The organism is Clostridium intestinale (genome assembly GCF_035905475.1).
Lineage (GTDB): Bacteria > Bacillota > Clostridia > Clostridiales > Clostridiaceae > Clostridium_T > Clostridium_T intestinale.
Map to the genome: position 1 here is coordinate 1,669,527 of NZ_CP121166.1, position 57,671 is coordinate 1,727,197.

At 30.7% G+C, this 57,671-nt stretch carries 56 protein-coding genes and 1 other annotated feature (2 of these 57 cut by a window edge); of the genes, 9 read left to right on the forward strand and 47 right to left on the reverse strand.

Annotated elements, in window-relative coordinates:
• From P8F83_RS08670 to P8F83_RS08770, 21 genes are all read right to left on the reverse strand, one after another.
• A protein-coding gene (locus tag P8F83_RS08670; RefSeq protein ID WP_073019535.1) for a PTS fructose transporter subunit IIC crosses the window boundary here: on the reverse strand, positions 1-705 show its 5' portion. Its footprint begins 372 nt before the window's first position; the window shows 705 of its 1,077 coding nt (coding positions 1-705); it begins with the start codon at positions 703-705; its stop codon lies beyond the left edge, outside the window.
• Positions 706-735: 30 nt separating this feature from the next.
• Positions 736-1,047: a PTS fructose transporter subunit IIB gene (locus P8F83_RS08675; protein ID WP_021801553.1), complete on the reverse strand. Its 312-nt coding sequence runs from the start codon at positions 1,045-1,047 to the stop codon at positions 736-738.
• A gap of 29 nt (positions 1,048-1,076) precedes the next feature.
• Positions 1,077-3,473, reverse strand: coding sequence for a BglG family transcription antiterminator (locus P8F83_RS08680; RefSeq protein WP_326514290.1), 2,397 nt, complete (start codon positions 3,471-3,473; stop codon positions 1,077-1,079).
• A gap of 273 nt (positions 3,474-3,746) precedes the next feature.
• A complete protein-coding gene (locus P8F83_RS08685) occupies positions 3,747-4,517 on the reverse strand; it encodes an aminoglycoside phosphotransferase family protein (protein ID WP_326514291.1) in 771 nt (256 codons plus the stop codon).
• Between the two features lie 75 nt (positions 4,518-4,592).
• Positions 4,593-5,195 carry a hypothetical protein gene (locus P8F83_RS08690; protein WP_326514292.1) on the reverse strand — a complete coding sequence of 201 codons (603 nt, stop codon included), beginning with the start codon at positions 5,193-5,195 and terminating at the stop codon, positions 4,593-4,595.
• 13 nt (positions 5,196-5,208) lie between these two features.
• On the reverse strand, positions 5,209-6,672 hold the full coding sequence (locus tag P8F83_RS08695; protein ID WP_326514293.1) for a glycoside hydrolase family 1 protein: 1,464 nt from the start codon (positions 6,670-6,672) through the stop codon (positions 5,209-5,211).
• A 219-nt stretch (positions 6,673-6,891) separates the two neighbouring features.
• Positions 6,892-7,914 carry an alpha-hydroxy-acid oxidizing protein gene (locus tag P8F83_RS08700; RefSeq protein WP_326514294.1) on the reverse strand — a complete coding sequence of 341 codons (1,023 nt, stop codon included), beginning with the start codon at positions 7,912-7,914 and terminating at the stop codon, positions 6,892-6,894.
• A 12-nt stretch (positions 7,915-7,926) separates the two neighbouring features.
• On the reverse strand, positions 7,927-8,802 hold the full coding sequence (locus P8F83_RS08705; protein WP_326514295.1) for a MurR/RpiR family transcriptional regulator: 876 nt from the start codon (positions 8,800-8,802) through the stop codon (positions 7,927-7,929).
• Between the two features lie 943 nt (positions 8,803-9,745).
• Entirely contained in the window at positions 9,746-10,072 is a 327-nt protein-coding gene (locus tag P8F83_RS08710; protein ID WP_326514296.1) for a hypothetical protein, read from the reverse strand.
• A gap of 59 nt (positions 10,073-10,131) precedes the next feature.
• Entirely contained in the window at positions 10,132-10,353 is a 222-nt protein-coding gene (locus P8F83_RS08715; RefSeq protein ID WP_326514297.1) for a hypothetical protein, read from the reverse strand.
• A gap of 144 nt (positions 10,354-10,497) precedes the next feature.
• Entirely contained in the window at positions 10,498-11,262 is a 765-nt protein-coding gene (locus P8F83_RS08720; RefSeq protein WP_326514298.1) for an ABC transporter permease, read from the reverse strand.
• Complete coding sequence (locus P8F83_RS08725) at positions 11,263-12,024, reverse strand: ABC transporter ATP-binding protein (RefSeq protein ID WP_326514299.1); 762 nt, start codon at positions 12,022-12,024, stop codon at positions 11,263-11,265.
• Between the two features lie 78 nt (positions 12,025-12,102).
• Complete coding sequence (locus P8F83_RS08730) at positions 12,103-12,297, reverse strand: cysteine-rich KTR domain-containing protein (RefSeq protein ID WP_390888080.1); 195 nt, start codon at positions 12,295-12,297, stop codon at positions 12,103-12,105.
• A 51-nt stretch (positions 12,298-12,348) separates the two neighbouring features.
• Positions 12,349-12,699, reverse strand: coding sequence for a DUF1048 domain-containing protein (locus tag P8F83_RS08735; RefSeq protein ID WP_315111639.1), 351 nt, complete (start codon positions 12,697-12,699; stop codon positions 12,349-12,351).
• Positions 12,700-12,708: 9 nt separating this feature from the next.
• Complete coding sequence (locus tag P8F83_RS08740; RefSeq protein WP_315111637.1) at positions 12,709-13,056, reverse strand: DUF1048 domain-containing protein; 348 nt, start codon at positions 13,054-13,056, stop codon at positions 12,709-12,711.
• Complete coding sequence (locus P8F83_RS08745; RefSeq protein WP_326514831.1) at positions 13,056-13,379, reverse strand: PadR family transcriptional regulator; 324 nt, start codon at positions 13,377-13,379, stop codon at positions 13,056-13,058. Before P8F83_RS08745 ends, P8F83_RS08740 begins: the two co-directional genes overlap by 1 nt.
• A gap of 164 nt (positions 13,380-13,543) precedes the next feature.
• Positions 13,544-13,726 (reverse strand): hypothetical protein, encoded by a 183-nt coding sequence (locus P8F83_RS08750; RefSeq protein WP_326514300.1) that lies wholly within the window; start codon positions 13,724-13,726, stop codon positions 13,544-13,546.
• An 81-nt stretch (positions 13,727-13,807) separates the two neighbouring features.
• Positions 13,808-14,500 (reverse strand): M23 family metallopeptidase, encoded by a 693-nt coding sequence (locus tag P8F83_RS08755; protein WP_326514301.1) that lies wholly within the window; start codon positions 14,498-14,500, stop codon positions 13,808-13,810.
• Positions 14,501-14,510: 10 nt separating this feature from the next.
• Positions 14,511-15,251: a DUF3784 domain-containing protein gene (locus P8F83_RS08760; protein ID WP_326514302.1), complete on the reverse strand. Its 741-nt coding sequence runs from the start codon at positions 15,249-15,251 to the stop codon at positions 14,511-14,513.
• 192 nt (positions 15,252-15,443) lie between these two features.
• Positions 15,444-17,393: an oxidoreductase gene (locus P8F83_RS08765; protein ID WP_326514303.1), complete on the reverse strand. Its 1,950-nt coding sequence runs from the start codon at positions 17,391-17,393 to the stop codon at positions 15,444-15,446.
• 108 nt (positions 17,394-17,501) lie between these two features.
• Entirely contained in the window at positions 17,502-18,743 is a 1,242-nt protein-coding gene (locus tag P8F83_RS08770; RefSeq protein WP_326514304.1) for an L-lactate MFS transporter, read from the reverse strand.
• Between the two features lie 221 nt (positions 18,744-18,964).
• On the opposite strand from P8F83_RS08770, the gene P8F83_RS08775 reads away from it, so the two are divergent.
• Positions 18,965-19,504 carry a PadR family transcriptional regulator gene (locus P8F83_RS08775; protein ID WP_315111621.1) on the forward strand — a complete coding sequence of 180 codons (540 nt, stop codon included), beginning with the start codon at positions 18,965-18,967 and terminating at the stop codon, positions 19,502-19,504.
• Positions 19,505-19,597: 93 nt separating this feature from the next.
• On the opposite strand, the gene P8F83_RS08780 is transcribed toward P8F83_RS08775, so the two are convergent.
• The 3 genes from P8F83_RS08780 to P8F83_RS08790 form a co-directional block, all read right to left on the reverse strand.
• Positions 19,598-20,497, reverse strand: a complete 900-nt coding sequence (locus P8F83_RS08780; RefSeq protein ID WP_326514305.1) for a GGDEF domain-containing protein — start codon at positions 20,495-20,497, stop codon at positions 19,598-19,600.
• Between the two features lie 20 nt (positions 20,498-20,517).
• Positions 20,518-22,620, reverse strand: coding sequence for a bifunctional diguanylate cyclase/phosphodiesterase (locus P8F83_RS08785; RefSeq protein WP_326514306.1), 2,103 nt, complete (start codon positions 22,618-22,620; stop codon positions 20,518-20,520).
• Between the two features lie 292 nt (positions 22,621-22,912).
• Complete coding sequence (locus tag P8F83_RS08790) at positions 22,913-25,132, reverse strand: sensor domain-containing diguanylate cyclase (RefSeq protein ID WP_326514307.1); 2,220 nt, start codon at positions 25,130-25,132, stop codon at positions 22,913-22,915.
• 305 nt (positions 25,133-25,437) lie between these two features.
• Between P8F83_RS08790 and P8F83_RS08795 the strand changes: the two genes are divergently transcribed.
• Positions 25,438-26,004: a TetR-like C-terminal domain-containing protein gene (locus tag P8F83_RS08795; protein ID WP_073019578.1), complete on the forward strand. Its 567-nt coding sequence runs from the start codon at positions 25,438-25,440 to the stop codon at positions 26,002-26,004.
• Positions 26,005-26,124: 120 nt separating this feature from the next.
• Entirely contained in the window at positions 26,125-27,894 is a 1,770-nt protein-coding gene (locus P8F83_RS08800; RefSeq protein WP_326514308.1) for an oleate hydratase, read from the forward strand.
• A gap of 63 nt (positions 27,895-27,957) precedes the next feature.
• Here the strand turns inward: P8F83_RS08800 and P8F83_RS08805 are convergent, their stop codons facing one another.
• From P8F83_RS08805 to P8F83_RS08815, 3 genes are all read right to left on the reverse strand, one after another.
• Entirely contained in the window at positions 27,958-29,376 is a 1,419-nt protein-coding gene (locus P8F83_RS08805; RefSeq protein WP_326514309.1) for an MFS transporter, read from the reverse strand.
• Between the two features lie 69 nt (positions 29,377-29,445).
• Positions 29,446-30,474 carry an epoxyqueuosine reductase gene (locus tag P8F83_RS08810; RefSeq protein WP_326514310.1) on the reverse strand — a complete coding sequence of 343 codons (1,029 nt, stop codon included), beginning with the start codon at positions 30,472-30,474 and terminating at the stop codon, positions 29,446-29,448.
• A 103-nt stretch (positions 30,475-30,577) separates the two neighbouring features.
• Entirely contained in the window at positions 30,578-30,976 is a 399-nt protein-coding gene (locus P8F83_RS08815) for a MarR family winged helix-turn-helix transcriptional regulator (protein ID WP_326514311.1), read from the reverse strand.
• 379 nt (positions 30,977-31,355) lie between these two features.
• Here P8F83_RS08815 and P8F83_RS08820 point away from each other — a divergent pair, with 379 nt between their 5' ends.
• The 3 genes from P8F83_RS08820 to P8F83_RS08830 are packed head-to-tail and all read left to right on the forward strand — an operon-like array spanning position 31,356 to position 33,195.
• Complete coding sequence (locus tag P8F83_RS08820; protein ID WP_326514312.1) at positions 31,356-32,174, forward strand: DUF5685 family protein; 819 nt, start codon at positions 31,356-31,358, stop codon at positions 32,172-32,174.
• Positions 32,171-32,767, forward strand: a complete 597-nt coding sequence (locus P8F83_RS08825) for a DnaJ domain-containing protein (protein ID WP_326514313.1) — start codon at positions 32,171-32,173, stop codon at positions 32,765-32,767. Before P8F83_RS08820 ends, P8F83_RS08825 begins: the two co-directional genes overlap by 4 nt.
• A gap of 17 nt (positions 32,768-32,784) precedes the next feature.
• A complete protein-coding gene (locus tag P8F83_RS08830; RefSeq protein WP_326514314.1) occupies positions 32,785-33,195 on the forward strand; it encodes a hypothetical protein in 411 nt (136 codons plus the stop codon).
• A 280-nt stretch (positions 33,196-33,475) separates the two neighbouring features.
• On the opposite strand, the gene P8F83_RS08835 is transcribed toward P8F83_RS08830, so the two are convergent.
• The 5 genes from P8F83_RS08835 to P8F83_RS08855 form a co-directional block, all read right to left on the reverse strand.
• A complete protein-coding gene (locus tag P8F83_RS08835; protein WP_326514315.1) occupies positions 33,476-34,675 on the reverse strand; it encodes an FprA family A-type flavoprotein in 1,200 nt (399 codons plus the stop codon).
• Between the two features lie 253 nt (positions 34,676-34,928).
• Positions 34,929-35,594 carry a potassium channel family protein gene (locus P8F83_RS08840; protein WP_326514316.1) on the reverse strand — a complete coding sequence of 222 codons (666 nt, stop codon included), beginning with the start codon at positions 35,592-35,594 and terminating at the stop codon, positions 34,929-34,931.
• Entirely contained in the window at positions 35,591-36,262 is a 672-nt protein-coding gene (locus P8F83_RS08845; protein ID WP_326514317.1) for a potassium channel family protein, read from the reverse strand. Before P8F83_RS08845 ends, P8F83_RS08840 begins: the two co-directional genes overlap by 4 nt.
• Positions 36,259-39,099: a cation-translocating P-type ATPase gene (locus P8F83_RS08850; protein ID WP_326514318.1), complete on the reverse strand. Its 2,841-nt coding sequence runs from the start codon at positions 39,097-39,099 to the stop codon at positions 36,259-36,261. Before P8F83_RS08850 ends, P8F83_RS08845 begins: the two co-directional genes overlap by 4 nt.
• 276 nt (positions 39,100-39,375) lie before the next feature.
• Positions 39,376-40,755 (reverse strand): TrpB-like pyridoxal phosphate-dependent enzyme, encoded by a 1,380-nt coding sequence (locus tag P8F83_RS08855; protein WP_326514319.1) that lies wholly within the window; start codon positions 40,753-40,755, stop codon positions 39,376-39,378.
• A gap of 109 nt (positions 40,756-40,864) precedes the next feature.
• Positions 40,865-41,111 (reverse strand) — a binding site (T-box leader).
• Positions 41,112-41,217: 106 nt separating this feature from the next.
• On the opposite strand from P8F83_RS08855, the gene P8F83_RS08860 reads away from it, so the two are divergent.
• On the forward strand, positions 41,218-41,391 hold the full coding sequence (locus P8F83_RS08860) for a hypothetical protein (protein ID WP_175550897.1): 174 nt from the start codon (positions 41,218-41,220) through the stop codon (positions 41,389-41,391).
• Positions 41,392-41,442: 51 nt separating this feature from the next.
• On the opposite strand, the gene P8F83_RS08865 is transcribed toward P8F83_RS08860, so the two are convergent.
• The 11 genes from P8F83_RS08865 to P8F83_RS08915 form a co-directional block, all read right to left on the reverse strand.
• A complete protein-coding gene (locus P8F83_RS08865; RefSeq protein ID WP_286904655.1) occupies positions 41,443-42,381 on the reverse strand; it encodes a serine O-acetyltransferase in 939 nt (312 codons plus the stop codon).
• Positions 42,382-42,469: 88 nt separating this feature from the next.
• Positions 42,470-43,360 (reverse strand): diguanylate cyclase, encoded by an 891-nt coding sequence (locus P8F83_RS08870; protein WP_286904656.1) that lies wholly within the window; start codon positions 43,358-43,360, stop codon positions 42,470-42,472.
• A 173-nt stretch (positions 43,361-43,533) separates the two neighbouring features.
• The gene (locus tag P8F83_RS08875; RefSeq protein ID WP_326514320.1) at positions 43,534-44,151 is read right to left on the reverse strand and encodes an MBL fold metallo-hydrolase; all 618 of its coding nucleotides are present in this window, start codon (positions 44,149-44,151) and stop codon (positions 43,534-43,536) included.
• A gap of 24 nt (positions 44,152-44,175) precedes the next feature.
• Positions 44,176-44,559, reverse strand: a complete 384-nt coding sequence (gene gloA / locus P8F83_RS08880) for a lactoylglutathione lyase (protein ID WP_021801513.1) — start codon at positions 44,557-44,559, stop codon at positions 44,176-44,178.
• Between the two features lie 23 nt (positions 44,560-44,582).
• Positions 44,583-44,858, reverse strand: coding sequence for a CD3324 family protein (locus P8F83_RS08885; RefSeq protein WP_326514321.1), 276 nt, complete (start codon positions 44,856-44,858; stop codon positions 44,583-44,585).
• 307 nt (positions 44,859-45,165) lie between these two features.
• Positions 45,166-46,239 carry a sulfate/molybdate ABC transporter ATP-binding protein gene (locus tag P8F83_RS08890; protein WP_326514322.1) on the reverse strand — a complete coding sequence of 358 codons (1,074 nt, stop codon included), beginning with the start codon at positions 46,237-46,239 and terminating at the stop codon, positions 45,166-45,168.
• Positions 46,229-47,134, reverse strand: coding sequence for a sulfate ABC transporter permease subunit CysW (cysW, locus tag P8F83_RS08895; protein WP_326514323.1), 906 nt, complete (start codon positions 47,132-47,134; stop codon positions 46,229-46,231). Before cysW ends, P8F83_RS08890 begins: the two co-directional genes overlap by 11 nt.
• 9 nt (positions 47,135-47,143) lie before the next feature.
• Positions 47,144-47,995, reverse strand: coding sequence for a sulfate ABC transporter permease subunit CysT (cysT, locus tag P8F83_RS08900; protein WP_326514324.1), 852 nt, complete (start codon positions 47,993-47,995; stop codon positions 47,144-47,146).
• A 69-nt stretch (positions 47,996-48,064) separates the two neighbouring features.
• Positions 48,065-49,111: a sulfate ABC transporter substrate-binding protein gene (locus P8F83_RS08905; RefSeq protein ID WP_420022608.1), complete on the reverse strand. Its 1,047-nt coding sequence runs from the start codon at positions 49,109-49,111 to the stop codon at positions 48,065-48,067.
• A gap of 374 nt (positions 49,112-49,485) precedes the next feature.
• On the reverse strand, positions 49,486-49,887 hold the full coding sequence (locus tag P8F83_RS08910) for an RrF2 family transcriptional regulator (protein WP_073019621.1): 402 nt from the start codon (positions 49,885-49,887) through the stop codon (positions 49,486-49,488).
• Positions 49,888-49,977: 90 nt separating this feature from the next.
• Positions 49,978-50,358 (reverse strand): DUF6979 family protein, encoded by a 381-nt coding sequence (locus tag P8F83_RS08915; protein ID WP_073019622.1) that lies wholly within the window; start codon positions 50,356-50,358, stop codon positions 49,978-49,980.
• A 161-nt stretch (positions 50,359-50,519) separates the two neighbouring features.
• Between P8F83_RS08915 and P8F83_RS08920 the strand changes: the two genes are divergently transcribed.
• Positions 50,520-52,289, forward strand: a complete 1,770-nt coding sequence (locus P8F83_RS08920; protein WP_326514325.1) for a tetratricopeptide repeat protein — start codon at positions 50,520-50,522, stop codon at positions 52,287-52,289.
• Between the two features lie 70 nt (positions 52,290-52,359).
• Here P8F83_RS08920 and P8F83_RS08925 read toward each other — a convergent pair whose 3' ends face one another.
• The 4 genes from P8F83_RS08925 to P8F83_RS08940 all read right to left on the reverse strand — a co-directional run bounded on the left by P8F83_RS08925 (position 52,360) and on the right by P8F83_RS08940 (position 57,344).
• Positions 52,360-53,682, reverse strand: a complete 1,323-nt coding sequence (locus P8F83_RS08925) for a family 4 glycosyl hydrolase (RefSeq protein ID WP_326514326.1) — start codon at positions 53,680-53,682, stop codon at positions 52,360-52,362.
• Positions 53,683-53,704: 22 nt separating this feature from the next.
• Positions 53,705-55,261 (reverse strand): PTS transporter subunit EIIC, encoded by a 1,557-nt coding sequence (locus tag P8F83_RS08930; RefSeq protein ID WP_326514327.1) that lies wholly within the window; start codon positions 55,259-55,261, stop codon positions 53,705-53,707.
• Between the two features lie 196 nt (positions 55,262-55,457).
• The gene (locus P8F83_RS08935) at positions 55,458-56,198 is read right to left on the reverse strand and encodes a MurR/RpiR family transcriptional regulator (protein ID WP_326514328.1); all 741 of its coding nucleotides are present in this window, start codon (positions 56,196-56,198) and stop codon (positions 55,458-55,460) included.
• Between the two features lie 9 nt (positions 56,199-56,207).
• Positions 56,208-57,344 carry an NAD(P)-dependent malic enzyme gene (locus P8F83_RS08940; RefSeq protein ID WP_326514329.1) on the reverse strand — a complete coding sequence of 379 codons (1,137 nt, stop codon included), beginning with the start codon at positions 57,342-57,344 and terminating at the stop codon, positions 56,208-56,210.
• Positions 57,345-57,536: 192 nt separating this feature from the next.
• Here P8F83_RS08940 and P8F83_RS08945 point away from each other — a divergent pair, with 192 nt between their 5' ends.
• On the forward strand, positions 57,537-57,671 hold the 5' end (the start) of the coding sequence (locus P8F83_RS08945; protein WP_326514330.1) for a serine hydrolase. Its footprint extends 837 nt past the window's final position; 135 of the gene's 972 nt are visible here — the first part of the coding sequence; the start codon lies at positions 57,537-57,539; its stop codon lies beyond the right edge, outside the window.

Consider the following 57,671-nt stretch of genomic DNA (forward strand, 5'->3'; position numbering starts at 1 on the left):
TATAAGCCAAGATAAGGTAACTCCAAAAGGTGGAATCATGGATGCACATATTTTAATAGCTTCTGGACCATAAACCCCTTGAAGTAAAAGTCCATCTGCAAAAAGTGATGCCACTTTATTAACAGGTCCTCCAAAATCAAAGGCCGCCATAGCTCCCATAATTGCCCCAAACACAGCTTTTGATCCTCCCTGCATATTATTAAGCATGTTTGTTAATGAAGCTGATGCTGCAGCTATTGGTCTTCCTATAACAAAAAACATAATTAATCCTATAACAATAGAAGATAATAGCGGAATAATCATCATAGGTAATAACCCTTGAGCCCATCTAGGAACAATTAACTTTTCCTTTAAAAAGTTTACAAAATAACCAGCAAGATATCCTCCAAGCATACCTCCAAGGAAACCAGCTCCCATTGCATTTGCTATCATACCCATTAAAAGTCCTGGAGCAATACCTGGTCTATCTGCTATAGAATATGCAATAGCTGCACCCATTACTGCTGGCAACAAACCCATACCAAAAACACCTAAAGATACCGCTGCCTGCCATACATTATAAGAACTCTTATAATCAGTAATTAATGAAGGATTTCCTCCAGCCAAGTTTCCAATAGCTATTAATAAACCAGATGCAACAACTAGTGGTAGCATGTATGATATACCTGTCATAGCATGTTTTTTCAATTGTAATTTCTTTAACATAAATTGTTCTCCCCTTTTTAAAATTATTAATTAGAGACCTAAATCTTTTTCAATTTTATTAAGAAGCGCTTTTGGAGATTTAATTACGATTTCTGTTGAAACATCAATAACTTTTTTGCCCTTAAACCTTTCCCTCCCTCCTACTTTAATATCTGCTGCAATTATTACTATATCTGCCTCTCTTATGTCTTTAGGTGTAAGTTCATCCTCTGTTCCAATTGTTCCTTGAGTTTCAATATGAACTTCATGACCTAAAGCCTTAGCCGCACGTATGAGTTTTTCTTTTGCTATATAAGTGTGAGCTATTCCTGATGTGCAAGCTGCAATTCCAACTATTTTCATATACATTTCCCCTTTCTAATATTTAAACTTTAAATTACTTCCTCTTGTTTAGTGAATATTTCATATACCTCTTCTGGGGTATTAGCCTTAAGTAGTGCTTCACAAGCTTCATCATCACCGAGTTTTGTAGCAACTTTTGAGAGAAGCCTTACATGAGTGCTTGTCTTGTCTTCTTCCGTTACAGCAAAAAGAATAATAAAATTAACAGGGTTATCATCTAAAGTCTCCCAAACTAAGTCATTTTTTGTTTTCCCAAAAGCTATTGAAGTCCTACTTACAAACTGTGATTTTCCATGAGGTATAGCAATACCATTACCTATGCCTGTTGAACCTAAAGTTTCTCTGTAATATACATCATCCAAGAAAGCTTTTTTATCAGAAATTACATCTGTTTCATATAATAGATCAGTTAGTTCTTTTAATGCCTCGTCCTTAGTAGCTGCTTTCATATCTAGTTTTATTGTTTCTTTACGTATTACTTTAGATAAATCTACTTCCATTTTCATCTCACCTTTACCATTTAATTTGAAAAACTTGACTGCATCTTTTTTCTTTATGCACTTTCTTAAATAACTCCCATAATCATCATTAATATTGAAATTAACAGCTTCTTTTATTATTTCAGTCATAACCTTTACACTGTCCATAAGTATATAAAAAACTAACTGTTTTTTATCTTTTTCAATATCATTTATACAAAGAGCTAATTTATCTTCCTTTTCACAAAAACTTATATAAATTTTTAGATTATCACTTATATCTATCTCATTAAATTTAACAGCTCTCTTTAAACTTCTTTTGATGGAACTTGTAACCTCCTTCTCTGTTTTATTAAAATATATAAATTCCTCACACAGATAGTTGCCTATATAAGGAGTTTTTCTAGATATTTCTCCCTTAACTTCTTTAATGCTACTAAGGAAATCAGATATATTTTTTATATCTTTTTCACTTAAGAATGCTGATACAAGTAAACAAGGTTTATCTTTTAAATCTAGAGGTACTGTTGTTATAATAAGATCTATATTCTGTATATTTTGGCTCTTAATCCTCTCAGAAGATATACTTTCAACAATCTCAAAGTCTGGGAAATACCTTTTAAGCTTTGTACTTAATAGCTTTGATGTACCATATCCACTATGGCAAACAATCAACACCTTTTTCTTTATATGATAATTCTCAAGTCCCAGCTGATAATACAAAGCTAAATAGCCAATTTCATCTATAGGAATTTCCTTCTGCTTTAATTTAAAGGAAGCCATCATTGAAGAAGCTTTGCAAATATTTAAAAGTAGAGGATACTGCATCTTAATATCTTTAATAAGTGGATTAGAAATTTGGATGTCATATTCGATTCTGTTTAACATTGCCCTTATATGAAGAAGAAGCTTCTCCATTATTTTTGGATCCTGTCTTATATTCACATTAAGTATTTTCTCTAAACTGTCTGTAACAATATCTCTAAAACTTATAGTCATAGAGCTAAACTTGTCTAAATCCTTATAATCCTCACTTATTTCCTCCTTTATTAATCCAAAGGAGACAAAATACTTATATAGGTAATAAACCTCAGCTTCATCAAGATTCATATTAAAATCCTTATTTATTTTGCTTATACATAAAGTAGCCTCTTCATATTCTTTTTTATACTTAAGATTTTGAACCTTATCCTTTGAGAATTTAGACTTACCCTTCGCTCCTCTTTCCATAGAAATTAACATATGAGTAAGTAAGTTGATATAATAAGGATCATCGATTATACAGCTATACTTTTTCTCCAAATCCAGTAGCAGTCTATTAACATATATTATTTTTTCATTCTCAAATAACTCTGAAAGCCCATTTAATGTAACCCCATCTAGACGAGTAACTAACTCCTCAATAGTTCTATCATTTCTTCCAACCTTAGAATACTCGAACAAAAAAGATGCAATAGCCCTACGTATATTCATTTCATCACCAATAACTTGGGTACCCTCAACAGTTTTTTCAAGAGCTAAATCAAATGAAAATAACCACTCTTCTATATATTTAAAGTCATTTATTATACTGGTTTTACTTACATAATACTTATCTGAAAGTTTTTGAATTGAAGTCTTATTATGAGAATCCATAAGCATAGTCTTAATGATATCTATTCTTCTATCATTAACAGATATTTTAGGGTCCTTATCTTCTTGAATATGGAGATTATTTTGAATAATTAACTTAGCATTCCAAACATCTTCTATCATCACACCTAAACTATGCTTTCTATTTAGCCTTATATTGAATTTATTTAGGTAATCTTCTATTACCATTAGGTCTTTTTTTAATGTCTTATCAGAAACAGATAACATCTCCGAATACCACTTAATTGTTCTATAATTTTTTTCATTAAGTAATAAATTAATAAACTCAATCTGTCTTGCATTTAGATTATTCATATTGTCCTCCTTTCATTTTTTCTTCTGCTTGTTCCCTATGTGTATACGATAACACGTCACCTCCCTTTGTAAAATTACAAATAACTTCCACTAAAAATGGAATTATTGTATCAACCATGAGTACAACATAGCCTACACGCCGTTTATATTGCTATAGATAGATTATACTTTGATTTGATGATTTAAAAAAAGAAAAAAAGTGTGATTAAAAGTTTAACTTTTAATCACACTTTTTATTTATCTCTACCTAAAGAAGATATATTCTTAATAAAATTATTCTATCCAAACATTCATATTCTGTTTTAAAAACTTAATTTCTTCAACATAAAACTCTTGATGACCTTCATTTTTCATTTTAATGAATTCCATATTTCCTTTTCGGCATTCGCTATTAAATAATTCTATTAACGATTCCAACCTTAAAATCACATTTTCTAAAATATCTTTAACTTCATAATCTCCATATGAATCTGCAAACTTTTTAATTAAAACTTTTCGTTCCTCACTATCGCACTCTCTCGTATAATCTCTATAGTCATTTTTATAAGGAACATATACTTTTTTACTTAATGGCACAAATCTATAAACAGCATACGCTATGTCCCATATTCTTGGAGCAGGGCATGCTGTATCAAAATCTATAATTCCTACTGGAGCATTATTCAAAAATGTAATATTATATGGTGCAATATCATTATGGCAGATTACTTCTTTAGCTAAACTTCCTTTGTACTCTAAAAACCATTCATCTTCTTCACCATAATGAAAGTCTAATGTCGCATCATGGTATTCCTTGAGCATATTTGCTATTAATTTAATGTTTCTTATCTTGTATTCAAGAGCATCTATATCTGGATAATTCTCAACAGTATTACCTTTCATAAATGTTAAAATCTCTTGATTTTTTTCATAGTCTATTCCTAAAAAGCGTGGTACAAAGTTAATCTTTTTATTTTCTAAATGCTTTAATAATTTATGAATGGTTTTACTATAGGGCTTTAAATCTCTATAAATATTATTTCCATCATAAAATACCTCTGACATGTTTCCATTTTCAAACTTTAAAATTTAAATCTCCCTCCCTAAATTCTTTTAATAAAATATAAATTGCAATTCTTTTTAATTATTTGAAAATAATAATTCTAGTATATGCAGCCCTTTTTTACCTGACATACTCACCCCATCATTACAATATTTACAATATGAAACTACGACATCAGTTATTGTATTTTTATAACGATATTTAAAATATTCTTCTTGTTCTTCTTTAGTCATTGGTTGTTCTCTATGATAACCTATTATTTCATGGGATGCACAATGTTCTGCATTATCATAGTTTTTTTCTAATTCTAATATTTCAATATTCATTTTTTTCATTAAAGAACGTACTGCATCATGGACATTTTTTCTGCCTTTTCCCAAATGACAATCTTGTATTGTCATTTTTTGTCCATGATAATCTGGAAAAACAAAATCTTTATCTTGATCAATGATTTCCCAAAGAAATTCTATGTTTTTGTAATTTGCATTAGCTTCAATGACCCTGGCACAATTCAAACAAAGAATTATAGATGTATCCTCTTGTGTAAGTTTAGGATTATTAACTTTACAACATCCTATTGGATCAATATCAAATTTATTTTTAATATATTCAGCAAGTTTTTGACTAGGTTCTTTATAAGCTGCTCTTGCTTTACAGCTAGGAAAAAATACATTTGCCATAATTTACATCCTCCTAAATAATTTCTCCATTAGATTCAATACATTTTTTATACCAATAAAACGAGTCTTTTTTGCTTCTTGAAAAATCACCTGTTCCATCATCATGTCTATCTACATAAATAAATCCATAACGTTTATAAAGTTGCCCTGTTCCTGCAGAAACAATATCAATTGGTCCCCAAGATGTATATCCAATTAAATTAACACCATCATTACAAGCTTCTTTCATAGCTTGAATATGTGTTCTAAAATAATCAATACGATAATCATCATGAATTGATCCATCTTCTTCTACTTTATCAACTGCTCCAAACCCATTTTCTACAACCATTATAGGAAGATTTGGATAGCGACTAGAAAGTTTATTCAATGTAAACCTAAGTCCATCTGGATCAATTTGCCATCCCCATTCACTTGCTTCTAAATATGGATTCTTGGCACCTCCAACAAGATTACCACCAATCCTTTCAACCTTTGGATCTACACTAACACAATTTGAAATATAGTATGAAAAAGTATACATATCAATGGTTCCTTCTTTTAAAATCTTTTTATCTTCTTCAGCAATAAATGAGTAATCAATATTATTTTTTCTAAAATATGCAAGTGCATATTCTGGATATTCTCCTCTTACTTGAACATCTGAACAAAAATCATTGAACATTGTATCTTTTTCTTGACAAGCTAAGATATCTTTTGGATTACAAGTATGAGGGTACCAAGTTAGATGACTACTCATATTTCCTATCATGAAATTAGGATTAATTTCATGCCCTTTAATAACTGCTAATGCACTAGCAACAAACTCATTATGTAATGCTGTGTAGCGATGCTCTGGGTTATCTTTTAATTCTTCAAAAGTGCAAGGTTTGGTTCTCTGTAGATCTTCTTTAGTCATATAACCTAAACCATATAATGTAGCAAGTGGTTCACCCATTGTTCCTGTATTAATTTCATTAAATGTTAACCAGTATTTTACTTTGTTTTTATATCTTTCAAAACATGTTGTTGCATACTTAACATAAAAATCAATTGTTTCTCTTGAGTAGAAACCTTGATATTTCTTGACTAAATTCCATGGCATTTCATAATGGCATAAAGTCACAATTGGCTCAATATTATATTTTAAACATTCATCAAAAACTTTATCATAAAATTCCAATCCTTTTTCATTCGCTTTATTATCATCCCCACTTGGAAAAATCCTTCCCCAGTTAATAGATAGACGTAATGTTTTAAATCCCATTTCAGCAAATAATTTTATATCTTCTTTATAGCGATGATAAAAATCAACTGCTTGATGACTTGGATAAAATCTATCTTCTAAAATATTAGGACATATAGTTCTTGGTGTATTAACATCCCCACCTAACACTAAATCTGGAACTGATAGCCCTTTTCCATCTTCATCATATGCACCTTCACATTGATTAGAGGCAAGTGCACCACCCCACAAAAAATTCTTTGAGAATCCCATTTTTCTACCTCCTATATTTTCTTTATAATTAATTTTTATCATATTATTAGCAAAATGATAATATATTTATGTTTTTTAGTATCACCGTTTCATATTTTGTGCTTATTTTCGAAACATTATAGGAGCATTGTTCTATTTTTCTGCTTTCTTCACTATTTTTGTTTCATCTTTTTTAGTTTTTATTAGAACAAAAAAAGAAGAACATTAATGTTCTTCTTTTCACCAAGGTATTGAAATCATCTCACGAGTAATTTCATCTAGACTATGGGCACCGCACATTGTCATTGTTTCTTCTAGTTCTTGTCCAATTTTATTAATATATGTTTGAATGCCTTCATCTTCTCCACCATATAAAGCTGTAACAAATGGTCTAGCTATTATAACACCATCTGCACCCATAGCAAGTGCCTTAAAGACATCTCCCCCACTACGAATACCACCATCAACAAATATTTTTATATCATTCCCTACAGTATCAACAATGTCTTTTAATACCTCAGCTGTTGATAAACACTGATCTAAAACTCTTCCCCCATGATTAGAAACAACAATGGCACTTGCACCAGCTTGTTTAGCTTTTAATGCTCCTTGAGCAGTCATGATTCCCTTAACAATAAATGGTTTATCACAGGCTTCAATTATTTGTTTTAATTCCTCTACAGATTTACTTCCTGCAGGAGGTGTCATGTTTTTCAAAAATGGTAACCCTGCTGCATCAATATCCATAGCTACAGCTATAGCATTTGATTCTTTGGCATATTTAAGTTTTTCTAAAATAGTTTCATAGTTCCAAGGTTTAATGGTTGGGATACCTATACCATTTTCTTTCTTAATTGCTTCAGTTGCAGCTTTTATAACTTCTGGATTTATACCATCACCAGTAAATGCTAATATACCATGTTTTGCACAAGAAGAAACAAGAATATTATTATATGTCACATCATTATATTTATCACCATAATGAAGGTTTACTGCTCCTACTGGTCCAGCAAAAAATGGAAATTTAAATTTTTGCTTAAATAATTGAACACTAGTATCAACTGATTTATTTTCTACTAAGGTATCCATATTAATCCTTATTTCTTTCCATTTATCATAGTTTCTTATTGCAACATCTCCAATTCCTTTAGCACCAGGTCCTGGAATTTTATTTTTACAAACCTTTCCATTGCATTCCTGACAAGCTTTACAATAATCTCCTATACAAGTTTTAGCTTTTTCTAATATTTCACTGTATAACATTGTAGTTCTCCTTTACTCCTTAATAATTTCATTGGACGAAAAATGTGTACTTTCTACTTTTTTAGAATGTTTAATTTTATAATCTAAATTCCTTTTATAATTTAATCTAAAATAGCAAGAATAGAGAATATCTAGTATTAAGCTAACTGAATATTCTGCCGTATAATTCGCAATTTTTGAAAAAAGCTTCTCACGCGTTGACATATAGAGTACACACCTTGCCTGTAAACTCAAAGTATTTTCCCCTATACTTGTTATAGCAATTATAGGAACATTTTTTTCATTAAGTAGAGAAGCAACATTAATCAAGTTAAAATTTTCTCCTGAATAAGAGATAATAATCGCACAATCATTTTGATCTAACATATCCGCTTGGTATTTCTCTTCCCCTACAAAATTTTGAACAATAACATGTTTTTTAATACGTGACATTTTCATTTGAAATACTGTAGCAAGAGGTACATACGCACCAAAGCCAAAAACGTAAATATGTTTTGAATTATGTAATATCTTTATAGCCTGTTGCAGTGAATCATGATGAATAAGTGATAATGTATCGTTTGCTGATTCAATCATAACTTCTTTAATTGCACCTGTAACACTCATTATATTATTATTTTGACTAAATGGAATATTGGCATCTATATTTTGAAAATTGGAATTTAAATAAGCTTGTTCCTCAAGATATCGCTTTTTCAAATCATTATATCCATCAAAACCCAGTTTATGTGCTAGCCTAATAACAGCAGATGATGATGTAAATGTAGCTTTTGCTATGGCACGAGTTGTTAATTTTTCTAACTCTTCTTTATTCTCAATAATATATTGAGCAATATCTTTTTCAATTCTTGTTAGACTTGCATTTTCCATCCTATTTATTAATAACATATAAAACTCTCCTTTAAAACAATTATAGAACATTTTGTATCAATGTTCCATTTCTTTGTAGTTATTTAAAGGCATTTTTAAAGCAATGATCTATCTTTTTTACATCAAAATCTATTTTATTTTTATCTTCATTAAATTTTTGATTACTTTTTTCTATATATCTCTACTTAAACGTCCCATAATTTCCTCTCAGAAATAAATTTAAATACTGCACCAATTCCCTCTAAGCAGCATTAACACTGTATATAGTTATCTATATATCTATATGCGGTTTAATTTTTAAATAATATTATCTTATCTACTTTAAATCACTCTTGCCCCTTCATAAGCTAAAATGCTTTGATTAAGGCTGCACTTCTATACAGTTGAGGCTTCTTTTCATTCCTTTTATTCAACTAAATGATTTGATGAAGTTCTTCGAACTTCTACAGATCTATTGTGCATGTCTACCGAATAGCGGTGCACAGCTTTCCTTTTCCACTTCCCTACGACTTTCCTCCTCTATTTCCCCACGGCTTTTCTACTTTATGGCTTTTCTACTTTATGGCTTTTCTACTTTATGGCTTTTCTACTTTATGGCTTTTCTACTTTATGGCTTTTCTACTTTATGGCTTTTCTACTTTATGGCTTTTCTACTTTATGGCTTTTCTACTTTATGGCTTTTCTACTTTATGGCTTTTCTCTATAAAAATACGGCGTCTCAAGTATGAGCCGCCAGTATTTTTATAGTGTTTGGAGATTGTTCCTAGCATTTCTACTAATAGAGTTCGATATTTCTCGATGGCAATTTAAGCAAGACAATCTTGAACCAAGTGAGGATACTATTCAATATAATCGTACTGCTGGAATTATAGCCCTAATTATAATTACAGTAATGTTTGCTTTTATGATTTTTAGATAGTTTCAATAATTTTAATTATCTTCATACTTCAATGGATAAACCTTAAACCAAAATTTCTGCAATACCAAAAATACCACTCAATACTATTATTGTTAAAGCTATAATTACACGAGAAATAAAGTTTATGTTTTCATAAGAAATATTCCACTTATTTCTTTTATCTGTTGTAAATAAGAACCAAACATATATCAAAAATGGAGCTACACTTAATAATAAATAATTTAATTTATTGCCTTCATTTGAAATAGTAAATTCCTGTTGATATTTAATTGAACAACTGATAACTAGCCAACCAACTACTCCAAGTATGATGTTATAAACAATAAATTCTGCTATTTCTAAAACTCTTTGTTTCAAATTCTTTTTCATTATATTCTCCTGTACAAAAAACAATATTAGAATAGATATTTTTCATACCTTGTACTACTTTAGAATAAATAAACATTTAATAGCACTAATATTAGTGCTAAAATACCTAGTTGAAGCCACTTCTTATCTGCAATCACTCTAATTGCTAAAGAAAACATAACCCAATATAAAACTAATTTAGATGTGAATTTAGAATCATAATCCTTAAAATAAATAAGAGTACTGACTGCACACAAAAAATATATGGCAGAAAACATTTTTGATTTTACTATTTTTCTCATTTTCTCTATAATAATCACCTGATTTACTATATTCCTAAAAGGTTTATTAAACTATTTTTACCATATGTCAATTATACTCCTTTTTTACCTTTTTATCACATTATAATTAAATAGAACAAAATATCTCTAATGAAACTAAAGCTTCTACAGGACAGAGTAACGCCTCATTGCAAAGATATAACCAACAACTATTATTGCTACACAGCAAGCAAGGGCAATCCAGATATCATTTCCTACTGGTTGGTTTGCTAATAAATCACGAATAGCTTCTACTATAGGTGTTACAGGTTGATTTTCTGCAAATGCACGCACTACTTTCGGCATAGTCTCTGTTGGTACAAAGGCAGAACTTATAAATGGTAAAAATATAATTGGGTAAGAGAATGCTCCTGCGCCATCTGGGGTTTTGGCAGCAAGTCCTGCAATTACAGCTATCCAAGTTAAGACAAGTGTAAAGATCCCAAGTATTCCAAATACAGCTAACCATTCTAATATTCCTGCTGAAGAACGGAACCCCATTAATAATGCAACAAGTATAATTACTACTACAGAGATTCCATTAGAAACTAATGAGGTTAATACATGTCCCCATAGTACTGTAGAACGAGAGATAGGCATAGAGTGAAAGCGTTCAAAAATGCCACGTTGTTTATCCATAAATAAGCGATAGGCTACATATGCAATTCCGCTTCCAATAGTCATTAACATTATACCTGGCAATAGATAATTAACATAACTCTCTATTCCTGTTTCTATTGCACCTCCGAATACATAAACGAATAATAACATCATAGCAAGTGGTGTAATGCAAACTGTAATAATTGTGTCCATACTTCTAAAAATATGACGCATTGAGCGCCCAAACATAACACCCATATCTTTTAAAAAGTACTTATTTGTAGATTCCATTTAATTCTCCTCCTTTTTACCAATGATTGTTAGGAATAATTCTTCCAATGTAGGCTGTTTTTCAACATATTCAACTTTTGCAGGTGGGAATAATTTCTTCAATCCTTCTAGTGTGTCTAGAGCTATTATTTTTCCCTCATGAAGAATAGCTATTTTGTCTGCAAGTTGTTCTGCTTCCTCTAAATATTGAGTGGTTAAGAATACTGTGGTTCCTCCAGCTGATAGCTCTTTTACAATCTTCCAAACTTCTAAACGTGCTTCTGGATCAAGACCTGTGGTTGGTTCATCTAGGAAAATAATCTTTGGATTTCCAACTAAACTCATTGATATATCAATTCTTCTTTTCATCCCTCCAGAGTAAGTACCCACTCTTCTGTCTGCTGCCTCTTTCATACCAAATCGATTAATTAACTCCTCTGCTACTTGATTTGGATTTTTAAGATGTCTAAGCTTTGCTATCATTTGAAGATTTTCACGTCCAGTTAAAATTTCATCAATAGCAGCAAACTGACCAGTAAGACTGATAGATGCTCTAATCTCTCCTGGATTTTTTTCAATATCAAAACCATTTATCACAATACTTCCTTCATCAGCTTTAAGTAAAGTAGCCATGACTCTAATCATTGTTGTTTTTCCAGCTCCATTGGAACCTAACAATGCAAATATACCTCCCGTTTCTACTTCAAAATCTACTCCTTTAAGCACTTCTACATCTTTGTAAGATTTCTTTAACCCTTTAATTTGTATGATATTTTTCTTCATTTTCTTTTCCTCCTATATTTTAGTTGATGTAATAAAAAAAGAACCAATAACTGTGATTTTCACTCACGGTTATCGGCTCTACGTCTTAGCGTCTGGCTCTTTGATAACTGATATATTCAGTAGTTTTGCATTTATTATCCTTTCCTGTTTACACTTTGGACAAAATAGGGGGAAGTTTTCAAGTATCGTATCAACACTTATCTTGACCCTTGTTTTACTGCTACATACCGGACATAATATCCATTCATATTTATCCACTATATCCTCTCCCATCACTTTATGCTTTTAATCACTATCTTTTTAATAGCTGCAATATATCTCTTTTTACTTTGTTTTCTCAGTAGCACTTTTTATAGCTTTGTTAACTTGTTGGTTAGTAGATTCTTGATATATATCAGCATAAGTTTTTGAATCTTTAATTAGATCGTCACAGAAAGCCGCTACATCACTTCCAGTCACTTCTAATACACCTTTTCCTAAAGCTGCCCCCTCTTCAAAAAGATCTACAATTCCAGAGAGTAAACTTATCCCATCAGTTAGTTCAACAGGACCTACCTTAAATAGATATTTTTCAATTTCCTTATAAACAATACCATAATCTTTTGGTAGTACTTTGACACGAGCTACATGTGCACGCCATTCTTTTTTACCTTCTATAATATCTTTTATTCTCATTTTGCCCTCCTATTTACCTAACTTTTTGGCTATATTATTATTGAGTTGCTTGCGCCATTTATTACGAAAGGACTTTGCCCCTTCTTCTCCAACTAGGGCTGAACAGAACCCTTTAATGTCCTCACCCAAAACTTCTTCTACACTCTGACCCTCTGCCGCAGCTTCTTCAAGCATACCAAGTACACCATCAAGAATTGGCATTAGGTTTCTTCCTGTGAAATCTGAGTACTCCCAAAGATTTTCATTAATTTTTTCCCAAACCTCTTGATAATCATTTGGCAGCTTTTTTACTCTTGCTTCAAAAGCTTTCATTTCTTTAGTCATATCATTTCCTGTGATTTTATCCCAAAAATTCATTACCTTCTCTCCTTTAACTCATTAATTCTTGATGATACGAACTCCCATTTTTCCCAGAACTTCTTTAATTCCTCGCGTCCTGCATCATTTAGGGTGAAAAACTTTCTAGGTGGTCCCATATCTGATGTTTTTTTTGTGATTTCCACCAATTTATTTTTCTCAAGTCGAACTAATATTGTATAGACTGTTCCGTCTACAACATCTGAAAACCCAAGAGCATTTAGTCTCTTAGTAATCTCATACCCATATGTCTCTTCATGACTGATTATTTCAAGAACACAGCCTTCCAATACACCTTTTAACATTTCCGTAATGTTATCCAGATAAATCACCTCTTCACTATATAGTATCACTTGTATTCAGTATTACTTATTACTACTATATAGTATCACTGAGTAGTAGTGATGTCAACACAGTATAATTATTTTCACTAAAGAGATTTAAAATAATTATATGAAAATTTAAATGGAACCCCAAAGGAGTTCCATTAATTTGTAGTATTCTCAAAGAAATGTTTTAATAAGTCAATGTATCTATCTGTATTAATTAAACTAATTTCCCCATGACCACTTTTCTCAATAACATTTAAAGAACTACCTTTTATGGTATCATGGAGTAGTTTTGAAATGATAACTGGATTATTTTTATTTCCAAACTCTTTTAATATCATATCCACCCTCCATATATTAAAATTTAAATGAGTAATACTAATTAAAGTATCAATATAGACTAATTATAACATTGGTGATATTTAAAAGTTAAACCTTATCCTATCTTTATCTGTTGGAATACAATTAGATACATTTCTCCACTCACCATTTTGGAATACTTCATATTTTTCAAATACAAAAGGCAATCCCTTTGCAGTAGATATATCACTACTATCCATAAGTTGAAAGTGGAGATGGGGGCCAAATGAATTACCTGAATGACCAACTCTACCAATAACTTCACCTTTTTTGACTCTCTCGCCAGCTGAAACCCTAATTGATCCAGTCCGAAGATGTACTAGTGCAGCATATACTTGGTTACTAACTTTCATAATGATGTAGTTGCCAGCAACTGATTGTATATCATTTTTTCTAGGATCGAAATAATGAGCGTTTTTATAAGCTCTTAGTATATCCAAAAACAAATTGGTTCGCCCTCTTTCTTTATAACCATCCTCTACTTTAATAACTACTCCGTCACAAGGAGCATATACTTCTTGACCCCAACAATAATATTCATTTAATGGAACACCTAATAGAAGGTATTTCAACAAGCTTACTCTATAAGCAGGCAGCCCTTTTCTTTCCCAATCTACTTGTACAAAGTCACAAGCATATCTTGCTCCTAATCTATCTGTTCCATGGCTTGGAATTTTTGCCCCAGGAGTATTAGGCGAGAGCCATTCTCCCCTTAAAGGAAATTCTACTACTATAGGTTCTTGCCCATCAATCATCTATCTCCTCCTATTTATTAATTTCACTTTTCTCAATAATATCCTCATAAAGCTTCTCAGTATCACTTTTATTTTCAGCATTTATTACTAAGGTACCTGAATCTGTTTCCATTACTATATAAGTTTTACATTTAGTGTAGGAATAAAGAATATAATCCCCAAACTGATAATTCCTAAAATGTCCTTCATTTAGTTTAATGCTACCCATCCCGTTTGTTCTTCGTCCTATATCAATATTATCCATTATCTTTATAGATTTAATTTCTTTATAATCAACAGACTTATCTGGCCAATCTGAGGCTTCAATCTGGATATTTTCCTCATTTAAATGGAACTTTATATCTCCAGTGGTTAAAAGAAATCCTATAGAGGCAAATAAGATAACAAGAAAAATCAATGTATATTTTATTGTCCTCCCTGTATTTATATCTTTAACTTCCTCAATAGGTCTTGGAATTTTTTCTTTACAAATGGTGTTAGAGAGTATCATTATAACTACAGTTACTGCAATAATTGCAATCGGCATAAGCCAATATAAAATCTTCGGAGTGTTTTCTTTAAAAATTGCAAGAATAGCTAATATAATAGTAATAACCCCCATTCCAGATCCCATAACATAACCTAATTTCTTTTCATTATATTTTGCTCTCTCTTCTTTACTGGCTGTATTATAACCAGCTATTAAAAATCCTCCTTTACCAGAAAAAAGAACTATTGTAAGAAGAGAAAATAAAGCTACCAAAATCCACATTTTATTCATCTCCCATATTATTTTAATATAATAGTAATCTTTAACCATATTATACCACTATTGTATTTAGTATTTAAATGAATAGAAAAAGAAACTGATATTATCTATAAAAAATAATATCAGTCCCTGTAATTCTACAAAAATTAGTTAAACTAAATTAATTCAATTCCATTTCCTGGGAAATAGTTATATTTATATATCAAGTGCAGCGTGATATCCTTGATATACTGCTGTTGTTATAGTTGATGCACGTACACAATCACCAATTTCTATAACATTAGGCGCAGCATCAATTAACTCTTCGGCTACTGCTCTTCTAGCTCTTTGTCCTAATGCACAGATTACAGATGTTCCTGGTACAAGTATTTCATTACCATCTTTATCTTCACATAGAACACCTTGTTCAGTGACTTTTAGTCCTTTATATTCTGTATGAACATGGATATTGCATTTTTCTATTTCACTTAATAATATTGGACGATGTCTTATATTTGCATCTGGTGCAAGTTCAGCTCTCATTTCTACTAGGTGTACAGTTTTTCCTTCTTGAGCAAGGTGTATTGCAGCTTCAGAACCAGCTAATCCACCGCCTAAAACCACAACATCATTTGTAACCTTATCTTTCTCTAGGTAATAGTCGTTAACTACTACTACATTATCTCCTTTTAAACCTGGTATTGGTGGTACCAATGGTTCTGATCCAACTGCTACTATTATTGCATCTACATTTTCTTTCTCTGCATATTCCTTAGTTACTTCTGTATTTAAACGAATCTCAACCCCAGCATCTTTTGCTAATTTACCAAGGGTAACTCCTAGTTCATACATTTCATATTTAAATGGAAGTGCTTGTTCTCCTTTAAGAATTCCCCCCAATTCATCTGATTTCTCACAAAGAATTACTTCATGTCCACGTTTTGCAGCTGTAATTGCAGCTTCAAGTCCTCCTGGACCACCTCCGGCTACTAAAACCTTACGTTTAACAGGTGCTGGAATTATTTCTGTTCCACCTAATTCACGTCCTATTAAAGGATTTACTGTACAACGTCTTGTAGATGTCATAGCACGTTCAGCCATACATGTAAAGCATCTTAAGCATTTAACAATATCTTTATCTTGATTTCTAACGATTTTCTTTGGAAGTTCGTGGTCAGCTAAAAGTGCACGAGCCATTTCAACAACGTCAGCTTTACCACTTGCTATTATTTCTTCCATTGTCTCTGGATCATTTAATCCACCAATAGTAGCTACTGGCACACTTACATGCTTTTTAATTTCTTCTGCAAGATAAACATTAGAACCATGCTTCAAGAACATAGAAGGATGTGTTACTCCAAATCCTCTTTGGTAAGTTCCTGCTGATACATGCAATAAATCTATTTCTGATTCTATAAGCTTAGCTATTTCAACCCCTTCTTTAAGGTCATAGCCACCTTCAAATAATTCTGAACCACTCATTCTAAATTCTATAGGGAATCCTGGTCCAACAGCTTTTCTAACACTAGAAATAACTTCTCTCGCAAAACGCACTCTATTTTCTAATGATCCACCGTATTTATCTGTTCTTTTATTGAAATATGGAGATAAAAATTGATTTATAAGCCATCCATGTCCTCCATGAATCATTACCATTTCAAATCCTGCTCTTTTTGCTAGGGCAGCTGTATTTCCATAAGCCGCAACTATATCATCAATAAGCTCTTGAGTAAGTTCTTTTACTGGTCTGCCATCTGGGCGAACTCCTTCACTTGGTCCCCATTGAGCTAATCCTTCTTTTTTGTTTTTGTCAGTTAAATAAGTTCCTGCATATTGACCTGAATGTGATAACTCTACACTTGCTATTGCTCCATGACGGCGTATAGCATCTGCAGTATAAGTAAAGCTTGAAAGTGAGCCTACAGTTTCAAGATCTAAATGGTACATATGAGAAGCTTCTGTTTTAGGATGTACAACAACCTCACTTACAGTAACTGAAGCTGCGCCACCTTTAGCTCTTAGTTCATAAAAAGCTGTAGATGCAGGCCCAATAGTGCAATCTGCTGTTATATCTGTTCCTCCCATTGGTGCTGAAAACATTCTGTTTCTAAATGTAACATTTCCAATTTTAATTGGTTTACTTAAATTAGGGTATTTTCTTTCCATTTCTTTTTCTCCTTGTTCATTCATTTATATTTTTATTTCATTTATTATTGATATATAATTAATTAACAACTTCAAATTTTGTTAAAATATTATTCATTTTTGTGACTTTTAAGCTTGTACTATTCTTTTATGAACCGTACGATAAACAAAAGTTAATACTAATCCTACTATACAAAATACGGCGCCTATTAAAAATGCTCTTTGATAACTATGATCTGTTGCATATACATTCTTCATTACTGTTGGTCCAAAATAACCAGATACTGCAAACCCAATAAACATTATTCCATAGTTAACGCTGTTATTTTTTGCACCAAACTGATCTGCAGTGAAGCCTGGGAAAACGCCCATAAAAGATCCAAACGAAACCCCTACACTTATTATTCCTACGTAGAATTTTGCTACATCTCCTTCTCCAGAGAAATATAGACACATAAGTCCAAAAGTAGCTAGAATAAATGCTAGAGTTAGTGTATTGTTTCTTCCTATTTTATCTGAAGCATATCCTGCTAAAATACGTCCACCAGTATTAAAGAGTGCTAAGGTTGATACTACAGTAGTTGCTGCTGCAACTGACATTCCAATCATTCCTTGAGCTATTGGTGAAGCTAAAGAAGTACACATTAAACCAGCAAATGCTCCGCATAATAACATTAATATCATTAGATAGAAAATAGGACTTGATAACATCCCTTTCCAGTCTTTATCGTTTTGTTTTCCTTGGTTTCTTTGCGCAACTGGTGGTGTCCATCCTTCTGGTATAAAACCAACTGGACACTTTTCTATAAAAAATGAGCAAACACATACAATAACTAAAAATCCTATACCTATTATTTTAAATGCTGAGGTTACTCCAAAATTACTTATTAATATATTTGCTATTGGAGGTACTATTACTGAACTAAATCCATAACATGCAGTTGTAATTCCTCCAATAAGTCCACGTTTATCTGGAAAAAACTTAATTGAATTACTTATGGTACATCCATAAACCATTCCCATCCCAAGACCAGTTAAAATACCATATCCAAGTATAAGCATACCTAAACTATTAGCAAAACCAGATAGAATCATCCCAGCTCCAAAAAATATTCCACCTACAAAAATAACTATTTTAGGTCCAAAGGTATCATTGATTTTTCCACCTGTAATCATAGTGATGGGACCAACTGAATTTGTAACTGTAAAAACGATAGCTAAAGTACCCGCCGTTAAAGTAAGACCAGTAACTTGACTTAAGTGCCCAGCCATAGGAGCTGAAAACACACTCCATGCATACATTGATCCAATGCATAGATTAATAAAGCAGCTTGCAATTAGAATAATCCACCTTTTTTTTGTTAGTTCCATTTAAAGAATCCCCCTTAATAAATTTGTTAATTTAACTACAATTTCATGTTAATATTATCACAACTATTCTTACATGTAAATAACAATATATAAATATTTACATGTTTTTATTTATACCATTTTCTATTGAGACAACTTTCTGATTTTGTCACATGTTGCTCTAATTGTATTTTGTAGAAATCATGTTATAATTAATACATGTTAAAGAAAGAGGTAAGTTTATGAGGACACTTAAATATGCAATTTTAGGATTATTAAATAGAATGCCTATGACAGGTTATGATATAGGTAAAGAGTTCAACTTTCAATTAGCTGAATTTTGGAGTGCAAAGCATAGCCAAATATATCCTGAATTAAAGAAGTTAGTGGATGAAGGCCTTATAGTTTTTGATATAGAAATAAGTGGGGATGTTTTGGAAAAAAAGGTCTATAGTATAACAGAAAAAGGAAGGAAAGATTTTCTAAGATGGCTAAAAAAAGATGAACCTATGGAACCTACTCCCAAGAATATTTTTCGTCTTAGAATGTATTTTTCAAATAATTTAGACGTAGATACTAGAATGGAGCTTCTAGAACATCAATTATTTCAACATCAAGAAAGACTTGCTTTTTTACATACACAAAAGGACCGTTACGAAACTGTACCACCCTCAAATAGCAATAAATTTGGGGATTACATTGTCCTAGATGGAGCTATTTTACGAGAAGAGTGTACTATTAAATGGTTAACCAATTGTATAAATTATTGCAAGAATTTTTAATATCTAGTTTATAAAAGGTGGTAGAAAGGTATTTTAAAAATACCTTTCTAACACCTTTATTATTTTGCATTTATAAATTATAAACTATTTTTATTAATAACCAATCTTGTCTCTTCCACTATTTTTGGCTTCATACAACTTATTATCAGCACATTTTAAGATTTCCTCTACTGTAGTGTTGTCATTATTTACTGTATATATTCCAATGGAAGCAGTAACCTTTATAATTTCATTATCACTAAGTTTAATTTTTGTTTTATTTATTTTTTCTCTCATCTTTTGTGCTATTTTAACAGCTTCATAATTATCTTCTCCTGGAAAACATACTAGGAATTCTTCCCCGCCATATCTAGCTATCCAGTCTTTCTCATTTCTTAAACATCCTTTTAGTAATTTTGAAATCTTCTTAAGTACAATATCTCCATTAATGTGCCCATAGTTATCATTTATATTTTTAAAATAATCTAAGTCAATCATCATAACTGATATAGGTTTCCCACTTCTGATACAATAATTTAAATCATTAGGAAGCCTTTCATCTATAAATCTTCTGTTATGTAATCCTGTTAGTTTATCTTCTATAGCTATTTTTTTCATATCTTCAAGTATATTATTAACTGTACAATCCTCTTCTTTAACACAACTTGAATAAAAAAGGCTATTAGTTACATCCTTAATTAGTTCAACTACAACCTTTTTCCCATTCATATTAGTAGGAATTGCAGAAATTATGTAAGTTTTATCTTCAATATTTTCTATCTTCATACAAGTGCTATTGCTAATCAATGCTCTCATAGAAATACAATTATCGCATACCGTTTTTTTATTTCTTTCACTAAAACAAGATTCTCCTTTTTCTATAAAAATCCCTTCGTTATATTGTAGAACTTTTTTCTTAATAGGGTCAACTATTCTTAAAGTATCATATAAATTTTCTACAATATTAGGATTATCTTTTATGAAATCCATATTATGCTTATCTATTTGGAGCATAAATTTCACCTCCGAATATTCTATTTATTGTCTTTTGAAACTATTAGTTTCTCAAATTCTTCCTTAGCTATTGGTCTGCTAAATAGATAACCTTGCCCATAGTTACATTTTCTCTCTCTTAAAATCAAACGTTGTTCTTCTATTTCAATTCCTTCTGCCACAATCTCTAAATTTAAATCATGTATAAGATTAATAATATGCTCAACTATTACTAAATCACTTTCTTTGTTTATAACGCTTTTTATAAACTCTCTATCTAATTTCACTATATCTATAGGTAGTTTTTTTAGATAGGTTAATGAAGAGTATCCTGTACCAAAATCGTCAAGGGCTATACCTATTCCAAGCTCTTTTATTTTCCTTAAAATATAAGTTGAATGCTCTAAATCATCCATTATAGAGGTTTCTGTAACTTCAAATTGTATCTCTTTAGGATTTATATTCATCTCATTTAATAAATTTCTTATTTCGTTTATTACCTTATCACTTGTAACTTTTTTTCCTGACATATTTATAGATATCTTTATATTAGAATTTAATTTTTCTTTCCATTCTTTTTTATGCGTTAAAACAGTTTCTAATACCCATTTATCTATATCGTTTATTAAACCGCTTTCCTCAGCTAAAGGTATAAATTCCATAGGTGGGATATTCCCAATAATAGGATGATTCCACCTTATTAACGCCTCTCCCCCAATTACTTCCCCACTATTTAAATCTATTATTGGCTGATAAAGAAGATAAAACTCTTCTTTCTTTATTGCCTGTCTTAAATAATTGACTTTTTTAATCAAGTTCAAGTTTTTATTTTCTATTTCTAATGAATAGAAGCAGTAGTTATCTTTCATTCCCTTTTTAACATAATACATTGCAATGTCTGCACTTTTAAATAGTGAAGAGAGGTTTATTCCGTGCTCTGGATAAACAGATATACCTACGCTATAAGAAACATAAAAATCTTGACTATTTATATTCCAGCTTCTTCTAAGCTCTTTTAATAACTTCTCAACTTCAATTACTACACTTTTTCTATCTTTAATGTTATCAAAGATTATAGCAAATTCATCTCCACCAGATCTTGCAACAAAGTTAGGGGATTTAATAAAATCTTTTAAAATATTAGCTATATATTTTAAAAGTAAGTCTCCAAATTCATGTCCTAACATGTCGTTTATATGTTTAAAGTTATCTATATCCATATATATTAATGCAAAACCTTCATCTGTAAGCTTTTTTACTTCAATTAACTCATTTACTTTTTCCTCAAATAAAAGTCTATTAGGAAGTTCTGTCAGCTTATCAATATATGCCATAGAGCTAATTTTGTCCTCTAATAACTTCTTTTCAGTAATATCTGTATGAGATCCAGCAATTCTTATTACTTTTCTCTCTTCATTTCTTATGGCTTTCCCTTTACTAAATATCCATTTATATTCACCATTTTTGCATCTCATTCTATATGTATTTTCATAGGATCCTTCTTTTGATAAAGTATAGTTATTGATTTTAAGTGTTACTTCATCTCTTTCCTCAGGGTGAAGAAGATTTACCCATTCAGTATATGTATTTTTTATCTCATCATCTTCATATCCAAGATAACTCTTCCACAAAGCTGAAAAATACACTTGATTTTCTATTAAATCCCAATCCCATATACCACAATCAGCTCCTTCAACGGCAAGTCCATATCTTTGCTCACTTTTATAAAGGGCATCTTTATTCTCTTGTAACTTAATAAATTGTTCCCTAAGTTCTTCTTCTAGTGCTATTAGTTCTTCATGTGCAGTACTTAATTCATCGTAACTAGTTCCAATTTTATTTAAAACCTTACCTAATACCTTCATTCTAATAAATACTAAATGAAATATCACTAGCGTAGTAATAAATATAAACATCAAACCTTTATAAGTTTGAAGAATTTTATATCTCTCAATACTTCCTGAAATTCTAATTAAAATCTCATCAGAAGTCAAAATCCATAAAATACTAACAATTCCATAAAGAAGTGCTATTTTTAATGACTCTCTAATAGGGTTTATCCTGTGTTTATCTAGGTATTTATTAATTTTATCCTCTGTATTTTTCCTTAAATATTTGACAAATCTATCAAATAATTTTAACAAAAAATCACCTCTAATATATTATTTTATCTCTTAAAAATAGACCTACATAAAGCAGGTCTTTTTATAAAAAATTAAGTTAAATTATTGACTAAATAAAATTCTATCAAAGTTCAAGGTAAAAAACAACAATAATTGGTAGAATTGTGTAATAATATGTAATAATTTTTCCTATTATTATTTATCAATCTACATAGTTTTTTTGAGTTTAACTATATAGATTAATAAATGTAAAAAACACGCCTTAAGACGTGTTTTATAATATTTGTATGTTTATACATAAAATCATTTGTTTTTACAAAAATAATCCAACTACCTGATTCCTTCCTTTTTCCTTTGCTTCATATAGGGCTTCATCTGATTTTTTTATAAGCTCAATATACGCTAAATAGTCATTTGGTACTACAGAGGATACCCCTAATGTCACAGTTACAAAGTTAGACGCCCTAGAAAATTCGTGAACTAGTCCTAAATTCTCTACATTTTTTCTAAAACTTTCAGCAAAGTTTATTGCTTCTTCTAATTCTGTGTTTGGAAGTATAATAACAAACTCATCTCCACCATATCTTGCTGCAAAATAATCCTTAATTAAGGATTTTCTAAGTTCATTGCTTATTGTTATAATACAGTTATCTCCCTCAGTATGCCCATAGTTGTCATTGTACTGCTTAAAGCAGTCTATATCAAAAACTATTATGGATATACTATTTCTCTTCTTTTTAGCTCTCTCCCATTCATCACAAATTACAAAGTCAAATTTACGCCTGTTTGGTATATTACTTAATCCATCATATTCAGATAAGTACTTTAGTTGATTATTTGTAGCTTCTAGCTGCTTTTGAACTTTTCTTCTTTCTTCAACTTCAATGAATAAACTTTTTGATTTTATTGCATTATTTATTGCTATTGCTGCGTATGACGAAAGTGCTTTTATCATTTCAACTTTAAGCATTGTAAATGAGTCTTTTTCAATTGCCTGTACGGTAAGTACACCTATTATGTTATTGTCTATTATTAAAGGACAAAAAATAGCTGAATTAAGCTCTTCATTATCCTTATTATTAATATAATTTACATCTTCTATATAGTTTAAATATTCATTTACCATGTCGTTAATTACTATGATTTTATTTTCTCTTAAGCATCTTACTGCCATGCTTGAACTATTATTAAAATCAGTTTCACTAACTTTTATTTTATCTTTATTTTCTATATAATAGTGATATTTTATTTTTCTTTTTTCCTCATTATATATTCCAATCCCAAAGGTATTAACTTTCATAAAAACCTTGATTGTATCATAAATCATTTCGAATATTTTATCTAAATCTAATGTTGTTGTAATCTTTTCTCCTAATTCACTTATTATTGAAATATTTTTTATAATTTCTACTAGTTCATCAGCTCTTCTTTTAAAGTTTTCATTTTTTTCTGTTATGTTCTTATTTTCATTTTCAAGATTATCTACCTTAATCTTTATTCTTAAATTTTTTGCTCTATTTTCTAATTCTATGGGTTCAAGCATTTTTTCATTTTCAAAGTATAGTTTATAATATTTATTTGCATTATGAATATCTTCTATTTTTTCATATAGACTTATAACTCTTTTGCATATTTCCATAGTTTTTGCATAAAGTTTATTTTCTATGGAGATTTTATATAATTCAACAAGTGTCTCAATTGCTAAATCACATTTACCTATATTTTCAAGAAAATTACTGTAATCCATAAGAACTTCTATTTTAATATAGGCATAGTCAATTTCATCTGCTATAGAAAAAGCTTCTGAAAAATATCTCTCACACTTCTCGTAATCTCCAAGCTTTTCATAAACTAATGCCAATAAGCCACAAGCTTCAACTATAGAAATTTTATATTCATTATTAGTTAAATACTTGTAGGATTTATTTAAATACTCAAGTGCTTTGTTATAGTTACCAAGCTGATATTCTATATTTCCTAAATTGGTATACACTATTCCTATTCCTAATGTATCCTTATACTCCATATTATTATAAAAATCTAATGCTTTATTATAGTTCATTAAAGCTTCTTCATAACATTTAACTTCTCTGTATACTTCCCCCATATTGTTATAAATTTTTGCTGCGTATAACTCAAAACTAGAATCTTCATAATAATTGTTTCCTTCTTTAAGATTTGGTGTAAGATTCTTCGCTGAATTATAGTGTTCAAAGCTTTTTTCATATTCTCCCATATCAAAATAAACATTGCCTATGTTTATATACGATCTTATTTGTATATCATTTATCCCATGTTTTCGTGCAATTCTAATAGAAGTAAATAAGTATTCCATTGCTTTTTCATATTTACTCATATCAGAGTAAGCTCTTCCTAAAAAATTTAGTACAAAAGCCATGCCCCTTTCATGTTTTTCCTTTACACATAAGGAATATACTTCATGGGCGAACTCAATAGTAGCTTCCTCAAATTTATATTTATTCTTTTTTAAATTTTCTAACATTTCATTAAGATTTTTATTATTTGCCCCCATTGAATTGGTTCGCCTCCAAGTTTTATTGAATCCTTCCATGTGATATTCTAGAATTTCTATAATATATTGTATTTTAACATATCTATATAAAAATAACATCTAATTTAATAGTTCCTATAGCAACTTATTTACAATAATATCATTGTAGTATTTCTATTCACTCATTTATGTTAAATACTCAGTTAGATAAAAACTATACTTTTCAAATTTTTGTTAATTTTAAACTTATACTAACATTATTATGCCCTAAGTTTAAAATCTTAGGTTATTATTATATTAGGAAATTTGTATTTGGAGGAAGATTTATGGCACAAACCACTAAAAAGGCTCTTGCCTCATCTCTTAAAAAACTTTTGGCTGAAAAAACTTTAGATAAGATTACTGTTATAGATATCACAAACGATTGTGAAGTTAATAGACAAACCTTCTATTATCATTTTAAAGACATATATGATCTTGTTGAATGGATTTATACTAGTGAAGCTTCAAGAGCTTTAGGCAACAAAAAAACCTATGATACCTGGCAGCAAGGTTTTAATGAAATTTTTAAATATGTATATGAAAATAATAACTTTGTTATAAATACTTATCATTCTTTAAACAGAGAACATCTAGAAAATTTTCTTTATAATGAAACATATACACTTTTAATTGGTGTCATTGAAGAAAAGGCTTCTGGTATACCCGTACGAGAGGATGATAAAGCTTTTATTGCAAATTTCTATAAATATGCTTTTGTAGGTCTTATGCTTGAATGGATTTCTAAAGGTATGAGAGAAAATCCATCTTCAATTATAGAAAAAGTTAACACTTTAATTCACGGTGATATCGTTAAGGCCTTAGAGAAGTTTAGAACAGATAAACATATTTAGACAATCCTATGTAAATGTATGAATTTTAGTCATCCCATCATTATTGTCTATTGTTACCTTTCCCTAATTTTTCTATCATTTACTTGTAAGGTAAAGATAATTATTTGGGAGGTATTTAAAATGTATTATAGTAATGGAAATTATGAGGCATTTGCTCGTCCTCAAAAACCTAAAGATGTTGATAGAAAATCAGCTTATCTTGTAGGGTCAGGTTTAGCCTCTTTAGCTGCTGCTTGTTTTTTAGTTCGTGATGGTCAAATGAAAGGTGAACATATTCATATCTTGGAAGAACTAAATATTGCAGGTGGTGCCTGCGATGGTATAAATGATGTGCAAAAAGGCTTCGTTATAAGAGGCGGACGTGAAATGGAAAATCATTTTGAGTGTTTATGGGACTTATTTAGATCTATCCCTTCACTTGAAACTGAAGACGCTTCTGTTTTAGATGAATTTTATTGGCTTAATAAAAAAGATCCTAACTATTCTCTTATGAGAGCAACTATAAATAGAGGTGAAGATGCTCATACAGATAATAAGTTTACTTTATCTGAAAAAGCTTCAATGGAAATAATGAAACTATTTATGACTACTGATGAAGCTTTATATGACAAAAAAATTACTGATGTATTCACTGAAGATTTTTTTGCTTCTAATTTCTGGTTATATTGGAGAACCATGTTCGCTTTTGAAGATTGGCATAGTGCTTTAGAAATGAAGTTATATCTTCAAAGGTTTATTCATCATATTGGAGGACTTCCTGATTTCTCTGCATTAAAGTTCACTAAATACAATCAATATGAATCTTTAATACTTCCAATGATAAAATACCTTGAAGCTCATGGTGTTAATTTTCAATATGATACTAAAGTAACTAATGTTGTTTTTGATATAAATAAAGGTAAAAAGGTTGCTACCAAAATTGTATGTTTAAGAGGAGGAAAGGAAGAATCTATTGATTTAATAGAGGATGATTTAGTATTTGTTACAAATGGTAGCTGTACAGAAAATTCAACCTTAGGAGATAATGATCATGCTCCTACATTTAATGATTCTCCTGGTGGCTGTTGGGAACTTTGGAGAAACATATCTAAACAAGATCCGTCATTTGGTCATCCTGATAAGTTCTGTACTGATACTAAGGCAACTTCTTGGGAATCTGCAACAGTAACTACTCTTGATGATAAAATACCTCCATATATAGAAAAAGTCTGCAAAAGAGATCCTTTTAGCGGAAAGGTTGTAACAGGTGGAATAATATCAGTAAAGGACTCAAACTGGCTTATGAGCTATACTTTAAACCGTCAGCCACATTTTAAAGAACAACCTAAAAATCAGCTTGTAGTTTGGATATATGGATTATTTTTAGATGTTCCTGGAAACTATATTAAAAAACCTATGAGAGAATGTACAGGTCTTGAAATCACTGAGGAATGGTTATATCACTTAGGCGTTCCAGAAGCTCAAATTCATGACATGGCTCTAAATTCAGCTCGCTGTATTCCATGTATGATGCCATATATAACTGCTTTCTTTATGCCAAGAACAGAAGGAGATAGACCTAAAGTTGTTCCAGAAGGAAGTGTAAACTTTGCATTTATTGGACAATTCTCAGACACTGTTCGTGACACAGTATTTACTACAGAATACTCTGTAAGAACAGCTATGGAAGCCGTTTATACACTTCTTGATGTTGACCGTGGAGTACCTGAAGTATTTAATTCTTGTTATGATGTAAGAGCATTACTAGATGCTACTTCAAAAATGATGGATGGTAAGAAACTTACTGATATGAAGGTTCCGTTTTTTGTAGGTATTGTAGAAAAAATAGGACTTAAAAAAATCTCTGGAACCATAATAGAAGATTTGTTAAAACGCTATAATGTAATTTAAACCTAAAAGCACTCTATCAATCCAAAATAGAGTGCTTTCTCAATATTCCACTATATAAATCTTCTAATTTTTATTTCTTTTTAATCTAAAACCAGTAATTAAAACCCCAACTAAACAAATAGTTGCAGCTACGATGTATACATATCTCATTCCATATATAAATACATCACTTCTTCCCTCAACATATCCATATACTTTTTCTCCCATCTTTATACTCATAAAAGAGTATAAAAGCAATGTAGCCATGGCAACTCCTGAGGTTTGAGCTAAGTTTCTCACAAAAGCATTAATGCTTCCTGCAATTCCTAGTTTATTGCTCGGAGCTGAAGACATAACAAGAGAGTTATTAGGTGATAAAAACAGTGCGTTTCCAACTGCTAATAAGGCTATAAATATAATCAAAGAATACAAGCTTGAATTTTCATTTAAGGTTGCCATCAATCCTAACCCTAAACCCATTAGCGCTAATCCCACTAAAGTTAATGACTCAGAACCAATTTTATCAGATAAATGTCCACTAAAAGGTGCAAGTACTGTAATTATTATTGGTGAAATCATCATAATCATTCCAGCATAACTTGGACTCATTTTTAATACATCTTGAAGATAAAAGGGTTGAACCATATTATTGCTGTTAAATGCAACATAACATATAAAGGTACACAATATCCCCACTGAAAAAAGTGAGTTTTTAAACAACGAAAGGTCTATAAGAGGATATTTAAGCTTTTTTTCTATATATATAAATACACAGAATAAGCATATTGCTACTATAAAACCTAAAATTATCAAATAGTTATCATATCCCACTCTTTGCCCTACCAATAATGAACAGAATAGACATATAACACTTGCTCCAAATACTCCTGCTCCTAAATAATCAATTTTTTCCTTTTTGTCTTCTATTCTTTTAGGTAGAATTTTAAATCCCATAATTACTGCAACTATTCCTATTGGTATATTTATAAAAAATATATAGTTCCAACTTAAATAGGAGATTACAAAACCTCCAAGTGCAGGACCAAGCATTGTTCCAAGCGCTAAAAAGGTTGCATTTATCCCAAGTGCCTTCCCTCTTTCATTGGCTGGAAATACCTGAGTTATTATCCCTTGATTGTTTGCCATAGCTGCTGAGGCTCCTAACGCTTGAATCATTCTAAAAACAACTAAGGTACTGAAGCTTTTTGATAATCCGCATAACAATGATCCTATAGTAAAAACTAGCAATCCTAAATTAAATATTTTAGATTTTCCTTTTATATCTCCTAAGCGTCCAAAAAACAAAATTGTACTAACTATTGTAACTAAATAAGAAATTACTATTAATTGAATAGATGTCATGTTTACTTCAAATATCTTTACCATTGCAGGTAATGCAACATTTATTATTGTACTATCCAAAGTTCCCATAAAGGGTAGAAGTACTACAATAGCCAATATTAATCCTCTGTTTTTGTATTCATTTTTACTTTCTATGTTCATTTAAAACATCATCTCTTTACTAAGTTCTCTTAAGTTATAATATTAAAGATAAACTTATAATGACAATAGTTATATGCTTAGTTTTTTGATTGCAAAGTCTGCCATAACTCTGACCTTTTGATTCGAATCTTCTAATGCTTCATATATACTTGTTTTATATTCTTCTTTATAGTTATTTATCATAGCATTTATTGCATTAACCTTCCATTTCCACACATCATCTTTAGGTATATACCAAAACTTCTTCTGCAACACGTTTTCTAAAAAATCATACTCCATTTTGATTATTTTCTCTAAAGATATCTTTCTACTTAACTCTTCTAAGTTTGGGAATTCTTCATTTCCTATCCATTTATTTTTATTCATAGGACATGAATCCTGACAAACATCACATCCATATACCCAATCACCCATAGCTTCTTTAAATTTTTCACTCGGCATATCTCTTCCTGCAAAAGTTGTAAGGCAAGATACACACGCTAAAGGATTCATGGTATATGGTTCAGATAGGGATTTAGAAGGACACGCTTTTATACATAAATTACATTTTTCAGAGCATGGCCTAATATTTGGAGTTTCCTTATATTCTAGTTCTTCATCTATAACCCAAGCTTCAATAGTAAGCCATGAGCCTTTTTCTGTATAGAAAAAATTGTTTCTACGTATTATTCCAAGCCCAGCTTTAAGTGCCGCCCATCTCATACCTGTAACTCCAAATTTTCTTTCTGTATGAGTCTTAATTCCTAATCCCTGCATATACTTCTCAAACTTTAGTCCATCTTGAAATTCTTTAGATTTTTCATCTACTCTGCTATCAAACATATATGTCTTTCCAATCACACCTTGTAAATGCTCTGGAACGTGATAGTTATCATATCTTTTTATGCAAACAACTATAGACTTTGCCCATGGATAGGTATCCTGTAAATGAGCAAAATTATAATATCTACTATAAAAGCCCTTTGTTATTGGCACTTTTTCTACTCTCTCATTTAATCTATCCTCATAATCATACATTTCATCAACTTTTATAATTCCACACTTTTCATAACCTAACTTCAAAGCCTCATCTCTTATTTTTATTGCTAAATCATCCATCCTCTTAACATTCCTTTCATAAATATTTTACTTACAAAAGAAACATGTATATACATGTTTTGCTTTATAAAAAATCTTACTTAAAAAATAAGTAAGTTTTAAATTAAGTTTTAGAAACTTTACTAATAAAACTTTGTATCTGCCCCAAGGTTTTTAAAAACTCTTCAAATCTTTCATCACCAATTTCATTTTCAATCATGGATTGAACCTCATTCCATAATGGAACAGCTTCATTTAGTTTTTTTGCTCCCTCTTCACTTATAGAAACACATTTTCTTCTTGAATCATTGCTATCAGGATTCACGCTAACATATCCCTTTTTTCTTAAAATTTCAACATTTCTAGTTACTGTGGTTTGATCCATTAACAAAGCTTCTGCCAGTTCACTTATAGTAGAATTTTTACGATAGGATATATCGGCTAATAATGAAAACTGAGCTGCTGGCAGTTCAACAGATTGAAACATTTGATCATAATATTGAGTAGTAACTCTTGTTGTCATGCGTAAATTTCTACAAACACAATTTTTTAATCTTTTAGTTTCATTTGATTTTTCCATAGATAGTTTTATTGACCTCCAAATCCTTGAATAAACCTATCTTAGTCCATAATATTTCTTATTGTCAAGGTATTTTAAATTTCTATAAACATGTACATTTCATATCTTTTTGTTATTTAACTCCACTTTTATTAGATCTATTTTATATGCATATACATATATTATGAGATTGTAGTTTATTTGTCAATATTTTTTCATTTAAAGTTTTAGAGTAATTTATACCTTATTAAATTGTTTTAATTTTTACATTTTGTCACTAAATAGACACAAAAATATTGTATAATTAAATGTAATTTTTATAATATATAAGGCAGGTGGGTAAATGTTTGGCTATGTAATTGCCAATGTAGATAAATTAAATGTTTCTGAAAAACAACAGTATAGATCTTGTTATTGCGGTTTGTGTTCTACTCTTAATGATAGACATGGCGCAATGAGCCGATTAACCCTAACTTATGATATGACTTTTCTTGTTCTTTTTCTGACTTCATTATATAATGAAAATACTTATGTTGAAACTGAAAAATGTATTTCTCACCCTTTTAAGGAACATGAATTTTGGAGAAATAAAATCACAGAATATGCATCAGATATGAATATTCTTCTTACATATTATAAATTTCTTGATGATTGGCAGGATGATAAAAAGATTTTCTCTTTATTTGAGGCCAAATTATTTGAGAAAAAGTGTAAGCTTATTGAAAAAAGATATCCAAATAAAGCAGCTAAAATTTCTCAGTATTTAAAGGAGCTTTCTTTTATTGAGAAATCTGGAGAGCTTAACCCTGACATTCCTTCAAATTGTTTTGGAGAACTTATGGGTGAAATTTTTGTTGTAAATGAAGATGAATATTCAGAAAGATTATATACATTTGGAAAGTCTCTTGGAAAATTTATTTATATTATGGATGCATGTCTTGATTTGAAAGAAGATATAAAAAAGGAACGCTATAATCCATTAGTTACCACTTCCTCTGACAACTTTTCTTCTATACTGAATATACTTATGGCTGATTGTACCGAAAGGTATAAAACTTTGCCAATTGAAAGAGATAAAAATATTATTGATAATATTCTTTATTCTGGAGTGTGGACAAGATATGTAGCTGCTACTAATAAGAAAGGAAGTGCCCAAATATGATATCGGACCCTTATAAAGTACTGGGGGTTTCTCCAGATTCTAGTGACGAAGAAATTGCAAAGTCCTATAGAAAATTAGCTAAAAAATATCATCCTGATCTAAATCAAGGAAATGAAGAAGCTGCAAGAAAAATGAGCGAAATTAATAGTGCTTATAATCAAATTAAACAAGGTTATACTTCTCAAGGAGGTTATAATGCCAGTTATGGTGGGCAAAATACATATGGTAATGATGCTTCTTATGTTAATGATTATAATTCTGCAATTCATTATATGAATTCTGGTTATTATAATGAAGCTTTAAATGTTCTAAATAATATACCTAGTAGAAGTGCTAAATGGTACTATTATAGTGCAGTTGCAAACCTAGGTATACATAACCAGATTACTGCACTTGAACATGCTAGAACAGCTGTAAGAATGGATCCTAATAATTTTGAATACCATCTTTTATTAAACAGAATACAAGGTAGTGGTGCTTTTTATCAAAATCAAAGTAGAGGTTTTGGTATACCCGTATTTAATATTTGGAAAATATGTTTAGGATATTACTTGTTCAGATTTTTCTGTAGTTTTTTCTTTGGTCCATATTAATAAAGGAGTGATTAAATATGAAAAATTTTAAAAATAAGTTAGTAAGTTTTATGTATGGAAGATATGGTAGCGACCAATTGTATATTGCATCAATTGTGTTATATTTTATTTTGTTTATTGCTAACTCTTTTATTCCTTCACCTATAATAAGAGGTCTATCATGGATTGTTCTTATATTGACCTTTTATAGAAGTTTTTCTAAAAACATATATAAAAGGCAAAGAGAAAATCAAATGTTTTTGAAATTTTGGAATCCTATTAAATCAAAGTTTTCATTAACATTTCGTAGATTAAAGGAAATCAAAACTCATCGTTACCGCACTTGCCCTAATTGCAAAAAGGTACTTCGTCTGCCAAGAAAAACAGGAAGTCATACTGTAAATTGTCCTTCATGCCGTAATGATTTTAAAGTTAAAATTATGTTTTAATACTACTAAAGGTTATTGCTATTTTTATTATAGTAGTAACCTTTTATTTAGGGAGTCTCCTATTTATCACATTAGATAGATCATTATTAATTCACTTAGTAAACGCTTATCCTTAAAGTTATTTGTTTCTCTTATCAACACTTTATTCAAACAATCTTATATGCATTTAATAAACATATACCCACCTATACAAGTAAATCTCCCTACATACTCTCTTCGGTATAAAATTATAAGGACCTCCTCATAAATATTATTTATAAGAAAGTCCTTATCTACATTTTTATTTCATTGATTCTATAATATTGTCTGCTAGTGAATCCATAGAGTTTATGTCTTCTTTTTTCATTGCAGAAGTTAAAGTCATTTTATTTTCTAATATAGTCATGTCTTTCATTCCTTGTAAAAATTCAGTCATTAATTTTCCAGATTGAATAGCCCATGAACCATTTTCTATGATTCCTACAGTACGTTTTTGAAGGTTTAAAGCCTTCATATCATGCACGTAATTAAGCATTGGTGGATAAATATTTAAGTTATAAGTTACGCAAGCTAGTACCACATGGCTATATTTAAATGTCTCTGATATCAAATAGGAAACATGAGTTTTTGAAACATCATACATAACAACATTTGTCATGCCTTTTTTTACTAATGTTGTTGCTAATTCATTAGCAGCAGCTTCTGTATTTCCATACATTGTTCCGTAAACTATAAGTACACCTTTTTCTTCTGGCTCATACTTACTCCACTTATCATGCTTGTCTATAAAATATTCTAAATTACTACGCCATACTGGACCATGAAGTGGGCATATCATTTTTATATCTAAAGAATTTGCTTTCTTAAGAAGATTTTGAACGTTTTGTCCATATTTCCCTACAATATTTGTATAGTATCTTCTTGCATCTTCAAGCCAATCTCTATCAAAATTAACTTCATCATTAAACATTTTTCCATCTAAAGCCCCAAATGTTCCAAAGGCATCAGCTGAAAATAACACTCCATTATTTGTATCATATGTAACCATAACTTCTGGCCAATGTACCATTGGTGCAGTTATGAACATTAAAGTATGTTTTCCAAAAGACATTGTATCTTTATCTTTAACTTCTATCACCTTTCCATCTACTTGGAATCCAAATTGACGCATAAATGTAACAGCTTTTCCTGTACATATAATCTTAACTTCAGGATGACGAAGAAGTATTTCTTCAATGGAAGCTGCATGATCTGGTTCCACATGATTTATTACTAAGTAATCTAAAGTTCTATCTCCTAAAACACCTTCAATGTTATCAAGGAATTGTCTACAAATCGACCAATCAACAGTGTCAAAAAGTACAGTCTTTTCATCTAAAAGTAAGTAAGAATTGTAGGAAACCCCTCTTGGAATTGGATGAATATTTTCAAATAAAGCAAGTCTACGATCATTTCCTCCAACCCAATAAATATCTTCAGTTATTTCTCTAACACAATACACTAATTGTTCCTCCTTTTTTTCAGTTAACAAACATTCTCACATCTTATTATAATATAAATAAACTCGTATGAGGATATTTTTTATTCTTTATAGTAGTATTTATCTTATTTTTATATTTTTCAAACTCCCAATATTATAATGTTTATTTGCAATAATTTCAACAATAACATTAAGCATTTATAGTATTAAGGAATTGCTATAATCAATTAATGAAATAGCAATTCCTCTAAATTATTATATATAGTTTTATCATTTACCTAGGCGAAAAAATTTTATTTACCTCTGCTTGAGTTTCTGAATTGGCTAAAGCTAGTATGGAGTCTCCTGCATTTATAATAGTATCTCCACCTGGCAGTATAACTTCCTCTCCTCTATAGATTGTAATAAGTTTTGAATTAGACGGTATATTTAGTGCCTTTACTTCCTTTTGAACAGCTTTAGAATTTTCATCAACTTTTATTTGAACTATAGAGTATCCACCTAAAGATAGTTTCATAAGTGTAAACATATTTTTTAAATCCATTTCCTCTATAACAATATGAGCCATTAAATCAGCCTGATTAACAGCAACATCTACACCCATGCCTATATTGTATAACCAAGAATTTTTAGGATTATTTACACGAGCAACAACCCGTGAAACTCCAAACTCAAACTTCGCTATAGTTGATGCTACTAAATTCACCTCATCAGATCCAGATACTGCAACAACAACATCTGCTGAGCTTATACCTGCAGCCTCCATTATATTAGGATCTGTCCCATTTCCTAATATTACTGTCTCTGAAGGAAGTTCCTTTTTTAGCTTATCTACTATGTGTTCCCTATTATCTATTACTTTTACAGAGTAGTCATTATTTAAAAGTAAACTTGCAATATGCTCACCTACTTGACCTCCACCTATAATAACAACTTTCATATATTTTTCCTCCATTTTTGATCTAGACCAAGCAATGTTTTTAGTCTACTTGCAGAACTTGCTACAACCGATATAAATATCACATCCTGCTTCTCAAATACTGTTCCCCAAGTTGGCAGGAAAGTTTTATTTTCACGACTTATAGCAACAACTTGGAACTCTCCTATTGACGTTATCTCGCTAACAGTTCTACCAACCAAAAGTGCTGGAGTCTCAATTCTTACTAATTCAACACTTGAATTACCAATAGTTAATACACTATCTAGTTGATTGTAGCTTAATAAATCAGTTGCTCTTTGTATCCCCCATGCTGCTGATGATATAGTTTGAATACCAAGAGTACGATATATTTCTGCCTTTCTAGGATCATGCAACCTTGCTATAACACGAGGTACTTTGTAAATATTTTTAGATATTCTTCCTATAAGTGCATTAGCTTCATCACTATTACTGCAAGCTATGACTGCATCTACAAATGAAATTCCTGCTTCTGTTAATACATCTTTGTCAAATCCTACTCCCACAATCATTTTTCCTTTAAAGTTTTCACCAAGTAGTTTAAATGAATCTGGGTTATTGTCAATGATTGTTACACTATGACCTTTTTTTATGAGGTTTTGAGCTAATCCTGATCCCATAACCCCACAACCTATTATAATTTCTTTCATATCACTAACCTCTTATCATTAACTTTTTTAATTCTACTAAGTTTTCTTGAAATTGCCTTTCTACCTTCTTCTAGTAGTAATATAGGGAAAGGTAATACAATCAAGTATATCCACTCTTTGAAACCTATCGCTACTGTATTAAATATATTCTGTAAAAATGGAATATAAATTATTGCTGAAATCAATAAGATTTCAAAAACAATACCAGTTACTATTTTTTTATTAGCAAATATTCCTATCTTGAATACCGACTCATTTTCTGTTCTACAATTCAATACTGCACCAATTTGACAAAATACTATAGATGCTAACGTCATTGTAGTAGCTTGTTTATAAACTACTCCGGAACTAGCCAATGGAACATTCGGCCATCCATTTAGTATATTTACAAAGAAATATGCCCCCATTGCTATAACCGATTCTAATAACCCATACCATAAAAATGCCTTAATGACTGTTTTCTTATTCATTAATATCTCTGTTCTTGAGCGTGGAGGTTTTTCCATAACACCTTTCTCCGGTAGTTCTGCGCCTAGCCCAAGAGCAGGCAACATATCTGTACCTAAATCAATAGCCAGTATCTGCATTACAGTAAGAGGAAGCGGAATGTTTCCTTTAGATAGCAAAAAAGCTGCTGATGGTACTGCCTCAGGTGCATTACTATTAAGAATATAGAGTAAAAACTTTCTTATATTGCTGTAAACTGCTCTACCTTCTTCTATGGCTTTTACAATAGATGCAAAATTGTCATCGGTTAATATCATATCTGCGGCTTCTTTTGCAACATCTGTACCAGATATCCCCATAGCTACACCAATATCAGCTTTTTTTAGAGCTGGCGAGTCATTAACTCCATCTCCTGTCACAGCTACTATATGACCTAGTTCTTGTAAATTACATACTATTCTATATTTTTGCTCTGGTGCTACCCTTGCAAAAATAACTTCATCCCTTAATACTCTTTTAAGATCATCGTCACTCATTTTTTCAAGATCAACTCCAGATACAATCCTAGGATGGTTACTCTCTACAATACCAATCCTCTTTGCAATACTCTCTGCTGTTAATCCATAGTCCCCAGTTATCATAATGATTCTTATTTTTGCTCTATGACATAGCTCTACAGCATCTTTAACCTCTGGTCTTGGAGGATCTGCCATAACAACTAGTCCAACAAACGTCATATCTTGTTCAATAAGTTCTGGTGTATAAGAACTTAAAGATTTTGGAAGATTACATTCTTTAGTTAAATGTCTATATGCAACTGCTAAAACTCTTAATCCATTACGTGCATATCTATCATTTGCTTCCATAATTTCATTACGTTGCGAATCACTTAGCTCTTCTTTATCACCATTTTTATTTATGCCTGTACAAAGTTCCAACACTTCTTTTGGAGCTCCTTTGATGTATGCTATTCTTTCACAGTCTCCTATGGGAGTACTCAAATTATGAATAGTACTCATTCTTTTTCTTCTTGAATCAAAGGGTAACTCTCTAATTCTTGGCATAAAATTAATCTGATTAATTGTATCTATTCCAGCTTTTTGCGCAACTACCCCTAAACATGCTTCTGTTGGATCTCCTAGCACAGTATATCTATCTGATTCATCATTTGGAGGTACTATACGTGCATTACTACATAGTGAGGCTGCAGTTAACAGTATTTTTAAATCTTCGTCATTCTCAGCATAAAGCTCTTTATCTTCATAAATAATATTACCTACAGGAGCATAACCTAATCCTGTAACCTTCAATTCTTTTCCTGGGAGCCATAGATTATTTACTGTCATTTCATTTTGAGTCAAAGTTCCAGTTTTATCAGAACAAATAACAGTAGTGCATCCTAAAGTTTCAACTGCCGACAGTCTCTTAACTAAAGCATTTTCTTTTGCCATCCTCTGTACCGCCATTGCTAAAGACAAAGTAACCGTAGGAAGTAATCCTTCTGGAATAAATGCTACCACCATTCCTAAAGAGAATATAAATGCTTCTGCTATAGGTTCTTTTACGAAAAATATAGCCGTTATAAAAAATACTACCCCCATGCTTAACGCTATCATTGAGATTTGTTTAGTCAATAAATTCAACTCTTTTTGAAGTGGACTCAGCTCTTCTTTCATAGTTTGAGTTAGGTTAGCAATTTTCCCAAATTCAGTTTCCATACCAATTGAAACAACTACAGCTTTTGCTGTTCCACTTGCTACACTAGAGCCTGTAAAAATAAGATTTGGTGTTTCTGACTTAGACAGTCCATCTCTCATTATTGGATCATGTGTTTTTCTCACTGGATTAGATTCTCCTGTTAGAGTTGATTGGTTTACTTGAAGATCGCTACTTTCAATTACACGAGCATCGGCTGATATTTTATCCCCTTCTTCTACTAACATAATATCTCCAGGAACTAAATCCTCTGCTAATATCTGCTGTTCTTTATTGTCCCTAATAACCCTAGCGTAAGAAGGAAGCATCTTTTTTAAAGCTTCAGTAGCTTTGCCTGCTCTATGCTCCTGCCAAAAGCTAAAAACTCCATTTATAATATTAACCAAAAATATAGCAACCCCAAGTTCAACCATATCTGCAACTATGGCAATAATCCCTCCAACCCATAATAAAAGAGCCATTAAACTAACAAAATTGGACATTAAAACTAATATTGCAGGTTTACCTTTCTTTTCAGTAATAGCATTTTTTCCATACTTCTCTCGATTTGCTTGTACCTCTTGTAATGTTAACCCTTCTTCTCTAGTGTTGAGTTTTTTGTAAACATCTTTTGTCGTCAATTTAAATATTTTTTCATCCATGTTCTCTTTGGCAATCTGTACTTTCTCTTCCATTTCAATTTTACCCCATCAATAATTATAATATTAAAATAATATTATGATATTACTCCTCAAGGCATTAATTTACAATTATTGGCTGTGGTATCTTTTAGGAATATCCATTAGATATTTGAAGATTTAACCATATAGTTTCATTTTATTTATCTATAGTATGTTAGATATGCTTATAATACGGTATATTTATATCTTGCAAAAATAGAAATATTGTAGGAATATAAATAATAAAAATAAGCCACAGATTTCTAAAAATCCATAGCTTATTTTTATTATTTATTCTTGAATTTCAGGTACTTTAGGTAGTTCAGAAAATCCTTTTTCTAAATCTTCATCTGTTGGAATATAGTCTGTCATTGTTCCCTTCAAATAGGAATCATATGCCATCATATCAAAATAACCCGTTCCAGTTAATCCAAATAAAATTGTCCTTTCTTCTCCAGATTCCTTACACTTAAGAGCCTCTTCAATAGCTCCATATATAGCATGTGCTGATTCTGGTGCTGGAAGTATGGTTTCATGTTTTGCAAATAAAGTTGCTGATTCAAAAACCTTAGTTTGTTCTACCGATATAGCTTCCATATATCCATCATGATAAAGTTTTGATATTATAGGAGACATACCATGATATCTAAGCCCTCCAGCATGGTTTGCTGATGGTACAAAACTTGAACCAAGAGTGTACATCCTTGCTAATGGAGTAATCTTTCCAACGTCACAGAAGTCATAAGCATAACGACCTCTTGTTAATGATGGACATGAAGCTGGTTCTACAGCTATTATCCTTGGATTAGCTTTTCCTGTTAATTTATCTTGCATAAAAGGAGCAATTAGCCCTCCAAGATTTGATCCACCTCCTGCACAACCTATTACTATATCTGGATATTCAGTAATACTTTCCATGGCAATTTTAGATTCTAAGCCTATAATTGATTGATGCAGAAGTACCTGATTTAGTACGGAACCAAGTACATATTTACACCCTTCTGTAGTAACTGCTTTTTCTACTGCCTCTGAAATAGCGCATCCAAGACTTCCAGTAGTATCTGGATCTTTCTCTAAGATAGCTCTACCAGCATTAGTTGTGGTGCTTGGACTTGGGATTATGTTTCCATCAAAAGTTTCTATGATTGCTTTACGAAATGGTTTTTGTTCATATGAGCATTTAACCATATAAACTGTAAGTGGAATATTATAATAACTACATGCTTCAGCTAGTGCAGTGCCCCATTGACCAGCTCCAGTTTCAGTAGTTAAACTCTTTAGCCCTTGCTCTTTGGCATAATAAGCTTGAGCAACAGCTGAATTTAATTTGTGACTTCCAGATGTGTTGTTTCCCTCAAATTTATAATAGATTTTTGCAGGAGTTCCCAAAGCTTTTTCAAGGTTATAAGCTCTTATTAAAGGAGATGGTCTAAACATCTTATAAAATTCCTGTATCTCTTCTGGAATATCTATATACCTAGTTGAGTCATCCATTTCTTGTTTAGCTAACTCTTCACAAAATACTGGATATAGTTCCTCTGCTGTAGCCGGTTTGAAGGTTTGTGGATTCAACATCGGATCTGGAATTTCCTTCATATCTGCTCTTAAGTTATACCATTGTTTAGGCATTTGATCTTCAGTTAAATAAATTCTATGTGGTATTTTTTTCATTTTAATAGCCCCCTTTGATTTATATTAATATTTTATTTTATAAAATATTTAAAACTTATGCCCCTATATAAATGTATTTTAGAAAATAAAAAAGACCTCCATCCTAAATAACTAGGACAAAAGTCTATAACTTCTGCGGTACCACCTAAATTGGTCAAAATAACCCACTCACTAATGTACATTCATACATCTTCCTTTATAACGAGTGGAAATCTCGTCGGGTATTACTAAGCAATTCTGCTTTTCCTCCCGCCCTTATAAGTCCATTCAACTTAGCTTGTACTGTTGTAATCTCACCGCCTACAACTCTCTTTAAGTCTTGTACTAGGTCTACTTATCTTAATCATAGGTTTTATTTTATAATTTGATTATAATGATTTTGATATTTTCTGTCAAACATTTTTGATGCTTTAAAGTTTAAAATCTCACTTTTACGGGAAGTCTAGTTATGGAGGTGTTAATATGAGAAATAAAGAAAAAGAACTAAATAGAGAACTTGGTATACATGAACAACATGATCAAGTATCTAATATGATAGATGCCATGTTAGCTTTAGGACCTGTAAATTTAGGTTTAAATAACCCTAAAATAGAACGTTATGCTGAGCAAAGAATAAAAGAAGATATAACAAAATAGCTAAAAGTTCTAGGGCTGTCACTAATTTTTAATTAATAACAGCCCTAGAACTTATATAACCCAATCAAAAATAAATTCTTGTTTTAATTCTTCTGGTTTACTATTTTTAAAACTAAGTTCAGGATTTTTAACACTTACTCTAGTGTCAGCTGGAACTGACTGAGTAATAAATGCATTACCTCCTATAACTGAGTTTTTCCCTATTACAGTATCCCCACCTAATATAGATGCACCAGAATAAATAGTTACATTATCTTCAATTGTTGGATGTCTTCTTACTCCTTTAAGCCCTTGCCCTCCTCTTGTTGATAATGCCCCTAAGGTTACTCCTTGATAAATCTTTACATATTCACCTATAACACAAGTTTGTCCTATAACAACTCCTGTACCATGATCTATAAAAAAGTATTTTCCAATCTCCGCTCCAGCATTTATATCAATTCCAGTTAAACTATGAGCATACTCAGTCATAATTCTTGGGATATATGGTACATTTAAAATATCTAATTCATGTGCTATTCTATAAATGCTTACTGCAAATACTCCTGGATACGAGAAAATTACTTGCTCTACATCGCCAGCAGCTGGATCTCCGTCGTAGGCTGCTTGTACATCTGTAGAAACATATTCTTGTATTTTAGGTAATGTTTTTAAGAAGGTTCTGCATGTTTTGCAGGTTTTTTCTTCTATTATTTTAATATCACTTATTTGATGTTTATATTTAAGCGCTAATTTTATTTGTCTATGAAGTTTTTCTTGTATACTCATTAAAAGATCGCCTATATAATATTCCATTACGCTATTTGATAACTTCTTGGTTTGAAAATACCCTGGAAAAATAAGTTGTCTCAACTCTTGCAATATTTCTATAACCTCATACTTGTCTGGCAAATTAGAAGATTCATATACTGAAAAAACAGAGTTTTGTTTATAATTATTTGCTATTTCTGAAACTAGTTGAACTATATTTTCTTCACATTCTCTATTCATTATCTTCATCCCTTTTCTATATACTTAATTAGCTGTTTTTTATATTATACGTGATGTTTTTAATCTAAACAAGTAATTGCAATATAATTTATTCAACATAGCCAACTTGGTTTCTACCACCCGTTTTCACCTTATAAAGCTGTTCATCTGCTTTTTGTATTATTTCATTTCCAGTAATACTACTATTATAATCGTTAGAGAAAATCCCCATACTTACTGTAATTTTTATTACTCTATTATCAAAAAAGAAATTGTAATCTTCTATTTTTTTTCTTATTCTCTCACATAGATGAAAAGCATCATGTTTATTAGTTCCAACTAAAACTATACCAAATTCTTCTCCACCATATCTGCCTACTATATCTCCTTTACGTAGAGAACTCATCAATATATTTGAAAGTTCCTTCAATATCATATCCCCAGACATATGTCCATATGTATCATTTATCCTTTTAAAATAATCTATGTCTAACATTATGAAGGATATATGTCCCTTATTTCTCTTTTGTTTAGATAATTCCTTTTCAAGTAATTCTATGAGTACAGCATGATTATATAGACCTGTTAAACTATCTTTCATAGCAAGTTCTTTAAGTTTGTCTTGAACATCTTTAAGCCTTAGTGCAGATTGAATTCTAGCTATTACCTCAACCTCATCAATAGGCTTTTTAATATAGTCGAAGGCTCCCATCTCTAATGCCTTTTTCAAGTCATTTCCCTGAGTTCTTGCTGTCACCATAATCACAGGGATATCTTTTACATCATGATTACTCTTTAATATATTGCAAACTTCAAATCCATCCATTCCTGGCATCATTATATCAAGTAAAATAACATCTGGCCTTATACTTCTAGCCATATTTAATACCGGGAATCCATTATCCACAGAAAACACTTTGTAATTTTCAGCTTCTAATATATCCGTTAAAATTCTTACATTAAGCAGAGTATCATCTACGATAAGTATTTTTTCATTCATAGTAATCAATCTCCCCAAAATTTTTTCTATAAAATGACCTATTAAATTTCATATCTCATTTTACCATTATTTTTCTATAAAATTAAGATGTTTTATTTAATTATTCTATTTAATAAATATTAATAATTAAAATAAAGATGCCTACTATAATAAAATAATAGACATCCTTACCTCTACTTCCATTCCAAATAAAATTTGTTACTGTGTTTTTCTTCTCCAATAGTACTACTTTCTCCATGTCCTGGATGAACTCTCACATCCTCTATTTGAGTTTCTATCAAATTTAAAACAGATTTCTTCATGTCCTCTAAATCTCCTGTTGGAAATACCCACTTCCCCACTACGCCCTTAAAGAGAGTATCTCCTGTAAATAAATCTTCTTCAAACTTATAACAAACTCCACCAATAGTGTGTCCTGGTGTATAAATAACCGTTATTTCTTTGTCCCCAATAGAAAATTTCTTAGATTCATCGATTTTAGTAAGATTAATATCTTCTAAAAAATACCCCATCTCTCTTCCATAGCGATTAAATACGTTATTATAGTTTTGCACTAAGTTATCATATTCATTTTCATGTACATACACTGGTACATCAAAACAATCCATTGCACTTATATGGTCTATATGTCCATGAGTTAGTAGTATTCCTAATACATTTAAATTGTGTTCTTGTACATATTTTCTTATTTTATCTTTTTCATATCCTGGATCAACTATATAACATTTGTTATCATACTCAATTATATAACAATTTATATCCATATCTCCAAATAAGGTCAACTTCTTCATCTATTACACCTCATTTAATAGTCGTTATTTTTGTCTTATAACTTCTATCTTATATCCATCTGGATCAGTTACAAAATAGTAGTTAGGAGGATTTCCTGGAAGCCCCTTTAATGGAGTAACCTCATAACCTAAAGCTATATGTCTTTCCCTTTCACTTTCTATGTCTTTCATTCCTAGGGCAATATGACTAAATCCATTACCTATTTCATATGGTTTTTCTGGATTGTAATTGTAAGTTAACTCTATTTCGTAATCTTCTTCACCATTTCCTAAATATACTATTGTAAATTTGTGATCTGGATGATCCTTTCTTTTAGTCTCAACTAGACCAAAAGCATTTTTATAAAAATCTAATGACTTTTCTAAGTCCATTACTCTTATACATGTATGAAGCATTTTTACTGCCATATATATCACTCCTTATACTTAAGTTATATATTACTTTTTTCTTCTCTTATTATTCTTCTTATAGTCTGCTCAGATAGATAATACTTTTCTGTTAAAGATCTTACGGACATGCCTCTATTATAGAAACTAAATATTTCTTCATTTCTGTCTCTTAAATCTCTTTTAACTCCACTATTTTCTCCCCAAGCTTTTTTATTTTCAACTTTTCTAGGTATATATAAATAACTACCATCAATATATTGTTGAATGATTTCAACTAATTCTTCTGGTAATATATTTTGTGCTTTTTCATATTTCATAACCTTCTGCTCCTATCTACATTTTTAGTTGTAAATAATAGAGCAAAGTTCACACAAAAATATTACAGCCTGTAAATTCTAGAAAGGCCCTGAACATAGAGTATGTTCTTTATATCTCTGTAGGACTTTGCTCAGAGCCTTGGCTAGAAACATTTAGTTTTTTAACAACCTTCATATTTCTATCACCCCTTATATCTTTATATTTTCTCTTTAATTTTAACTGCTTTTTAATTACAATTCAACTATTCTCATAGGTTTTCTATAAAATCAAAAAAGTATCACTTTTCAGCAATACTCTTTTGATACATTATATAACATAATCCTCTTGAATAAATACTTTAATTTCTTTAGGTCTTATATATACCTCTTCGCCAATCTTTATCTTCAGTTGTATATATATTTCCTTGCTTAATTCAGCCTCTAAGTATTCCTCACTTTCTTCACTCTTTAACTCTATATTCACTATAGGGCCAACAGCTCTTACAAACAATACTTTTGCCTTTATAAACCCTTCTCTCCCACCATCTTTTATTATTTCTATATTGTGAGGTCTAGCGTAACTTAATGCCTTCCCATCTTTTTTATCCTCATATTCTGGAGTTTCCAATTCTATATCTCCTATTTTAACCTTACCATTGTTTAGCCTACCATGAAACAGATTAACGTTTCCTAAGAAGTTGTACACAAATGGATTAACTGGATTATCGTATACCTCTTCTGGAGTTCCTATCTGTTCAATCTTTCCTTCATTTAGAACAACGATTCTATCTGCAACATCTAATGCCTCTTCTTGATCATGAGTTACAAAAACACTAGTTATATGATATTTATCATGAAGTCTTCTAAGCCATCGTCTCAAATCTTTTCTGACTTTAGCATCTAGCGCTCCAAACGGTTCATCTAATAATAATACCTTAGGCTCAACAGCTAATGCTCTTGCTAAGGCAATTCTCTGCCTTTGCCCCCCAGATAGTTGATTGGGGTATCTATTTGCCATACCCTCCATCTTAACCAAAGATAGTAATTTAAGTACTTTATCATTAATTTCTTTTTTACTTAATCTTTCTTTTCTTGATTTAATTCTAAGGCCAAACGCTATATTTTCAAATACAGTCATATTTCTAAATAACGCATAATGCTGAAATACAAAACCTATGTTCCTATCTTGAGTATCTTTATTTGTATTATCTTCTCCATCAAAATATATTTGTCCAATATCTGCTGTTTCTAAACCAGCTATAATCCTTAAAAGTGTAGTTTTCCCTGAACCCGATGGTCCAAGAAGTGCTATAAGTTCTCCTGTATTAATCTTTAAATCTATATTATTAAGTGCCTTATAAGAACCAAATTCTTTTGATATACCTTTTACATCAATGCTCACTTTTTACAACCCCTTCTTCATTAATGTTTAACTGACTAACCTTCCACTCTGATACATTCTTTATTATTAAATTAATTAACGCAATTATTGTAAGTAGAGATGCTACAGCAAATGATGCTGAATATTGATATTCATTATATAAAATCTCTACATGCAGAGGAAGTGTGTTTGTAAGACCACGTATATGTCCTGAAACTACAGAAACTGCACCGAATTCTCCTGCAGCTCGCGCTGTTGTTAAAATTACACCATAAAACAATGCCCATTTTATATTAGGTAATGTCACTTTAAAGAATGTTTGCCATCCATTTGCCCCTAAAGTTAAAGCAGCTTCCTCTTCTGCTGTTCCTAGAGATTGCATAAGGGGTATTAACTCCCTAGCAACAAACGGCATAGTTACAAATGTAGTTGCTATAATGATTCCTGGTGGTGCAAATATAATCTTTATATTATTTGCATTTAGAAAATCTGCAAAAAGACCATGGTTAGTACTAAAAAGTAATACAAATATTAATCCAGCTATAACTGGAGAAATAGCAAAAGGAATATCTAAAAGCGTAAGCAAAATACTTTTTCCCTTAAATTCAAATTTACCTAATGCCCAAGATGCTGCTAAGCCAAATATTGTATTTATTGGTACAGCGACTAACACAGTTAATAAAGTTAGTCTTAATGCATCTAATGCCACTGGATCCGTTATAGCTTTGATATATAAATCTAAACCTTTCTCGAAAGCTTTTGCAAATACAGCAATTAAAGGTATTATGAGTAATAGTGTTAAATATATAAGTGCTATTGAAATAAGAATTGTTTTTGTTAATTTACTTTCATCAGTAGATGAGTTGTTTTTTTGCTTGGATTTACTATTAATTCTTAATGATACATTACCTGCCATGTTAACCTCCTATACTCTTGAATATCTCTTTGAATTCCACCATTGAAATATATTGATTAATAGTAGAATAAAAAAAGAGGTTATCAGAAGAACTGCCGCAATTGCACTTCCTCCTGCATAATCATATTGCTCTAGCTTAGTCCTTATAAGTAGAGGAGCTATTTCAGTTCTCATAGGCATATTCCCTGATATAAATACAACTGATCCATACTCTCCTAAGGCCCTTGAGAATGCTAGAGAAAATCCTGTAATTAAAGCCGGTGTTATCTCTGGAAGTATTATCTTTATAAATGTTATTAATCTATTTGCTCCTAAACTAGCAGCAGCTTCTTCAACTTCTCTTTCGAGATTTATTAATACAGGTTGTACAGTACGAACAACAAAAGGTAACCCTATGAAGGTTAATGCAACTATTATTCCTAAAGGTGTAAATGAAACTTTTATTCCTAATGGAGTTAAGAATTTTCCTATCCATCCATTTTCAGCATATAAAGTTGTTAATGCAATACCTGCAACTGCAGTAGGAAGTGCAAACGGAAGATCTACAATCCCATCTATAAGCTTTCTACCTGGAAAATCATATCTTACAAGAACCCATGCTATTATAACACCAAAAATTGTATTTATAATTCCAGCTGCTAAGGATGTTCCAAAAGAAAGTTTATATGCAGCCAATACTCTTTCAGAAGTTGCAGATTCTATGAAACCTTTTAATCCTAAAGAAGAAGAATCAAAAAAAATCATTGACACTGGAATTAAAACCAACAAACTTATATACAAAACTGTAAATCCTAATGTTAAATTAAATCCTGGTAAAATACTTTGTTTCTTCAATTTAATTGATTTTGCTTTTAGACTCATAAAAAGCACCTCTTTGCTATTATTAATTCAAGAAGTAGTGATTTTCACTACTTCTTATTTATCTAACCTCTATTTTTTAGTATATATTTGATCAAAAGTTCCACCATCATCAAAATGCTCTTTTTGTGCCTTATCCCAGCCTCCAAAAACATCGTCTATAGTAAATAAATTTATAGTTGGAAACTTCTGTGCATATTTTTTTGCTACAGCTTCATTTCTTGGACGATAGAAGTTTTTTGCTGCTATTTCTTGTCCTTCATCAGAATATAGATATTCTAAATAAGCTTCAGCGACTTCTCTGGTTCCTTTTTTATCAACATTTTTATCAACTACAGCAACTGGTGGTTCAGCTAATATACTTACTGAAGGAACTACTATATCGAATTTTCCTTCACCAAGTTCTTCAACAGATAAAAAAGCTTCATTCTCCCAGGCTACTAATACATCACCTATTCCACGTTCAACAAATGTAGTTGTTGCTCCTCTAGCCCCTGAGTCTAAAACAGGAACATTTGCAAATAACTGTTTTACAAAATCTTTAGCTTTCTCTTGACTTCCGCCATTTTTCTCTAAAGCATATCCCCAAGCTGCAAGGTAATTCCAACGAGCTCCCCCTGAAGTTTTAGGGTTTGGAGTTATTACTTCTACACCAGGTTTAATTAAATCATCCCAATCCTTAATATTTTTAGGATTTCCTTTTCTAACTAAAAAAACTATTGTTGATGTATATGGAGTGGAATTATTAGGCAATTTTGTTTGCCACTTTGGATCTATTTGTTCTCCTTTTCCATTAATAGAGTCAATATCAGCTGCTAGTGCTAAAGTTACTACATCAGCATCTAACCCGTCTAATACAGATTTAGCCTGAGCTCCAGATCCTCCATGTGATTGCTTTATAGTTACTTCTTGCCCTTTCTTTTCTTTCCAATACTTCGCAAAAGCTTCATTAAACTGTGTATACAATTCTCTTGTTGGATCATAGGACACATTTAATAATTCTACACTTCCATTTGAACTCTCTCCAGCTGAATTATTTTTACTACTGCAACCTGATAAAACCCCCAAAGTCAAAATTCCAGCTAAAAATACAACAGCTATTTTTTTTCTTAACATCATTAATCGCCCCTTTTTATTATTTTATATTTTTCCTATTGATTTTCTATGAATTGCTATAAATAAAAAAGCAACGTATCTATTTCACTCTATTTCTATAATCCCTATATAATTAATAGAGTATTGAGTAAAATAAATAGTACACTTTACTTGTACCTAGATTGTAAAATTTATTTGATTTTTACTATCAACAGCAATACATAGAATAACTAATTAAATATACTTTTTTAGCCATAATATTACTCCTCATATTATTAATTCATATTATTCCTACTTTTAATATATGAATAATATTATTCATCAAAATGGTCAAGTTGTCAAGTAATTCCTAAAACTTTTAAAAAATAAAATGAGTACCCTTTACGGATACTCATTTGTTAAATTAAATCTTTAATTGTTGTATTTTCTAACTTTTCAGATATGTAATCTCTAATATCTCTAAAAACCTTAATTAGATTTTGATTTTGCTCAATTGGTGAATTTTCATAAAAATATTCACTTACTGATTCTACTGGAGCTAAGGCCCCATCCATAAGTCTTATAATTTCAGCTAATGTTATTTCTTCTGGTGCTTTTGAAAGTTTATATCCTCCACTTATTCCTCTAACTGCTCTTACGTACCCAGTACCTTTAAGTAAAGACAATATCTGTTCCAAATATCTTTTAGGTATATCATTTTCTTCTGATATTTCAGATGCATTTACAAGTTTAATATTGTAGTTTCTTCCTAAGTGAATTAATGCCAAACACGCATATTCACCTTTTCTAGATAGCTTCAAATTTATTACCTCTTATCATAAATTATTGTAAACTTAGTTTGTTTACAATAATTATATACTTATTCTTTAGATAGAATCAAGAACTCTTTATTATATTAGCTTTTCTTCCCTTAAAGAAATAATTACATCCATTTGGAAGTTATACTTTTTCCCATATCCTCCCATAACCTTTATCCATAATAAACTTTCATTTTCACAAAGAACTGGATCCTCATTAATTAATTTTAGTCCTTTAATAGCATACTGCTTATTCATTTTGGACTTTGTATATTTACCCTTTTTTATTCCTTTAATTAAACCTTCTTCACATAACCCTAAAAAAATTCCTTTTGGACATTTTTTAGTTTGATTTACTGTTTTATTGCCAAAGATTTCAACAACTGCTTTTTCCCAAGCATCATCAGGAGAAATTTCAGGATTTTTTTGTATTAAATTTACGGCCTTAATAGCTGTTTGACCATACTTACCCAAATGTAACTACCTCCAATAGTAATATTACTATAATTTTAACAGTAACCTTGTCTAAATAAAAGGATTTATATAAACCTTACATTGCATGTATTATATTTCATATGATATATTAAAGGTAAATTATGCAGGGCTAATCAAAGGCTAAAATAGGGGGCAATATTATGAACATAGTTGAGAATTTTATGAAGCATTACACAGAAGAGTTTGATTTTTATAGAGAAGCATCTAGACTTTGCTCTCAAATATGTGAAACTAATATGGAGCAGATGGGTATCAGGGCTATTGTTACTAATCGTGCAAAAAAAATAGAAAGACTTAGAGATAAACTAGAAAAGAGAAACTTTCATAAAAACTATTCTTCCTTCGAAGATATTAATGAAGATATTGTAGACTTTTCTGGGGTTCGTATTGCGCTTTACTTCCCTGGAGACTTAAATAAAGTTCAACAATTTATAGAATCAAACTTTGAAATTAAGGAATTCAAATCTTTTCCTGAAGATATTGAAAATCCAGATCCTCAAAAACGTGACTATAAAAAGCGTTTCTCTGGTTATTGGGCTACTCACTACAGAGTTTATTTAAAAAGCAAAGATTTAACTGGTGACTTAAAAAAGTATTCCAATGCTCTTATAGAAATTCAAATTGCTTCTGCACTTATGCTTGCTTGGGCTGAAGTTGAACATGATTTAATCTATAAGCCTTTTAGCGGGAAATTATCTTATGAAGAATATCAAATTCTAGATGAACTTAATGGCCTTGTTCTAGCTGGTGAAATTGCTCTTGAACGTCTTCAAAAAGCCGTAAGAACAAGAGTAAGTGAAGCTGGGAAGGAATTTAATAATCATTATGAACTTGCTATGTTTCTTTACAACCAATTAGGATCTGTCAGTGAAGAAACTCAAAGAGAAATTGTTTTAGGACGTGTAGATTTATTATTTAATTGCTTAAAATCTTCTAATTTTAACAAACCAGAATATCTAAAAGAGTTTCTTGTTGGAATTAATTCAAATACCAAAACTCGCTCAATAGTTGATCAAATTATGGACAGAATTAGAGAACTTAACCCTAGTTTGTATGAAAGTTATTTAAATGTTAAACAAAATGAAGAACTAAAATATCAGATGGATACCCTTCAAATGAATCGTGAAAATGGCAATAGTCAAGGAGAAGCTAACACTTTAGCTAATATAGGCTATATTTATAGCTCAAAAGAAAACTATGATGAAGCTATCAATTACTTTACTCAAGCTGTTCAGCTTAATAATGAAATTGGTAGTAGGCAGGGGGAAGCTAATCAGCTTCTAAACTTAGGAGCAACTTATAAGCTAAAAGGAGATTTAGAAAAAGCACTTAAATTTTCAAATGAATCTTTAAAAATACATATACAAATTTCTTATAAACAAGGTCAGGCTAATGCTCTTGGAAATATAGGAAATATATTATGTTCATATAATAATTTTAGCGATGCTTTAAAATATTACAACGATGCACTTGAAATATACAAAGAAACAGAATATAAACGTGGTATAGCTGTTCAACTTAATAATATTGCATCTGTATTTAAGAATCAAAATAATGTAAATGAAGCATTAAACTATTATAACGAGGCTTTATATGTTTGTAGAGATAGTGACTATAAGCAAGTTGAGGCAGATACTCTTTATAACATAGGACAACTATATCAAAGCACAAATGATTTAGATAAAGCCTTAAATTATTATAACGAAGCACTTAATCTTCAAGAAAGTACTGGAAGCCAAAAGTTAAAGGCCCATATTCTTATAAGTATAGGAGATCTTCTTTATAATAAATCTAATTGTTTAGAAGCCAGCAAATACTACGAAAATGCTCTAAAAATTTATAATCTGATAGAATTTGAATCTGGAGAAGAGATTGTTCTTGAAAAAATAAATAACTTAAATATAATTTAAATTATTACTCTTATAGATATATAAAAAGCATTCTAAAAATAAAACTTAATTTTTAGAATGCTTTTTTAATCTAACTTAAATACCAGTATTCTCTATTGTGTTCCATTAAATCATCTAAAACAGATTTTGCTTTTTGAGGATCTACAACAGTTCTATTTAAAGTTAAAGCTTGAAGAGCTTTGGTATAATTTTTTTCTAAACATGACTCTACTGTCAAAAGTTCATAGGCATGTTGTCCTTCCATTAGACCCTTATAAAATGGCTTTATTTCTCCATACTTATAAGGATTCGCTCCCTCTTTTCCAACAGTTCCAGCAACTTCCACTATGGCGTCTTTACTAAAATTTGTAATAATATCATGGTTTCTGCTCATAAGTATAAACTCATTGTGCAAATCATAAGCTATTGATTCTGCTAATTCAACCATTAAGTCCCCAAAAACACTGTTAGTTATAATTTCTACCTCTTCTATTGATTCTGCTCCAATTGCTTTAGAACATATTTCCCATACTTCCTTTTCTCTAGAATCTTTTGCTTCATCTGCCCTTGTATAATTTGGATCGCTTTCTTTAACTATTTCTTCTGGGAAAAAGTAATATTGTAAATAAGTAGTTGGAATATACTCATCAAAAAAATTCATATACTTATTTACTCTAAGATAAGTATCTAACCAAGACTTAGAACGTTGTTCTGCATTATATGGTTTAAAATCATAGTCTCTTAAATAACTTCTCAGATAGTCAAAATAGTCTTTTCCATCTACATCTTTAAGTTCTGTAAACCACCCAAAATGATTTAGTCCAAAATAAGTTGCTCTTAAATTTTTCTGTTCAACTCCTAGTATCTTAGCATAGGATCTCATAAGTGAATAAGGTTGATCACATAGATTCAATATTCTTTTATCGTTTGGGAATACTTTATCCAAAGCAAGGGCAACTATTGCTGCTGGATTTGTATAATTAAGTATCCAAGTGTTCTTTGAATGTTTACGCACTTGATTAACCATTTCTATCATGGCATCAATAGATCTCATACCATAGGCAAACCCTCCAGGACCACAAGTTTCTTGTCCCACCAAACCATATTTTAAAGGAATTTTTTCATCTAGGCTTCTCATTTCATTTTTTCCTGCACGCATTTGACAAAATACAAAATCAGTGTCTTCATAAGCTGTATCTGAATCTGTAGTAAAGACTACCTCTGTGTTGCTAGAATAGCTCTTAAGTACTAGTCTTATATAATCTTCCATTTTTGATGTTCTTTCATTATCTATATCATAGAAAATTATCTTCTTAAGTGGAAATCTATCTCTTAATTTAACTAAACTTCCTACTAATGCTGGAGTTCTAGCACTTCCTGCTCCTGTTATTGTTATTATATTACTACTTCTCATATCTGTCCTCCATTAATTTTATCTACATATTTTCTAACTGTTCGTCCACTGCATTTCTAACAAACTCTACTAAAGGCCCATAAACTATATGAATATGTTTAGCTGCTGGTATAAATATTCCTGTACAACCTGATGTCTCTAAGAGCTTATGATCGACTAGATTAACTTCTCCCAAATCTATTCTTAAACGAGTTATACAATTATCTACAGATTTAATATTGGATTTTCCCCCTAATGCTTGTATTACTATTTTTGCTATTTCATCATATCTTTTTTCTCTTATAAGAACGTTATCTACAGATGGGGAATCTTCTCTACCTGGGGTTTTAAGATTAAACTTTAATATTGTCCACTTAAATACAAAGTAGGTTACTACAGATAATATTAAACCTATAATTACAAAGCTTATCCAATTAGTATTTTCATAAAGCAAACCAAAGATTGCGAAATCAAAAATAGTTCCTCTTATATAGCCTATTCCTACGCTTGCAAATGATAGTGCTACTGCTCCTACTCCTATGATGCATGCATAAATCACATATAATAGAGGTGCAATAAATACAAATGAAAATTCAAGTGGCTCAGTTACATTACCTAAAAGTGCCGTCAATATACAAGTAACCATCAAGGATTTAACTAATTTTTTATTTTCTTTATAAGTTGTGTTATACATTGCAAGTCCTATAGCAGGAAAAGCAAATAATGTACATAACATTTGTTGTTGAGCCATAAATCTAGTAAGTTTAGGCATCATACTCCAATATTCACTATTAGGTCCTTGATTAAATAATATCTCATTTAATGTTGGTACTACTCCAACATAAGTTTCTCCATTTATAACATAGGATCCTCCAGCTTCTGTAAATCTAAACAATGCATTCCAAACATGGTGTAATCCAAACGGAATAAACAACCTTTCACCTGCTGCTGTAAAAAATGGTCCTACTGGGCTCAAGAAAACTAAAGATAATTTAGTTAATATAGCTACAAATACTTCCCATATAAATGGTATTGTTAAACCAATTATCATCATTATTCCCATAGTTATAATAGGTACTGATTTTTTACCAGAGAAGAATGCAAATGCAATTGGTAGTTCTAGTTTATAGAATCTATCGGTTGCCCAAGCTGCAATTAATCCTGTTATAATCCCTCCTAAAGCGTTTACATTCATTGTTTGTATTCCTAACACCTTTATTTGTCCAAATTGACTCATAACTTCTGGCGCCGCTAACTTTCCGCTTACTACTAACCACACATTCATAGAAATTATTAAAATAATATATCCTATAACTGATGCAAATACAGATATTCCTTTATCCTTTTTAGACATTCCATATGCAACACCCATTGCAAACATTAATGGTATATTATCAAAAACAGCTCCTGCTATTGTCCTTAAGTTTACTAAAACCGTATTAACTACAGGATTTCCCAAGAAAGGAAATCTTGCTATCATGTATGATTGTACAAGTGCTCCTGTTATACCTAATATCATTCCAACAGGAGCCATAACTGCAATTGGTAATAATAAGGTTCTACCAAATTGTTGTATCTTTTGGCTAAAATTTTTAAACATCTCGTCTTCCCCCATTAATTATTTTAAAACATATTAATAAATACTTTTAAATAAAAGAGCGCTCTTCTTTATCCTCATTGTATACGGTTTTAAAATCCATTACAATGTTTCCTGATGATACTCTTTTCCTTTATAAAATCTTAGGTCACTAAAAATGAACTAGGTCATAAAAAAATAGTACCCTTGATTAAAGGTACTATTTTTTATTGAATTCTTTAATTGAATTTACTAGCATTTCAATTACTATAAACATTCCTATTCTAGATATGCTGTCGTTAAATTTAGTTTCTGTATTATTTGATACACAGTGTAGCGTATAATCACTAATCTTAGATAACTCATTTGTCCCAAATGAGGTTATACCAATTGTTCTACATCCTTTGACTTTTGCAATATTAGCAACTTCTAATATCTTTTGGGTATTACCAGATAAAGAAATTAATATTACTAACTCATCTGATTCTAACGTATTTCCAACTAAAGTCAAAAGATTATAGTCCTTAACAAATATACACTTAATTCCCAAAGTAAGCAAAAGATGATTTAAATAATATCCTGCTGATTTACTTGTCCCTCGCGCAAAAACATATATTGTCTTTGCATTTATTATTTCTTTCGTAATCTTTCTGTATAGTTCTGGCTCTATGACTACAAAAGTTTTTTCTATATTCTGCTTTAAGTTATATTGTAAATCTTCTAAAACCTTATTATCCTCTTCTAAATTCATTGAGGACTTAAGAAAATACTTTAAATCTGAAAAACCATCAAATCCTAACTTCTGGGCTAAATTAATTATTACTGTTTTAGAGGTAAAGGTTTCCTTAGCCAAATCACTTATTTTCATTTTCATAACTTTTTGTTGATTTGCATAAATATATGTAAACACTTTTTGTTCACTATTAGTTAATTTATTAAATAACTTGGCCAAACTCTCCATAAAAACTCCTTACTTTCTAAAACTACAAACTATATCGCAAACTAAATCTACAATTTGTTTGTCAAATACGCTTGGAATTATATTCTCATTATTTAAACTGCTCTCATCTATACAATTAGAAATTCCTTTAGCAACAGCTATTTGAATTTCTGTATTAATCTTATTTATTCGTGCTTTTAAAGCTCCTTTAATTATGCCAGGAAAAACTAGTAAGTTATTTATCTGGTTAGGATAATCACTTCTACCCGTTGCCATAACTTTAACATTAAGCTTTTTAGCTGTTTCAGGCATTATTTCTGGAGTAGGATTCGCTAAAGCAAATATTATAGGGTCATTTCTCATAGAGAAAATCATTTCCTCTGTTAATAAATTACCAGCACTAACTCCTATAAATACATCCCCCTTAATTAAAGCTTCTTTTAGAGAACCTTTTCTATTATCATTAAATTTGATTGCACACTTCTTTTGATACTTATTAGTTGCATTATCACTAGTGATTATACCATATTTATCACAAATTACAATGTTATGAAAACCAGCCTCCCATACTAGATTTGCAATAGCTATTCCTGCTGCACCAGCTCCATTTATAATAATTTTCATACTAAAATCTTTTTTGACAACTTTTATAGCATTTAGAAGTGCAGCTAAAACTGCAATTGCTGTTCCATGTTGATCATCATGAAAAACTGGAATGTCACATATATCATTTAGTCTCTCTTCTATTTCAAAACATCTTGGTGCACTAATATCTTCCAGGTTAATAGCACCAAAGCTTCCTTCTATTAATTTTATTGTATTTACCAAAACATCAACATCTTTATTTTGTATACATATTGGGAAGGCATCTACACCAGCAAATTCTTTAAATAAAATACATTTCCCCTCCATAACAGGCATAGCTGCCAAAGAGCCTATATCTCCCAAACCTAATACAGCGCTTCCATCAGTAATTACTCCCACTAAATTTCCTCTTCGTGTATATTTATAAGAGTTATTTTCATCTTTTTCTATCTCTAAGCATGGATAGGATACCCCTGGAGTATACGCTAAGGCTAAATCTTCATTATTATTAATAGTACATCTACTTATAACTTCTATTTTCCCACCCCAATCACTATGTGCTTTTAAACTTTTATCTTTCATTTTATCCCCTCCTCCTAAAGTATAATAGAGTTTTTCCCTATTCTATTCAATACTCTTATAGTATTTAAGACCTAGGTAATTTTGTAATTATGTGATTTGTCACATAATTATGTGACTTCACCCATAATTATACTCAAATAAAATACTATTTATTATAATCTATCTAAAATAGTATTTTAAGGAGTTTTATGGATGGAAAGAAGAGCTTTTATTGGGTTTTCATTAACTGCTATCATTTTTATCTCACTGGGAATTATTAATTCCTCTAGTTATTTTGATGAAAATGTACAAGCCATTGAATCCCTACAAATATCTGAAGAAAATGAA

What these genes read in the sequence shown, in the direction of transcription:
- P8F83_RS08780 (WP_326514305.1), bottom strand. Translation starts at nt 20,497, where the DNA reads ATGCTCCAAATAGATAAGCATAATATGGATTTCATAAAAGATAATCCT.
- P8F83_RS08795 (WP_073019578.1), top strand. Translation starts at nt 25,438, where the DNA reads ATGGCACAAACCACTAAAAAGGCTCTTGCCTCATCTCTTAAAAAACTT.
- P8F83_RS08695 (WP_326514293.1), bottom strand. Translation starts at nt 6,672, where the DNA reads ATGGGATTCTCAAAGAATTTTTTGTGGGGTGGTGCACTTGCCTCTAAT.
- P8F83_RS08875 (WP_326514320.1), bottom strand. Translation starts at nt 44,151, where the DNA reads ATGAAGAAGTTGACCTTATTTGGAGATATGGATATAAATTGTTATATA.
- P8F83_RS08725 (WP_326514299.1), bottom strand. Translation starts at nt 12,024, where the DNA reads ATGAAGAAAAATATCATACAAATTAAAGGGTTAAAGAAATCTTACAAA.
- P8F83_RS08765 (WP_326514303.1), bottom strand. Translation starts at nt 17,393, where the DNA reads ATGGAAAGAAAATACCCTAATTTAAGTAAACCAATTAAAATTGGAAAT.
- P8F83_RS08775 (WP_315111621.1), top strand. Translation starts at nt 18,965, where the DNA reads ATGAGGACACTTAAATATGCAATTTTAGGATTATTAAATAGAATGCCT.
- P8F83_RS08705 (WP_326514295.1), bottom strand. Translation starts at nt 8,802, where the DNA reads ATGTTATTAATAAATAGGATGGAAAATGCAAGTCTAACAAGAATTGAA.
- P8F83_RS08920 (WP_326514325.1), top strand. Translation starts at nt 50,520, where the DNA reads ATGAACATAGTTGAGAATTTTATGAAGCATTACACAGAAGAGTTTGAT.
- cysT (WP_326514324.1), bottom strand. Translation starts at nt 47,995, where the DNA reads ATGAGTCTAAAAGCAAAATCAATTAAATTGAAGAAACAAAGTATTTTA.
- gloA (WP_021801513.1), bottom strand. Translation starts at nt 44,559, where the DNA reads ATGGCAGTAAAAATGCTTCATACATGTATAAGAGTAATGGACTTAGAA.
- P8F83_RS08755 (WP_326514301.1), bottom strand. Translation starts at nt 14,500, where the DNA reads ATGATTGATGGGCAAGAACCTATAGTAGTAGAATTTCCTTTAAGGGGA.
- P8F83_RS08740 (WP_315111637.1), bottom strand. Translation starts at nt 13,056, where the DNA reads ATGAATTTTTGGGATAAAATCACAGGAAATGATATGACTAAAGAAATG.
- P8F83_RS08930 (WP_326514327.1), bottom strand. Translation starts at nt 55,261, where the DNA reads ATGTTTAAAAATTTTAGCCAAAAGATACAACAATTTGGTAGAACCTTA.
- P8F83_RS08720 (WP_326514298.1), bottom strand. Translation starts at nt 11,262, where the DNA reads ATGGAATCTACAAATAAGTACTTTTTAAAAGATATGGGTGTTATGTTT.
- P8F83_RS08685 (WP_326514291.1), bottom strand. Translation starts at nt 4,517, where the DNA reads ATGTCAGAGGTATTTTATGATGGAAATAATATTTATAGAGATTTAAAG.
- P8F83_RS08815 (WP_326514311.1), bottom strand. Translation starts at nt 30,976, where the DNA reads ATGACAACAAGAGTTACTACTCAATATTATGATCAAATGTTTCAATCT.
- P8F83_RS08750 (WP_326514300.1), bottom strand. Translation starts at nt 13,726, where the DNA reads ATGATATTAAAAGAGTTTGGAAATAAAAATAATCCAGTTATCATTTCA.
- P8F83_RS08885 (WP_326514321.1), bottom strand. Translation starts at nt 44,858, where the DNA reads ATGAAATATGAAAAAGCACAAAATATATTACCAGAAGAATTAGTTGAA.
- P8F83_RS08850 (WP_326514318.1), bottom strand. Translation starts at nt 39,099, where the DNA reads ATGGAAGAGAAAGTACAGATTGCCAAAGAGAACATGGATGAAAAAATA.
- cysW (WP_326514323.1), bottom strand. Translation starts at nt 47,134, where the DNA reads ATGGCAGGTAATGTATCATTAAGAATTAATAGTAAATCCAAGCAAAAA.
- P8F83_RS08680 (WP_326514290.1), bottom strand. Translation starts at nt 3,473, where the DNA reads ATGAATAATCTAAATGCAAGACAGATTGAGTTTATTAATTTATTACTT.
- P8F83_RS08730 (WP_390888080.1), bottom strand. Translation starts at nt 12,297, where the DNA reads ATGGGAGAGGATATAGTGGATAAATATGAATGGATATTATGTCCGGTA.
- P8F83_RS08675 (WP_021801553.1), bottom strand. Translation starts at nt 1,047, where the DNA reads ATGAAAATAGTTGGAATTGCAGCTTGCACATCAGGAATAGCTCACACT.
- P8F83_RS08800 (WP_326514308.1), top strand. Translation starts at nt 26,125, where the DNA reads ATGTATTATAGTAATGGAAATTATGAGGCATTTGCTCGTCCTCAAAAA.
- P8F83_RS08700 (WP_326514294.1), bottom strand. Translation starts at nt 7,914, where the DNA reads ATGTTATACAGTGAAATATTAGAAAAAGCTAAAACTTGTATAGGAGAT.
- P8F83_RS08760 (WP_326514302.1), bottom strand. Translation starts at nt 15,251, where the DNA reads ATGTGGATTTTGGTAGCTTTATTTTCTCTTCTTACAATAGTTCTTTTT.
- P8F83_RS08810 (WP_326514310.1), bottom strand. Translation starts at nt 30,474, where the DNA reads ATGGATGATTTAGCAATAAAAATAAGAGATGAGGCTTTGAAGTTAGGT.
- P8F83_RS08805 (WP_326514309.1), bottom strand. Translation starts at nt 29,376, where the DNA reads ATGAACATAGAAAGTAAAAATGAATACAAAAACAGAGGATTAATATTG.
- P8F83_RS08710 (WP_326514296.1), bottom strand. Translation starts at nt 10,072, where the DNA reads ATGAAAAAGAATTTGAAACAAAGAGTTTTAGAAATAGCAGAATTTATT.
- P8F83_RS08770 (WP_326514304.1), bottom strand. Translation starts at nt 18,743, where the DNA reads ATGGAACTAACAAAAAAAAGGTGGATTATTCTAATTGCAAGCTGCTTT.
- P8F83_RS08825 (WP_326514313.1), top strand. Translation starts at nt 32,171, where the DNA reads ATGATATCGGACCCTTATAAAGTACTGGGGGTTTCTCCAGATTCTAGT.
- P8F83_RS08715 (WP_326514297.1), bottom strand. Translation starts at nt 10,353, where the DNA reads ATGAGAAAAATAGTAAAATCAAAAATGTTTTCTGCCATATATTTTTTG.
- P8F83_RS08870 (WP_286904656.1), bottom strand. Translation starts at nt 43,360, where the DNA reads ATGAATGAAAAAATACTTATCGTAGATGATACTCTGCTTAATGTAAGA.
- P8F83_RS08905 (WP_420022608.1), bottom strand. Translation starts at nt 49,111, where the DNA reads ATGATGTTAAGAAAAAAAATAGCTGTTGTATTTTTAGCTGGAATTTTG.
- P8F83_RS08735 (WP_315111639.1), bottom strand. Translation starts at nt 12,699, where the DNA reads ATGAGAATAAAAGATATTATAGAAGGTAAAAAAGAATGGCGTGCACAT.
- P8F83_RS08855 (WP_326514319.1), bottom strand. Translation starts at nt 40,755, where the DNA reads ATGAAAAAAATACCACATAGAATTTATTTAACTGAAGATCAAATGCCT.
- P8F83_RS08935 (WP_326514328.1), bottom strand. Translation starts at nt 56,198, where the DNA reads ATGGAGAGTTTGGCCAAGTTATTTAATAAATTAACTAATAGTGAACAA.
- P8F83_RS08690 (WP_326514292.1), bottom strand. Translation starts at nt 5,195, where the DNA reads ATGGCAAATGTATTTTTTCCTAGCTGTAAAGCAAGAGCAGCTTATAAA.
- P8F83_RS08790 (WP_326514307.1), bottom strand. Translation starts at nt 25,132, where the DNA reads ATGGGGGCAAATAATAAAAATCTTAATGAAATGTTAGAAAATTTAAAA.
- P8F83_RS08830 (WP_326514314.1), top strand. Translation starts at nt 32,785, where the DNA reads ATGAAAAATTTTAAAAATAAGTTAGTAAGTTTTATGTATGGAAGATAT.
- P8F83_RS08820 (WP_326514312.1), top strand. Translation starts at nt 31,356, where the DNA reads ATGTTTGGCTATGTAATTGCCAATGTAGATAAATTAAATGTTTCTGAA.
- P8F83_RS08865 (WP_286904655.1), bottom strand. Translation starts at nt 42,381, where the DNA reads ATGAATAGAGAATGTGAAGAAAATATAGTTCAACTAGTTTCAGAAATA.
- P8F83_RS08925 (WP_326514326.1), bottom strand. Translation starts at nt 53,682, where the DNA reads ATGAGAAGTAGTAATATAATAACAATAACAGGAGCAGGAAGTGCTAGA.
- P8F83_RS08940 (WP_326514329.1), bottom strand. Translation starts at nt 57,344, where the DNA reads ATGAAAGATAAAAGTTTAAAAGCACATAGTGATTGGGGTGGGAAAATA.
- P8F83_RS08840 (WP_326514316.1), bottom strand. Translation starts at nt 35,594, where the DNA reads ATGAAAGTTGTTATTATAGGTGGAGGTCAAGTAGGTGAGCATATTGCA.
- P8F83_RS08845 (WP_326514317.1), bottom strand. Translation starts at nt 36,262, where the DNA reads ATGAAAGAAATTATAATAGGTTGTGGGGTTATGGGATCAGGATTAGCT.
- P8F83_RS08860 (WP_175550897.1), top strand. Translation starts at nt 41,218, where the DNA reads ATGAGAAATAAAGAAAAAGAACTAAATAGAGAACTTGGTATACATGAA.